The organism is Natrarchaeobius chitinivorans, from assembly GCF_003841505.1.
GTDB lineage: Archaea > Halobacteriota > Halobacteria > Halobacteriales > Natrialbaceae > Natrarchaeobius > Natrarchaeobius chitinivorans.
In genome coordinates this window covers 56,074-112,118 of record NZ_REGA01000003.1, presented here as the reverse complement: position 1 = coordinate 112,118, position 56,045 = coordinate 56,074, and the positions used below count along the sequence as shown (strand labels likewise).

The 56,045-nt window shown below is 63.7% G+C and carries 56 protein-coding genes (2 of these 56 only partly in view); 28 read left to right on the top strand and 28 right to left on the bottom strand.

Translation table 11 applies throughout. From position 1 onward, the window contains the following. Positions 1-543: the 5' portion of a tyrosine--tRNA ligase gene (locus EA473_RS04905; protein ID WP_124194551.1), read on the bottom strand. Its footprint begins 438 nt before the window's first position; 543 of the gene's 981 nt are visible here — the first part of the coding sequence; it begins with the start codon at positions 541-543; its stop codon lies beyond the left edge, outside the window. Positions 544-893: 350 nt separating this feature from the next. Then, complete coding sequence (locus EA473_RS04900; RefSeq protein ID WP_124194550.1) at positions 894-1,181, bottom strand: HalOD1 output domain-containing protein; 288 nt, start codon at positions 1,179-1,181, stop codon at positions 894-896. A 130-nt stretch (positions 1,182-1,311) separates the two neighbouring features. Between EA473_RS04900 and EA473_RS04895 the strand changes: the two genes are divergently transcribed. Then, positions 1,312-1,974 (top strand): hypothetical protein, encoded by a 663-nt coding sequence (locus EA473_RS04895; protein ID WP_124194549.1) that lies wholly within the window; start codon positions 1,312-1,314, stop codon positions 1,972-1,974. A gap of 58 nt (positions 1,975-2,032) precedes the next feature. Here the strand turns inward: EA473_RS04895 and EA473_RS04890 are convergent, their stop codons facing one another. The 5 genes from EA473_RS04890 to aspS form a co-directional block, all read right to left on the bottom strand. Beyond that, positions 2,033-4,075 carry a right-handed parallel beta-helix repeat-containing protein gene (locus tag EA473_RS04890; protein WP_124194548.1) on the bottom strand — a complete coding sequence of 681 codons (2,043 nt, stop codon included), beginning with the start codon at positions 4,073-4,075 and terminating at the stop codon, positions 2,033-2,035. Positions 4,076-4,798: 723 nt separating this feature from the next. Then, positions 4,799-5,575, bottom strand: coding sequence for a 4-phosphopantoate--beta-alanine ligase (locus tag EA473_RS04885; RefSeq protein WP_124194547.1), 777 nt, complete (start codon positions 5,573-5,575; stop codon positions 4,799-4,801). 99 nt (positions 5,576-5,674) lie between these two features. Beyond that, entirely contained in the window at positions 5,675-8,572 is a 2,898-nt protein-coding gene (locus tag EA473_RS04880; RefSeq protein WP_124194546.1) for a DUF1508 domain-containing protein, read from the bottom strand. 268 nt (positions 8,573-8,840) lie between these two features. Then, the gene (locus tag EA473_RS04875) at positions 8,841-9,677 is read right to left on the bottom strand and encodes a pantoate kinase (protein ID WP_124194545.1); all 837 of its coding nucleotides are present in this window, start codon (positions 9,675-9,677) and stop codon (positions 8,841-8,843) included. Between the two features lie 221 nt (positions 9,678-9,898). Continuing rightward, positions 9,899-11,203, bottom strand: a complete 1,305-nt coding sequence (aspS, locus tag EA473_RS04870) for an aspartate--tRNA(Asn) ligase (protein ID WP_124194544.1) — start codon at positions 11,201-11,203, stop codon at positions 9,899-9,901. A 213-nt stretch (positions 11,204-11,416) separates the two neighbouring features. Here aspS and EA473_RS04865 point away from each other — a divergent pair, with 213 nt between their 5' ends. Continuing rightward, positions 11,417-11,905 (top strand): cupin domain-containing protein, encoded by a 489-nt coding sequence (locus EA473_RS04865; RefSeq protein ID WP_124194543.1) that lies wholly within the window; start codon positions 11,417-11,419, stop codon positions 11,903-11,905. Between the two features lie 94 nt (positions 11,906-11,999). Here EA473_RS04865 and EA473_RS04860 read toward each other — a convergent pair whose 3' ends face one another. Then, entirely contained in the window at positions 12,000-13,355 is a 1,356-nt protein-coding gene (locus tag EA473_RS04860) for a cytochrome P450 (RefSeq protein WP_124194542.1), read from the bottom strand. 302 nt (positions 13,356-13,657) lie between these two features. Between EA473_RS04860 and EA473_RS22175 the strand changes: the two genes are divergently transcribed. After that, positions 13,658-13,798 (top strand): hypothetical protein, encoded by a 141-nt coding sequence (locus EA473_RS22175; protein WP_165875204.1) that lies wholly within the window; start codon positions 13,658-13,660, stop codon positions 13,796-13,798. 84 nt (positions 13,799-13,882) lie between these two features. On the opposite strand, the gene EA473_RS04855 is transcribed toward EA473_RS22175, so the two are convergent. Next, on the bottom strand, positions 13,883-14,461 hold the full coding sequence (locus EA473_RS04855; RefSeq protein ID WP_124194541.1) for a twin-arginine translocation signal domain-containing protein: 579 nt from the start codon (positions 14,459-14,461) through the stop codon (positions 13,883-13,885). Between the two features lie 762 nt (positions 14,462-15,223). Here EA473_RS04855 and EA473_RS04850 point away from each other — a divergent pair. From EA473_RS04850 to EA473_RS04835, 4 genes are all read left to right on the top strand, one after another. After that, on the top strand, positions 15,224-16,048 hold the full coding sequence (locus EA473_RS04850) for a helix-turn-helix transcriptional regulator (RefSeq protein ID WP_124194540.1): 825 nt from the start codon (positions 15,224-15,226) through the stop codon (positions 16,046-16,048). 345 nt (positions 16,049-16,393) lie between these two features. After that, a complete protein-coding gene (locus tag EA473_RS04845) occupies positions 16,394-17,725 on the top strand; it encodes an FAD-binding oxidoreductase (RefSeq protein ID WP_207890142.1) in 1,332 nt (443 codons plus the stop codon). A 333-nt stretch (positions 17,726-18,058) separates the two neighbouring features. Beyond that, entirely contained in the window at positions 18,059-18,610 is a 552-nt protein-coding gene (locus tag EA473_RS04840) for a phosphohydrolase (protein WP_124194538.1), read from the top strand. A gap of 90 nt (positions 18,611-18,700) precedes the next feature. Continuing rightward, a complete protein-coding gene (locus tag EA473_RS04835) occupies positions 18,701-19,435 on the top strand; it encodes an MBL fold metallo-hydrolase (RefSeq protein WP_124194537.1) in 735 nt (244 codons plus the stop codon). Between the two features lie 39 nt (positions 19,436-19,474). On the opposite strand, the gene EA473_RS04830 is transcribed toward EA473_RS04835, so the two are convergent. Next, positions 19,475-19,822, bottom strand: a complete 348-nt coding sequence (locus EA473_RS04830) for a hypothetical protein (RefSeq protein WP_124194536.1) — start codon at positions 19,820-19,822, stop codon at positions 19,475-19,477. A gap of 368 nt (positions 19,823-20,190) precedes the next feature. Here EA473_RS04830 and EA473_RS04825 point away from each other — a divergent pair, with 368 nt between their 5' ends. Next, positions 20,191-20,892 carry a phosphoglycerol geranylgeranyltransferase gene (locus tag EA473_RS04825; protein WP_124194535.1) on the top strand — a complete coding sequence of 234 codons (702 nt, stop codon included), beginning with the start codon at positions 20,191-20,193 and terminating at the stop codon, positions 20,890-20,892. A gap of 81 nt (positions 20,893-20,973) precedes the next feature. Next, a complete protein-coding gene (locus EA473_RS04820; RefSeq protein ID WP_124194534.1) occupies positions 20,974-21,633 on the top strand; it encodes a helix-turn-helix domain-containing protein in 660 nt (219 codons plus the stop codon). A 232-nt stretch (positions 21,634-21,865) separates the two neighbouring features. Here the strand turns inward: EA473_RS04820 and EA473_RS04815 are convergent, their stop codons facing one another. Further along, the gene (locus tag EA473_RS04815) at positions 21,866-22,642 is read right to left on the bottom strand and encodes an SIR2 family NAD-dependent protein deacylase (RefSeq protein ID WP_124194533.1); all 777 of its coding nucleotides are present in this window, start codon (positions 22,640-22,642) and stop codon (positions 21,866-21,868) included. 59 nt (positions 22,643-22,701) lie between these two features. Then, entirely contained in the window at positions 22,702-23,397 is a 696-nt protein-coding gene (locus EA473_RS04810) for a helix-turn-helix domain-containing protein (RefSeq protein WP_124194532.1), read from the bottom strand. Positions 23,398-23,877: 480 nt separating this feature from the next. Between EA473_RS04810 and EA473_RS04805 the strand changes: the two genes are divergently transcribed. Continuing rightward, positions 23,878-25,020: an MBL fold metallo-hydrolase gene (locus EA473_RS04805; protein WP_124194531.1), complete on the top strand. Its 1,143-nt coding sequence runs from the start codon at positions 23,878-23,880 to the stop codon at positions 25,018-25,020. Positions 25,021-25,167: 147 nt separating this feature from the next. Here EA473_RS04805 and EA473_RS04800 read toward each other — a convergent pair whose 3' ends face one another. Together EA473_RS04800 and EA473_RS04795 are read right to left on the bottom strand one after the other, a co-directional pair. After that, positions 25,168-26,472, bottom strand: a complete 1,305-nt coding sequence (locus EA473_RS04800) for a YihY/virulence factor BrkB family protein (protein ID WP_124194530.1) — start codon at positions 26,470-26,472, stop codon at positions 25,168-25,170. 117 nt (positions 26,473-26,589) lie between these two features. Further along, positions 26,590-27,705, bottom strand: coding sequence for a tRNA (guanine(26)-N(2))-dimethyltransferase (locus tag EA473_RS04795; protein WP_124194529.1), 1,116 nt, complete (start codon positions 27,703-27,705; stop codon positions 26,590-26,592). 134 nt (positions 27,706-27,839) lie between these two features. Here EA473_RS04795 and EA473_RS04790 point away from each other — a divergent pair, with 134 nt between their 5' ends. From EA473_RS04790 to EA473_RS04780, 3 genes are all read left to right on the top strand, one after another. Then, positions 27,840-28,196: a hypothetical protein gene (locus EA473_RS04790; protein WP_124194528.1), complete on the top strand. Its 357-nt coding sequence runs from the start codon at positions 27,840-27,842 to the stop codon at positions 28,194-28,196. A gap of 529 nt (positions 28,197-28,725) precedes the next feature. Further along, a complete protein-coding gene (locus EA473_RS04785; protein ID WP_124194527.1) occupies positions 28,726-30,249 on the top strand; it encodes a stage II sporulation protein M in 1,524 nt (507 codons plus the stop codon). Between the two features lie 171 nt (positions 30,250-30,420). Then, positions 30,421-30,816: a hypothetical protein gene (locus EA473_RS04780; RefSeq protein WP_124194526.1), complete on the top strand. Its 396-nt coding sequence runs from the start codon at positions 30,421-30,423 to the stop codon at positions 30,814-30,816. Positions 30,817-31,024: 208 nt separating this feature from the next. Here the strand turns inward: EA473_RS04780 and EA473_RS04775 are convergent, their stop codons facing one another. From EA473_RS04775 to EA473_RS04750, 6 genes are all read right to left on the bottom strand, one after another. After that, positions 31,025-32,110, bottom strand: a complete 1,086-nt coding sequence (locus EA473_RS04775; protein ID WP_124194525.1) for a geranylgeranyl reductase family protein — start codon at positions 32,108-32,110, stop codon at positions 31,025-31,027. An 86-nt stretch (positions 32,111-32,196) separates the two neighbouring features. Continuing rightward, positions 32,197-32,799, bottom strand: coding sequence for a GTP-dependent dephospho-CoA kinase family protein (locus EA473_RS04770; RefSeq protein WP_243645185.1), 603 nt, complete (start codon positions 32,797-32,799; stop codon positions 32,197-32,199). Positions 32,800-32,801: 2 nt separating this feature from the next. Further along, positions 32,802-32,999: a transcription elongation factor subunit Spt4 gene (spt4, locus tag EA473_RS04765; protein ID WP_124194524.1), complete on the bottom strand. Its 198-nt coding sequence runs from the start codon at positions 32,997-32,999 to the stop codon at positions 32,802-32,804. A gap of 2 nt (positions 33,000-33,001) precedes the next feature. Continuing rightward, a complete protein-coding gene (locus tag EA473_RS04760; RefSeq protein WP_124194523.1) occupies positions 33,002-33,571 on the bottom strand; it encodes a DNA-directed RNA polymerase in 570 nt (189 codons plus the stop codon). After that, the gene (locus EA473_RS04755; protein ID WP_124194522.1) at positions 33,572-33,958 is read right to left on the bottom strand and encodes a PIN domain-containing protein; all 387 of its coding nucleotides are present in this window, start codon (positions 33,956-33,958) and stop codon (positions 33,572-33,574) included. 22 nt (positions 33,959-33,980) lie between these two features. Further along, positions 33,981-35,213, bottom strand: coding sequence for a translation initiation factor IF-2 subunit gamma (locus tag EA473_RS04750; RefSeq protein ID WP_124194521.1), 1,233 nt, complete (start codon positions 35,211-35,213; stop codon positions 33,981-33,983). A gap of 292 nt (positions 35,214-35,505) precedes the next feature. On the opposite strand from EA473_RS04750, the gene EA473_RS04745 reads away from it, so the two are divergent. The 3 genes from EA473_RS04745 to EA473_RS04735 all read left to right on the top strand — a co-directional run bounded on the left by EA473_RS04745 (position 35,506) and on the right by EA473_RS04735 (position 38,073). After that, on the top strand, positions 35,506-36,447 hold the full coding sequence (locus EA473_RS04745; RefSeq protein WP_124194520.1) for a winged helix-turn-helix domain-containing protein: 942 nt from the start codon (positions 35,506-35,508) through the stop codon (positions 36,445-36,447). A 192-nt stretch (positions 36,448-36,639) separates the two neighbouring features. Continuing rightward, complete coding sequence (locus tag EA473_RS04740) at positions 36,640-37,029, top strand: hypothetical protein (RefSeq protein ID WP_124194519.1); 390 nt, start codon at positions 36,640-36,642, stop codon at positions 37,027-37,029. A 39-nt stretch (positions 37,030-37,068) separates the two neighbouring features. Continuing rightward, a complete protein-coding gene (locus tag EA473_RS04735; RefSeq protein WP_124194518.1) occupies positions 37,069-38,073 on the top strand; it encodes a DUF5787 family protein in 1,005 nt (334 codons plus the stop codon). A 51-nt stretch (positions 38,074-38,124) separates the two neighbouring features. On the opposite strand, the gene EA473_RS04730 is transcribed toward EA473_RS04735, so the two are convergent. Together EA473_RS04730 and EA473_RS04725 are read right to left on the bottom strand one after the other, a co-directional pair. Beyond that, on the bottom strand, positions 38,125-38,379 hold the full coding sequence (locus EA473_RS04730) for a glutathione S-transferase N-terminal domain-containing protein (protein ID WP_124194517.1): 255 nt from the start codon (positions 38,377-38,379) through the stop codon (positions 38,125-38,127). Between the two features lie 124 nt (positions 38,380-38,503). Next, positions 38,504-39,328 carry an MBL fold metallo-hydrolase gene (locus EA473_RS04725; protein WP_124194516.1) on the bottom strand — a complete coding sequence of 275 codons (825 nt, stop codon included), beginning with the start codon at positions 39,326-39,328 and terminating at the stop codon, positions 38,504-38,506. Between the two features lie 392 nt (positions 39,329-39,720). Here EA473_RS04725 and EA473_RS04720 point away from each other — a divergent pair, with 392 nt between their 5' ends. Together EA473_RS04720 and EA473_RS04715 are read left to right on the top strand one after the other, a co-directional pair. Further along, positions 39,721-40,182 carry an ArsR/SmtB family transcription factor gene (locus EA473_RS04720; protein WP_124194515.1) on the top strand — a complete coding sequence of 154 codons (462 nt, stop codon included), beginning with the start codon at positions 39,721-39,723 and terminating at the stop codon, positions 40,180-40,182. 117 nt (positions 40,183-40,299) lie between these two features. Continuing rightward, a complete protein-coding gene (locus tag EA473_RS04715) occupies positions 40,300-41,115 on the top strand; it encodes a hypothetical protein (RefSeq protein ID WP_124194514.1) in 816 nt (271 codons plus the stop codon). Between the two features lie 108 nt (positions 41,116-41,223). Here the strand turns inward: EA473_RS04715 and EA473_RS04710 are convergent, their stop codons facing one another. Next, positions 41,224-42,693: an ATP-binding protein gene (locus tag EA473_RS04710; RefSeq protein ID WP_124194513.1), complete on the bottom strand. Its 1,470-nt coding sequence runs from the start codon at positions 42,691-42,693 to the stop codon at positions 41,224-41,226. Between the two features lie 141 nt (positions 42,694-42,834). On the opposite strand from EA473_RS04710, the gene EA473_RS04705 reads away from it, so the two are divergent. Beyond that, positions 42,835-43,203 (top strand): universal stress protein, encoded by a 369-nt coding sequence (locus tag EA473_RS04705; protein ID WP_124194512.1) that lies wholly within the window; start codon positions 42,835-42,837, stop codon positions 43,201-43,203. Positions 43,204-43,205: 2 nt separating this feature from the next. Next, positions 43,206-43,778, top strand: coding sequence for a GNAT family N-acetyltransferase (locus EA473_RS04700; protein ID WP_124194511.1), 573 nt, complete (start codon positions 43,206-43,208; stop codon positions 43,776-43,778). Between the two features lie 60 nt (positions 43,779-43,838). On the opposite strand, the gene EA473_RS04695 is transcribed toward EA473_RS04700, so the two are convergent. Then, positions 43,839-44,300, bottom strand: coding sequence for a universal stress protein (locus EA473_RS04695; protein WP_124194510.1), 462 nt, complete (start codon positions 44,298-44,300; stop codon positions 43,839-43,841). 109 nt (positions 44,301-44,409) lie between these two features. Here EA473_RS04695 and EA473_RS04690 point away from each other — a divergent pair, with 109 nt between their 5' ends. Together EA473_RS04690 and EA473_RS04685 are read left to right on the top strand one after the other, a co-directional pair. After that, positions 44,410-44,874, top strand: a complete 465-nt coding sequence (locus EA473_RS04690; RefSeq protein ID WP_124194509.1) for a universal stress protein — start codon at positions 44,410-44,412, stop codon at positions 44,872-44,874. A 76-nt stretch (positions 44,875-44,950) separates the two neighbouring features. Continuing rightward, positions 44,951-46,162 carry a DHH family phosphoesterase gene (locus tag EA473_RS04685; RefSeq protein ID WP_124194508.1) on the top strand — a complete coding sequence of 404 codons (1,212 nt, stop codon included), beginning with the start codon at positions 44,951-44,953 and terminating at the stop codon, positions 46,160-46,162. A 342-nt stretch (positions 46,163-46,504) separates the two neighbouring features. Here EA473_RS04685 and EA473_RS04680 read toward each other — a convergent pair whose 3' ends face one another. Next, on the bottom strand, positions 46,505-48,118 hold the full coding sequence (locus EA473_RS04680) for an ATP-binding protein (RefSeq protein ID WP_124194507.1): 1,614 nt from the start codon (positions 48,116-48,118) through the stop codon (positions 46,505-46,507). A gap of 121 nt (positions 48,119-48,239) precedes the next feature. Between EA473_RS04680 and EA473_RS04675 the strand changes: the two genes are divergently transcribed. From EA473_RS04675 to EA473_RS04665, 3 genes are all read left to right on the top strand, one after another. After that, positions 48,240-48,473, top strand: a complete 234-nt coding sequence (locus EA473_RS04675; RefSeq protein ID WP_243645184.1) for a hypothetical protein — start codon at positions 48,240-48,242, stop codon at positions 48,471-48,473. A gap of 278 nt (positions 48,474-48,751) precedes the next feature. Then, on the top strand, positions 48,752-49,747 hold the full coding sequence (locus EA473_RS04670) for a CapA family protein (RefSeq protein ID WP_124194506.1): 996 nt from the start codon (positions 48,752-48,754) through the stop codon (positions 49,745-49,747). A gap of 60 nt (positions 49,748-49,807) precedes the next feature. Next, positions 49,808-50,044 (top strand): hypothetical protein, encoded by a 237-nt coding sequence (locus tag EA473_RS04665; protein WP_124194505.1) that lies wholly within the window; start codon positions 49,808-49,810, stop codon positions 50,042-50,044. Here EA473_RS04665 and EA473_RS04660 read toward each other — a convergent pair. After that, positions 50,028-50,477 (bottom strand): universal stress protein, encoded by a 450-nt coding sequence (locus tag EA473_RS04660; protein WP_124194504.1) that lies wholly within the window; start codon positions 50,475-50,477, stop codon positions 50,028-50,030. The two genes, EA473_RS04665 and EA473_RS04660, sit on opposite strands and share 17 nt — an antisense overlap. A gap of 148 nt (positions 50,478-50,625) precedes the next feature. Between EA473_RS04660 and EA473_RS04655 the strand changes: the two genes are divergently transcribed. Both EA473_RS04655 and EA473_RS04650 read left to right on the top strand, forming a co-directional pair. Continuing rightward, positions 50,626-51,411 (top strand): hypothetical protein, encoded by a 786-nt coding sequence (locus tag EA473_RS04655; RefSeq protein WP_124194503.1) that lies wholly within the window; start codon positions 50,626-50,628, stop codon positions 51,409-51,411. 240 nt (positions 51,412-51,651) lie between these two features. Then, positions 51,652-52,221 (top strand): DUF2391 family protein, encoded by a 570-nt coding sequence (locus EA473_RS04650; protein WP_124194502.1) that lies wholly within the window; start codon positions 51,652-51,654, stop codon positions 52,219-52,221. 60 nt (positions 52,222-52,281) lie between these two features. On the opposite strand, the gene EA473_RS04645 is transcribed toward EA473_RS04650, so the two are convergent. Continuing rightward, a complete protein-coding gene (locus EA473_RS04645) occupies positions 52,282-54,225 on the bottom strand; it encodes an AMP-dependent synthetase/ligase (RefSeq protein ID WP_124194501.1) in 1,944 nt (647 codons plus the stop codon). A gap of 119 nt (positions 54,226-54,344) precedes the next feature. Continuing rightward, positions 54,345-55,262, bottom strand: a complete 918-nt coding sequence (locus tag EA473_RS04640; RefSeq protein WP_124194500.1) for an MBL fold metallo-hydrolase — start codon at positions 55,260-55,262, stop codon at positions 54,345-54,347. 323 nt (positions 55,263-55,585) lie between these two features. Between EA473_RS04640 and EA473_RS04635 the strand changes: the two genes are divergently transcribed. Continuing rightward, positions 55,586-56,045, top strand: partial view of a sensor histidine kinase gene (locus EA473_RS04635; RefSeq protein ID WP_124194499.1) — the 5' portion only. Its footprint extends 731 nt past the window's final position; 460 of the gene's 1,191 nt are visible here — the first part of the coding sequence; it begins with the start codon at positions 55,586-55,588; its stop codon lies beyond the right edge, outside the window.

Here is a 56,045-nt window from a genome sequence, read left to right as displayed (position 1 = left end):
CATGTGGACCTTGCGCTGGTCGAGTCCGCCGACCGCGAGGTCGAGGTCGAGGTACTGGATGTCGAGTGTCTGCATCAGGGGGTAGACGAGGTGGCTCACCTTCGCCGTCTCTCCGGACTGGAGTTCGGCCATCGCCCGCTGGGCCCGGTTCATCGTCGTCGAGAGCTCGAGTTCGTGCAGATCGAGCGTGTACTCCTCCTCGAGCTGGAACTCCGAGCCGTAGACGAACTCGGTTCGCTCCTCCTCGAGGCCGTAGGCGATGAACTGGGCTTTCATCTGCGCTGCGGTCTCGCGGATCTCCTCGAACGTGCCTTTGCCGTTGAGGTAGGCGTGGACGTCCGCGAGCAAGACGACGGTCTCCATCCCCGCCTCCTGCAGGTCGATGAGTTTGTTCGCCGTCAGCAGGTGGCCGAGGTGGAGTACGCCGGAGGGCTCGTAGCCGACGTAGGCGCGTTTGTCCGCAGGATCGTCGGCGAGTTTTCGCACCTCCTCGTCGGTGACGACCTCCTCGGCGTTTCGCGTGATCAGCTCGTAGGTATCCATTGCTGTCTGATCGGAATCAGTGGACGGATTTATGACTTTGTGAACTCCGTTCGCACGACCGATGGATCGCTGTCGACACCGACTCGGCTCTGTCCTGTATCGCCCCCCGGGATATGGTAGCTATAGTGACAATTAATACGGTTTACTGTAACGATTCGCACACCGATCGCAAGCAGGGTGGCTCGAGCGAGCGGGCAGTTAGGGAGTATCGTAGCCACCCGCTGATTCCGGGCCCGGACTTCGGCGTTGTCTCTCGGTTCGTCGGAAGGCGAGTATGAACGTCTACGAGACTCCCTCAGCGATCGGATCGATTTCGTCTTCACGACGTGGGTTTGTCTCCGCGACGTGGATTACCTCCCGGACCGGAGAATCGTCGCTGTGCCGTCCTGCTGGACGTGGACTCGATACCCGTGGTAGGTAAACGCGAGGTTCGCGTCGGCTTCGTCGGACGGCGGTGGGGAGAGAAGGTCGGCGACGAGGTCGTCGATGCAGTCGTAGACGGGTGACAGTTCGATCGGATCGGCGTTCTCGAGCGCGGCGATCGTCTCGACGATCTGGGTCGCTGGGGCGTCTCGATCGGTGTCGAGTTCCTGGCGGGCCACGACGTGTCCGTCGCTCGGGTCGGTCGGCTCACTCATCTGTCACACACGACGCTGTTCGCCTCCCTAACGCTTACACCGGCTTCTGCAGGTCGCCCATACCAATCGGCAACCGGTCGGAAAGTGCCTGCCGAGTTCTCATCCGTCCGGTAGCCGTCAGGTTCGAGCGATGGGATACAGAGAGGATTTCGTCAACGCCGTCCGGCGGAGTTTCCTCCCCCAGATACACTACCTGCTCGAGGGGAGTTTCGACGGCTACGCGATCAGCCATACGACCGCCGACGAGTACGCGCTGACCACGAACTGCTCGGAAGAGACGCTCGAGGAAATTCTCGCCGAACTCGGCTTCTCGCGAAACCCGATCGCCTCGTTGAAAGTACGCATGGACGGCAACACCTCGGAGGGGTCGTGGGTGTGGCGGTCGTCGCCACTGGCCGACTACCAGCTTCACGTCGTTCTCCACGACCTCGAGGACGCCGAGGGAGTCGACGTCTACGCCCACTGGGAGTGTTCGTGGATCCGCCACCCGTACAAACACTACGTCGCACGCGGGTACGACGCCGAGAAAGGGGTCGAACTGGCCCGGCGGTTTCTTACGGCTTACGACGGCGACAGACTCGAGGGAACGGGTATCGAGTACGAGGTCGATGACTCGCTCTCGAGGCAGGCGAGCGAGTACCTCTCGCTGTCGTACTACCGAGTCGAAGAAGCGCTCGCGGGGGTCGAAGACCGACTCCCGATCGGAGGCGACGACGATCGTGACAGCAACGACGAAACCGATCAGGACGATGGACGAAACACGATATCACCGGGAATCGTAGACCGGTCCTGACCGGATCGATTTCCACCGTTTTCGGCCAGAGCAGCTATCGTCGTCGAGAGTCGGTCGCTTACGAGCCTGCCTGCTGGATTCGATCCGTCGCGTACGGTTCGAACTCGACGGTTTCCTCACTCACGCCGTTTGCGCCCTCGGCCTGGGGCCCGTCTTCGTGGCCCCACCAGTTGGACCCGGCCCCGAGCTTTCCAGCCTCGAGGTCGATCGTCCCGTCCCCGAGTTCGTCGTTGTCGACGGGTGTGTCTCCGTCTTCGGCCCACATTCCGTATCCGTCGTTGTCTTCGATGTTGTTGGACGACACCTGGAAGTGTCCTTCGTCGAGGCTGATATCGCTCTCGTCGGCCTGGACGAGAACCCCGTCCCGGCCACTTTCACGCATTTCGCTGTTTTCGACCGTGACGCGGTTGCTGTCCCGAATGTAGACTCCGTTGTCCTCATTTCTGAGGAAGCTACTGGATCTGACCGTGAGTCCGTCGCTGTCGGAGACGTTCAATCCGTCTCCGTCGCTGTCGGTGACGGTTGCGTACGTGACCGTAAACTGGCCGCCCTCCGTGACCCGGATTCCGTCTCCGTTACCGGAGAGGTGAACGTACTCGAGTTCGACCTCGTCGCTGTCCCCGACGCGGACGCCGGCGTCGTCGTTCCCGCTCGCCTCGAGGTCCTCGATCGCGACCTCGTTCGAGGCGTCTACGTCGACGCCGATCCCCGCGTCGTCGACCTCGAGATTCGCGAGGGACGAACCGCGAGCGGACGCGAGGTGAACCCCGGTTCCGGACGGGGCGACGTTCTTGACGGTCAGGCCATCGACGGAGACGTCCTCCCCCTCGATCGACAGGCCAGTCTCGGCACCGGCCGCGTCGAGAACCGTCCCATCTCGAGCACCGAGAGCACGGATGGTTACGTCGGAGTTGGTGACGGTCACGGCCGAGGAGCCGCCGTCTGACTCGTCGTAGACGGCTTCGGCGAGCTCGAGTGTCTCTCCGTCCTCGAGGGCGAAAGCCCCAGTACCGAGTGACGTGTAACTCGCCCCCGTCTCGACGTTTTCGACGTTGCCGGGAAGCGAGACGTCTTTCGTCGTCGGGCCGTCGACGATCACCGTCGTCTCGTAGTACCGGTGGCCGTCCGCGTCGATCCAGAGCGTGTACTCGCCGCCCTCGACGGAATCGAAGTCGTAGCTCCCGTCGGCCTCGATCGTCGTCGTCCGTTCCGGACTGTTCTCGATCGTCACCGTTTCGCCCTCCAGGTCATCGTCGTCGCCGTCTTCCGTCCCCGTCGTGACGGTTCCGGAGAGCGACCCCTCTTCCTGTTCACCGTCCCAGGTGGCCTGGCCGGTCTCCGAATTTCCGTGCATCTGTTCGGTGAACACGACGTCGACGTCGTCCTGGGGCGTGTCGGACGTCACCTCGAACGTGACCCGCCCGTCGGAGTCGGTCATTTCGGTCGTCACCGCACCGTCGTCGTTGATCTCGACGTCGAACCCGTCCGTCGCGTCGGCTTCCACCTCGAAGCCTTCACTGACGGGGTCGCCGTAGCCGTCCTCGACCGTCACCGTGTACGTAATCGTCTCACCCTCGTCGACAGTTTCGTTGGCTGGGTCGGCCTCGTAGGACACCGCGTCCGGCTCCCCGGGATTCGGTACTTCGAACTCGAGGGCGTCTTCGTTCGACGCGACGCCGACGAGTATCCGGTGTGTTCCCGACTCGAGTTCCCGGTCGAAGGTGATTCGTGCGGTCGAATCCGGCTGCCAGTTCGTCGTGGATTCACTGCTGGCGCTCTCGACGGTTGGATCGGGGACGTACTCCCCATTGACAACGATGTCGACGCTGCTTCCCTCGAGGGGAATCGAGCGGGTGCCGACGTTCTTGACCAGGATCGTTACGTCGTCGCTCGCGTCCCGTGAGTCGTAGATAGCCCCGGGGCTCTCCGGATCGCTGACGACGGCGATCTGGGTCTCGACCTCCTCGACGTACGTCGATCCGTACTCCTCGATCGCGTCGCTGACCACGTGGGTCTGTCCGATCACAGTTATCCCGACCGCCGAGGACACGGCCAGCACGGCCACGAAGAACACGAGGTGGGTTGCGGTGGTCCCGGACATGGACTCATCGCCACCGCTGGCGTCCCGTCTCGAGCCGACTCACAGAGGCGATTTCCCTTCGAAACACGGTTCGTCCGATCGTTGTAAAACGATCAGTCAAGGGGGGAAATAGATGTCGGCCGAACGGGGACCAAAACGCGTTTCGACGTGACTCGGACGTCGGTTGATACGGTTTACTGTCAAATCATTACCGGCGCACCCGTCGGCCGAGTCGCGGGTGCGCCGGTAAACAGTTACAGTAATCCGTATGAGACCGGGTTAGAGTCCACTTTGGATCCGCTCTTCGGCCGCCTCGAGCGCCACCTCCCGGTCGAAGTTCCGCGAATCCCAGTACAGGTCGATATCAATAGTAGGGGAAAAAGAATGGAACTCTTGACAAGTGTTTTTGACAGCCATACAAAGCAATATTATTACCAGCTGACTGGCGAAATTGTAAGTGGGAGTATAATAGGAGGATGAGAGAAATAATTCAACTAATCAGTTCACTACTGTGGGACTCACCGTGGACCATCGAGAACTCTTTACTTAGAGCGACCGTAGGAGGAATATCGGCGGTTATTGGCTTACTTATAGCCTATTCACTAACACCATCATTTTTGCTCCAATTAATTCTCTTCCTCCTTTGTACAGTATTGTTCATTAATATGTTCTCGTATATAATTATCAGGAGAAGTAAGGTTAGAAATAACTAAACGGTCGTCACGAAAGTAGCGGCGTGATGGATCATAATCCGCTTCGAATCCGCTCTTCCGCCGCCTCGAGCGCCCGTTTCCGGTCGAATTCCTTGACTATTGCCTCGAGTTCTTCCCCGCTTGCGTCCGCCAGATCCCGTGCGTGCTCGGTTATATTCGGCACCGCGCGGATGATGTTGTCGACGATCGGCACCTCGGCGACCTGGGGCGAGCGCGACAGCGGGTTCAGATCGATGACGATCTCGGTCTTGCCCATCTCCGCTAAGGCTTCGGCTCGGTCGCCGTCCTCGAGCGGGACGACCACGACGTCGGCGTCGTAGATGCCGTCGGCGTCGACCTTCGCGCGCTGGTGGTCGAGTCGGGGGATCCGGGCGTCCGCCTCGAGGCCCTTTACGTCCTCCGCACCGTGTTCGCGCAGGTGGTCGGCGATGGCCTCGAGGCGCTCGGGCGTCCGGTTGAAGAGGTTGACCTCGAGGTCGGCGTCGACGACGTCGGCGAGTTCGACCATCTCCGCCGGGACGAGCGCGGCGACGTTGCCGTTGATCGAGAGAACTGGGTGGTCGGCGAGCAGGAGGTGCGCCGCGGCCGCGCGTTCGGCTTCGACCGCGCTCGGAATCGTCTCCTCCCCGAGCAGGTAATCGAAGGCGCTTCCGCGGCCCTCGGCGTGCATCCCCTGGAGGTGGGTGATCCCCTTCTCGACGCCGCGCTCGATCCGGTGGCGGGTGAGCAGGTCCTCGTATCTGGGGTGGTCCTCCGGAATCTCCTCTTCGTGTTCGACCTCGGCGGAGACGGTGTCGTACTCGCTCACGAGAGACGACTGGACACCGGCGATAAAAAGCGGACCGATTCGTTCGACGTGTTCGCGAAGACCTCCCGTGGGTTCCTCGAGCGGGTCGAGACCGCTCTCTCAATCAGTGAACGTGATCCAGCCCTCGGGGGCGTGCGCTTTGACGCCGTTCATCGCGTCACGGGCGTCGGTCCGGGTGTCGTAGACCTGCGTGCTCTCTGCCATCGTCGTTCCGTACTCGTCGATCAGGTGCCACACCCAGCCGTCCTCGTCCTCGGCCGCGTGAAGTTCGAAGGAGACGCTGTCGATCTCGAGGATGCTCGCCGCGTCGATCAGCTCCCGGACGTCCGCGACCGCCTCGCGGACGGCCTCGTTCGACGCGTACGTCTCCGACCCGTTCGCAATCGCTCGTCCGTTCTCGTCGAGAAGCTGCCAGCGCCACCGCCCCTCCTCGTCGGCGATGAGTTCGAACGAGGCGACGTCGAAGTCGACTCTGCCGGCCCGCGGTGCGAGCTGGCGGACGGTTTCGACCGTCGAGAGCAGTTCGTCTTTGTCCGGGACCGTCTCGACCGCGCTGGCGATTTCCTCACGCTCCCGGTCGACGAGACGCCACGACCACTCCGAATCGTTCTCGAGTCGGACGACCGCGTCTTCGATCGAGAACACCGGCGCGTCGGCAGCGTTTTCCGTGATTGTCTGGACCGCCGCCCGTGCCTCCTCGTGGTCGGCGTAGGAGACGTCGGAGTCGGCGAGCGTCTCGCGGTCGCGATCGAGCAGCCGGAACTGACAGTCGTCGGTCCCGTAAAGCTGGACCGTCACGTCGCCGATCATGTATCGTTTCGCCGTGGCTGCAGCCTCCCGGATTGGCTCGAGTTGGTCGACGAGGTCGTCTCGCGTCGGGTAGCGGTCGGCGGAGACGGCGACGATTTCGCCGTTCGGTAAAACGAATCGCCAGTGCCAGTCCTCGGAGGCGTACGGCTGGAAGATGGGACGTTCCATCGTCCTGACCGACGTGTCCAGGTGCTCGAGCAGTCGGTCCATCGCCGCCCTCGCCGCCTCGCGGGTCGGGTGTGTCGCCGGATCCTCGGCGACGAGCTTGCCTCCCTCGTCGATGAGCCGCCAGCCCCACTCGTCGTCCTCGTTTTCGAACAGTTCGAACGCGGCGGTTTCGATCTCGAGTAATTCGGCGTTCGGGGCCTGCTCTTTCAGCGTCATCATCGCTTCGGCAGCCTCGCTTCGCGAGGTGTGTTCTTCGCCGCTGTCGGCGAGGACGTTACCGTCCTCGTCGATGAGTCGCCACCGCCACTCGCCCGAGTCGGCCTCGTACACCTGAAACGCCGCGTTTTCGAACTCGATGAGGTCGGCTTCGCTCGCTTGCTCGCGAACCCGATCGATGGCCGCCGTCGCCGACTCGGTGTCCGCGTGTGGTTCGGTGCTCGCGGCGACGACCTCCCGGTCGTCCGTGACGAGTCGCCAGTTCCACTCGGGCCCGGCGTCGTCATCGGCTTCCACGACGCCGCCGTCGGCCGTGAGTTCCCGACCGGCCGCCGCCGCCTCCGACGCCTCCGCCTCGTCGAACGTCAACTCCGCGTCGTCGCCGACGGGATACACCTCGTACTCCGCGTCGTCGATCTCGACGACGTCCGCCTCGCGAGCGCCCTCGCTGAACTGTTCCGCTCGATGCTTCGTGTCGACGTACCGCTCGTCTCCGTCCGGGCTGCGGGCGACGACGTGTTCGGAGTCGTCGACGAGCCGGAAGTGCCAGTCCTCGCCGGTCTGGTACAGTTCGTGGACCGGCTCTCCGGCGGTGGTGATCGACGCAGACTCCAGTTCCGCCAGAAGCGCTTCGACGGCCTCCTCGGCGTCGCGACGCCCGTCGAACTCGTCCGTGGCGGTGGCGAGGACGTCGTCGTCGCCGTCGACGAGACGCCACGTCCAGCCACCATCGCGTTCGTACAGTTCGGCCCCGACGTGTTCGACGTCGAGCACGCGGGCGTGTTCGAACCGTTCCGCGAACGTCCGGGCGGCCTCCTCGGCGCGTTCCTGACTTCGGTGACCGACGTCGCTCGAGGCAAGCGGCGTGCGCTCGTCGTCGATGAGTTGCCAGTACCACTGATCGCGCTCTTCGGTGTAGGTAAACGCCGCGTTCTCGATTTCGATCACGTCGGCTCCCGGCCCGCGGTCCTTGATGAGGCTTACCGCCCCTTCGGCGTCGTCACGCTGGTCGAACTCGCGCGAACAGGTACCGATGACGCTCCCGTCGTCGCGGGCGAGCGTCCACTGCCAGTTTTCTTCACGGTCCTCGTACAGGCGAAACGCCGACGTCGTCAGTTCCATCAGTCCCGCGGAACTGATCTGGGATTTGACTCGCTCGATTCCGTCCGTCGCCGCCGGCCGCGTCACGGCACTGTCCGTACTTTTCGCGAGCGCCTCGAGGTGGAGAACGTGCCACTGCCAGTCTCCGTCCCCGTCCCGAAAGACGGCGAACTGCGCACCCTCGAGGGCGTCGCCGGTGAGAATCGGCGGATCTTCGGTCTGGCCTTCTTCCTCGACGAACATTCCCCGCTGGCCGGTGACGACCGGGACGAGGGCCGTAACGCCGGCGATTATTCCGATGCCGACCGCGTAGATCGCGATCACTTCGACGCTCCAGTCGGCACCGTGGCCCCGCCAGTCGTGGGGGTAGACGACGGCGAAGGAGGCGACGCCGACGAGCGCGATTGCGACGCCGACGACGCTCGCCTGTATCCCGCGTTTTCTCACCGGCAACATGAGGACGAGGCCGAACAGACACAGCGACAGTCCCGTCGCGGCCGCGACGCCCGAAACCCGAATGAGGACGTACGAACCCGTATCGCCCGCGTAGCCAACGACGAAGGCGAACACCCCCGTGGCACCGATGAGGTAGCCGAGAATGAACAGCCAGTAGCCGTAGACGTCCTTTTTCGAGTCGGGTTCGCCGACGTAGTGTTCGTACAGGCGAAACAGATCCTGGTGTAGCTTCGTTGTGGAAGTCATCGGAAACGTAGCGAAGAACTAGAACAGTGACTAATAAATTTACGTCAACGTGTCAAATAACAATTTTGTCAGGCGCAAAATGAGTTATCGTCTCTCGGAACGATTTCCTCGAATTCACTCGGAACGATTTCACTGGGCGGTGAGATCCTGACCGCCGTAATGCCGGATAGACGTCAGCACACGCTGCTCACGGCTCGAGTCCGCTCAGTGCGTGCAGCGTTTCGTCCGGCAATATTAGTTCGATATGGGCCCTGTCCGGCCGCAGTCCTCACCGCAACATCGCACCGGCCGGATGGGTCGTACAGACGTCTGGATCGTAGCCGGCGTCGGAGAGTCCCGTCCCGAGCGCGAAGACCGTATTCCCGAGCATCGCCATCGACGCCTGTCCGCCGGCGTCGGTGACGTCACCGATCGCCCGCGCGACGTCCTCGGTCAACAACCCCGCTTCGCGTGCAAAAAGGCGGGACGCGTACATGAACGACAGGAGCGTCGGTTCCTCGACGACTCTCGAGAGCGCTTCCGTCCCGGCGGCGCTGAGCTCGTCGGTATCGCCCGAGAGCACGTCCGGCGTCGAGAGTTCGCCGAAGGAGACGTACTCGACGCGCGCTCGAGCGGGAATCGCGTCCAGTTCGTTCACCTGCGGGCTTCCGGGCTCTAGGCGGATCGGAACCCCACCGTGAGCCTGCGCGACCACGTCGCCCAGCCCGGTTCCGGCTCGTACTTCGGCCCCGTGTGAGATCGTCACGAGTTCGTTCGACGAGAGTTTGCAATCGAAAACGCGGTTGGCCGCAAGCGCCGTCCCGAGCGCCGTCGCACCGGAGACGCCGAAGCCTGCCCCCAATGGAAGTTCGGAGTCGACCTCGACGCGAGCGGTCGCCTCGAGCGTCTCGAGAACGGTCGTCACCGGTTCGATCTCGATCTCGTCGCCGTCGAGAACGACGGTCGAAGCCGACTCCGTCGGTTCGGGTTCGACCGTCACCTCGACGCCGCGGGTGAGCGTCACCCCCGCTCCTCGAGATCCGGCTTTCGTCGGGTCCTCGTCGGGGTGTGTGCTAAAAAAGCCCGTGATGTGACCCGGAACGAACGCCGTCGCCTCCTCGCGCATTGGCGGTCCTTGCGACTCGCTCGTTATATACTGCTCGCTGTCGAGGCGGGTGTCGTCGTGGCGGCTCTCAGAAACGCCGTCTTACGAGGTCGGTCTCCGGCGGTCACGCAGGAGACGGTCCCGCGAACCCCCACGCGACCCTTACGGCGAAAGCCGTTGTCGGTCCTGCAAGACGTGGCTCTCTACGTTCGCCACGCCCTGCTGGCTTCCAGGTTTGTCGTCTACGGCGACAAACGCTGGCGATCTCTCGGGAACAACACCGCTTCCCGGATGTTCTCGAGGCCGAGAATCGTCATGACGAGGCGCTCGCCGCCGAGGCCGAAGCCGGCGTGGGGTGGCATGCCGTATTTGAACATCTTGGTGTAGTACTCGAACTGGTCGGGATCGAGGCCCTGCTGTTCGAAGCCCTCGATAAGCCGCTCGTGGCGGTGTTCACGCTGGCCGCCCGAGACCAGTTCCATCCGCGGGTGCATCAGGTCGAAGCCGGTCGAGAGCTGCTCGTCGTCGTCGTGGTCCTGGATGTAAAACGGCTTGATCTCGCTGGGCCAGTCCGTGATGAAGTAGTGGCCGCCGACGTCGTCGCCGAGTGCCTTCTCGCCCTCGGTCGGCAGGTCGTCGCCCCAGACGAGTTGCTCGTCCAGTTCGCCGGTCGCGTTGATGCGCTCGATCGCTTCCTCGTAGCTGAGTCGCGGGAACTCGCCCTCGGGGACCTCGAACTCGTCGTCCAGGCCGAGCGCCTCGAGTTCCTCGCTGCAGTTCTCGGCGATCGCTTCGTAGGCGGCTTTGATAACCCCTTCCGCGACGTCCATCGCGTCGCTCTCGTCGCAGAACGCCCCCTCGAAGTCGATCGAGGTCGCCTCGTTCAGGTGTCGCGGCGTGTTGTGCTCTTCGGCGCGGAAGATGGGGCCGATCTCGAAGACGCGCTCGACGTTCGAGCCGGCGATCAGCTGTTTGAACAGCTGTGGCGACTGGTTCATAAACGCCTCCTCACCGAAGTAGGTGATCGGGAACAGCTCGGTACCGCCCTCGGTACCGGTGGCGACGATCTTCGGCGTGTTGATCTCCGTACAGCGGTACTCGCGGAACTTCTCTCGGACCGCACGAAGGATCTCGGCGCGGATCTCGAAAACCGCCTGCACCTCGTCTTTGCGCAGGTCGAGCGTCCGGTTGTCGAGGCGGGTCGAGAGTTCGGCGTCGACCTTCCCGGACGGATCGAGCGGCAGTTCCGGATCGGCCGCCGAGACGACCTCGAGTGACTCCGGTGTGACTTCGACGCCCGTCGGCGCGCGCGGTTCCTCTTCGACCCCACCCGAGACCGAGATGACGCTCTCTCGAGAGACGTCGAGACCGGTTTCGACGAGGTCGTCGTCCATCTCGTCTTTCTCGAATTTGATCTGGATCTTGCCGGTCGAATCCCGGAGAATCAAGAAGGCGATCCCGCCGAGGTCGCGGATCTCGTGGACCCAGCCAGCGACGGTGACGTCGTCGCCCGGCTCGGCGTCGGCCGTGTAAGTTCTGTCCTGCATACCACCCGGTTCACGTAGCCGAAACTTAAGCGCAACCGTTCGGGCTCGTCGTCTCGCGACCAACCCAGTGTTGATCTCCTCGCGTTTTTCCCAGTACCGGTCGACCATGGGCCATCTGAGGTCCGGCGAGACGAACGAGAATCCGTCTCGCTCCCTCGACGCGCTCTGTAGCATTCGATGGCTTGTTATCGAGGTCATGAGTAGCCGTGACCGATGAACTCGATCAACGAGGACGACCTCGAGTGGACCGAGTACGACCGCGGGGAGTCAACGTTCCGACGGAAACAGCTCGCAGACGCCGTCGACGCCGACGACATCGGCTGCAGCTTGTACGAACTGCCGCCGGGCGAGCGCTCCTGGCCGTATCACTACCACACGGCGAACGAGGAAGCGGTCTTCGTTCTCGATGGGGAGGGCGTTCTGCGTAGAGAGGACGGCGAAAAGCCGCTCGAGGCCGGCGACTACGTCGCGCTTCCGGCTAACGAGGACGGCAGCCACCAGATCAGAAACGAGAGCGAAAAGCCCCTCCGGTACCTGATGGTGTCGACGATGACCGAACCGGATATCACGATCTATCCGGAGATGGGCAAGTTCGGGGTGTTCGCCGGCGCACCGCCAGGAAGCCGGGGCGAACGCACGTTCTCCGGGTTCTACGACCTCGAGGACACCGTCGACTACTGGGAGGAAGACGACGAGCGATAACCAGCGGGCCGTCATCCACCGAGAGGTATCGCAGGCTCGAGGACCCACCCCACGAGAGCACCTCAACGCTCGTAGACGGTCATCGGAATCTCGTTCAGCGCTCGTAGACGGTCATCGGAATCTCGTGTTTCGGTCGCGCGGTGATCGTCGCCCGCAGGTCGAGGTCGGTCCCGGGGACGAGTTCGAGGTGGTAACGCTGGTAGACCATCGCGAGGATCAACCGCGCCTCGAGCATCGCGAACCGGTCGCCGATACACCGCCTCGGGCCGGCGGCGAACGGGAAGTATGCGAGTTTCGGGAGGCCTTCTTCCATTTCGTCGGTCCAGCGCTCCGGATGGAACGCGAGCGGATCGTCGTACCACCGCGGGTCGCGGTGGACAACCCACTGGTGCATTCGAACCGTCGATCCGGGCCGAACCTCGTAGCCACCGATCACGTCCGGCTTGACCGGTTCGCGGACGACTCCCGGAACCGGCGGGTACAGCCGCATCGACTCTTTGACGACTCGTTCGGTGTAAGAAAGATCCGACAGGTCGTCCATCGTCGGCGGCCGGCCATCGAGGACATCCTCGAGTTCGGCGACGAGTTTCTCCTCGACGGCCGGGTTTGTCGCGAGCGCCCAGAACGTCAGCGTCAACGAAAGCGCCGTCGTCTCGTGACCGGCGAGCAAGAGCGTGACGACCTCGTCGCGGATCTGTTCGACCGACATCGGTCGTGCGTCCCCCTCGCCGGCCGTCTCCCCCTCGAGAAGTTTCGAGATGACGTCGTTCTCCGTCGGGTTCTCCCGGCGTTCCTCGATGAGCCCGTAGACGACGTCGTCGAGGCGCTCGCGGGCGCGACGAATCCGCAGGCGAGCGGGGGTCGGAACGGACGGCGGGAGGACGAAGTGAGCGAGACTCTCCGTGGCCACCATGAACTCCTCGAGCGCAGAACCGACGGTGTCGACGTGGTCGTCGACGTCCGCGCCGAACAGCGCGCGGGCGACGATCTTCAGCGTCACCTCCATCATGTCCTCGTGAACGTGACGCGTCTGTCCCTCCTCCCAGCTCTCGAGGGCGTCTCCGGTGAACTCGGTCATCATCGTCGCGTACTCCCGGATTCGGTCGGGGTGAAACGCGGGCTGGATGAGGTGGCGGTTGCGCCGCCAGACCGCCCCTTCGCTGTTCAGAATCCCGTTACCTGTGATCGGTCGGAGGACGTTCTGAAATCCTTCGCCTTTGACGTACCGCTCGTTTCGCGAAACGAGTACCTGCTCGATGTGGTCGGGATGATTGATCTGGTAGACCGGGCCACCGGGGTCTTCCCAGTAGGCGACGTCGCCGTACTCGTGGGCCGTCCGAGTCATGAACCCGTACGGATCGCGGAGAAACGCCAGTTGATTGCCGAGAATCGGTAGTCCGTCGGGTCCAGGCGGAGGTCCGTTTCGAAACTCGGAGGTGTCGCTACTCACGGTTGGTCTCACCCAGGCGGGCCAGCCCCCTCCGTCTATACCCGATCATACTAGGTGTATTTATATGTGTGTCGTCCCGGTCCGAACCGTACTCGGTAGGCCGATTGCCGCGACTGTCGGTGCGAGAGGAGGTCCATTCTATGCTGTCTGCGTACAGCGACAACACGAGTGTCGGTTCCAGAGAACGAATCCGACGGCGGGACCTCCTCGAGACAGGAATTGCACGGAATCGAGGGGAGTTATAGTAGCCACTGGAAGTCACTGCACACCTGATCGCACGAGGTGTACGCGGTTCGGAGCGAGTGGAACGAGCGAGAACCGCGGAACAGCGAGCGGGGAACGACGTGACCCGCGAGGAGCGCGGTTCGGAGCGTGCGCGGTTCGGAGCGAGTGGAACGAGCGAGAACCGCGGAATGGCGAGCGGGGAACGCAGTGACCCGTGAACTGTGCGATGGGTGTGTAAATAGTTCCAGTTGTTACTATAGTCATAAAGGGTGGTCCCGGCCAGTGACTGACCGACGGCGTCCTCAGCAGTCGACGGGTTCGACCCACTCGGTCGCCGGCTCTCCCGCAGGAACACCCACCATCATCACGTAGGCCACTGCTCCGCCCTCGCTGTCGGCTGTGTGGACGTGGCCATGGTCGATCCACGCGTCGCCCGCCGTGTACGTACGGGGGACACAATCACCGTCCCACGTGTAGACGATCTCCCCCTCGATCATATTCACGAGGGCAAGTCCCGGGTGTCGGTGCCAGCCGGTGGTCGAGTTTTCGTCCCACGTCGCCTTGCCAACGATGCAGGTCGGTGCGTCATCGAACTCGACAGTGATCGGGTCGCCGGAGTGGTCGTCGGCGTACTCGAGGCGAAAACTCGCGGCTAACTCGTCGGGGAAGGGTGCGTGCGGAGCAAGCATCTCCATTTCCCAGCCGTCGGGTTCGTCGACTGCGGGGCCGTTTTCCTCTTCCTCGGTGGTGGCCGTTTCATCGTCGGTAGACTCGTCGCCGGTCACGGGCGCGGCCATACCGACGGTGGCTGCCCCGACCGCACTCGTTTTCAATACGGTCCGTCTCGATACTCGCCCAGATGGATTGATTTCGTTTTTCATATCATTATTATGATCGTTCTGCGAACTGTGTGCGAAGTGCTCGTTGCTTCTTTCTCGAACACGTGGTTCCGTTCGATCATTCCGGAGTCATTCGCTCGATTCGTCCACCGTCTCGTCGACCGAGACGGTTTGGTGCAACTGTTTTCTATAGTAGCCACTGAACGTCATTGCACACGCGATTGCCAGACGGATCGGCGATCGGGTGTACATCGTTTCAGTTGTTACTATAGTACGTTCGCAGGCGTCGACTGCAGGGACGAATCGGCCTGAAACGGCGGATTTAACCCTACAATGCAGGCTTGCGACCGCACTAGAGCGACCGAGAGCGATGTCGCGGTCACTCCGAAAGTGACCGACAGTAATCCGGACGACGATGGGCCGAACTCGTCGCGGTCGTGCTGTAATCGGGAGTCTCCTCTTCGAGATCGATGGACGTGACGGTCGGCTATTCGTGGGGTGACGGCCCTCGGCAGGCGTCGTACACTCACTCTCTGGCCGAATCGTTCGATCGCTCCGCCTGTGGGTACCACGCCGAATGCGTCGTTCTCGATTACGAGGTATCGTCGTCATGGTGTCCCACAAAAGTCGAAACGCGGGGAGGATACGTGACGATACCTAGTGCAATATTGCACCTCGTGAAACCGCTCACCGAGTGTGAACGACAGATCGATCGACGACTCACGGCAGATCGTTCGACGGCACTCGCGTACCGATACCGGCGATAGCGCGAACAACTAATACCGTTGTGTGTGTACTATTCACATGGGATCAGCACTCGAAGACATCGGATTCCTCGCGCGGTCGGAACACCGGATGGGCGTGTTAACGGCACTGTCAGACGGACAGCGTGAACGCCACGAACTCTGTCGGACGACCGGTGCCTCGTCCGCGACCATGGGGCGGATCCTCGGCGATTTCGAGGATCGACGCTGGATCGTTCGGGAGGGATCGATCTACGAACTGACGCCGCTGGGTGCGTTCGTCGCCGACTGGTTCACGGGCCTCCACGAGGCGATGGAAATCGAGCGCAGGCTCCGCGACGTCTGGCGGTGGCTCCCGCGCGAGATGGCCGGGTTCAGCATCGACCTGTTCGCCGACGCGGTGGTCTCGTACCCCGGTCCGGGCTACCCCTACGAACCGGTCGAGCGCGTCAGTCACCTGGTCGAGGAGACCAGTGCAATGTGCGGGTTCGGCACCACCGTCTTCAAATCGGTCAACAACGAAACCGTCTGCCGATGCGTCGTGGACGGAATGGAGTACGAGTACATCTACTCGCCAGAGATTCTGCAGGCGACCATCGACTGGGACCCGGAACGGGTCGCCACCGCCGCGGCGTGTGAGAACTGCACCATCCTGTTGCACGACGACCTCCCGGACGCCGACCGGTGTGGACTCGGAATCTTCGACGACCGCATCGGAATCTGCTGTCACGATGCTAGCACCGGGATGCTCGAGGCCGTCATCGATACGGACGCTCTCGAGGCCCGCGAGTGGGCCACGTCCGTCTACGACCGCCACAGGGCCGAGTCGCGGCCGATATCGGCGACCGAGAAAGCCGACCTGTTCCCGGAACACGTCGTTGCGTGAACGGCTCGATCCGGTTCATCCCTCCCGCATAAAGCGGTCCGTTTCACGGGATGAAATATTGCACTGAACATCATCAAGACCGTCTCGAGCGTATCGGACGGTGGGAGGACAGAACGACTCTCACCGCGATGGCCGCACGTCGACGAATCGAATCCGTCCATCTCGAGGACAACTTCGGAGCGCCATCTTGCGTCCCGTTGATAGAAAAAATCGCGATTGGAGGTGCGACAGGGCCAGTGGAGTACACGAATGAGCCAAACTACCATCACTACCACCGACGGAACTGCGTCCCGACTCCCTGCGGAGACGGTTGAGTCATTCAGCGAGCAACTGCGTGGCCCGCTCATGACTTCGACCGACCCGGGATTTGCGGAATCAACACGAACCTGGAACGGCATGATCGAGAAAACGCCGGCGCTGGTCGTCCAGCCGACTGGGACGGCTGACGTCGTGGCTACCGTGACCTTCGTCCGCGAGCACGATCTCCTGCTCTCGGTAAAGGGGGGCGGCCACAACATTGCTGGTACGGCGCTGGCCGACGGCGGGCTGACCATCGACATGTCCCAACTTCGAGGTGTTACGATCGATCCTGACGAGCAGACCGCCACCGCACAGGGTGGGTGCCTCGTCGGTGACCTCGACCGGGAATCCCAGCTTCACGGTCTTGGGACCCCGCTGGGATTCGTCTCCGAGACCGGGTTAGCCGGCTTGACCCTTGGCGGAGGTTTTGGCTACCTGACTCGCCGGTTCGGCTGGACGGTCGATAACCTGCTCGAGGTCGAAGTCGTCACCGCCGACGGCCAGGTTCGCAAAGCGAGTCGGGAAGAAAACGCGGATCTCTTTTGGGCGATTCGCGGTGCCGGACACAACTTCGGCGTAGTCACGTCGTTTACCTTTCAGTTACACCAGGTTGGACCGACCGTGTACGGCGGGCTCATCGCCTGGCCGTTCGAGCGAGCCAGCGAGATCCTCGAAGCGTATCGGGAGATCACCGCCAACGCACCCAGGGAAGTGACGATATTTCTCATCATGCGGCGGGCTCCGCCGGCCCCGTTCGTACCCGAGAAATGGCACGGAAGGCGGATTTGTGCTATGGCCGTCTGCTACGCTGGCGACCGTGACGATGTCGATGAGAAATTGGCTCCGATCCGCGCACTCGGTGATCCCATTGTAGACGAACTCCAGGAACAGCCGTACACTCGGCTTCAGTCGTACCTCGACGCGACGCAGCCGAAGGGGAATCACTACTACTGGAAGACCGAGTTCGTCTCCGAGATACGGGACGGTCTTCTCTCGACGACCCAGGAACTAGCCAAAGAGAACCCGATTCCCGGTGGGCAGGTCGCTTTCGCGCACATCGGTGGTGCCCTGAACGAGTACGCGGATGACGATGGAGCGGTCGGCAACCGCGATGCACGGTACGTCTACATAGTGGCAGGGATGTGGGATCCGGACGACTCCAACTGCGACCAGTATCGAACGTGGGTCAAGGATGCGTGGAAGCGATTCAGCCCCTTCACGACAGGAGGCAGCTACATCAACTTCCAGACCGCCGACGAAGGTGACGACCGCATCCAATCGACCTACGGCGACAACTACGACCGGATCGTCCACGTCAAGGAGAAATACGATCCAGAGAACGTCTTCAGCGTGAATCGAAATATCCGGTCGGCGTGACTGGATCTGTGTGTCAGGGCGGAATCGCATCGGCACAATCGGAGGCCGTTGCACCGTGCTGACCGGCCAATAGTGACGATCCACGCCTGAACCGATGAGTGAAATACTGTGGTGTAATCCGATTTCGCTCGTCAGTCGACGGTCGAAACGGTACTTTCCTAGCAACTGAAACGGTTTACACACCGATCGCCGATAGATCCCACAACCCGGATGCGACGTCGTCCACTGACCTGCCACGACGGCGCTCCAGAACTGACGGCGGTCCCCAACGCGGATCCACACGGAACTCCACGGACCAGAATCGATTTAGCGCTCGCGTTTCCAGGAGAGGGTATGACGACCGAGTCGCCCTCGAGTACGATCAACACCTACTCGGGGATTCGAATCGATCCCCTGGCGCCGGCCCCGGATCGGATCCGCCTCGAGGACGTCGCACACGGGCTCTCCCAGACCTGTCGGTTCTCGGGGCAAAGCGAGTTCTTCTATTCGGTTGCCAGTCACTCGCTGTTCGTCAGTTACGAACTCGCCCGCGAACACGACTCAGTCGTGCAACTGTACGGCCTGCTCCACGACGCCGCCGAGGCGTACATCACCGACCTCCCCCGCCCGGTCAAACGCCGGATCGACGAGTTCGACGCGATCGAAGAGCGCATCCTCGAGGCGACGTGGCAACGCCTCGACGTCCCCGAACCGACCGAAGACGAGTGGGCCGCGGTGATGGACGCCGACGACCGCCTCTTTCGGTACGAGGCGACGGAGCTACTGAACGGCTATCGACCGACCGAGCAGCCGTCACTCGAGTACGAGCTAACGCCGTGTGCGCCGACCGAGGTCCGCCAGCAGTTTCTCGAGCGCGCGGATCGACTGCGCTCGGAAGTCGAGTAGTGCGCGCCGAACTCGAGCAGCGGGTTCGCTCTCCGCTCGACCGGAAGGGTCGGCACAATCCTTTTGGTCGAACCGGGCACACCCTGACGCATGCGCGTCACCTTTCTCGGAACCGGCAGCGCAATGCCGACCGGCGAGCGTTTCCAGACGGGAATTCTCGTCCAGGAAGACGGCCGAACGCTTTTGATCGATTGCGGTTCCGGAGTTCTCCACCGTCTCCAACAATCGGGCGTCGGCTACGAGAACGTCTCTACCGTCTTGCTTACCCACCACCACTTAGACCACGTCGCCGACCTGCTTCCGCTGATGAAAGCCCGTTGGCTCGCAGGCGAGGAACACCTCGAGGTCGTCGGCCCGCAAGGGACCAAGGGGCTGGTCGACGGACTCCTGTCGGTCCACGAGTACATGCAGGAGAAACTCGAGTTGCGGGTGCGCGAGGTCCACCCCGGCGAGTTTGCCGTCGCCGGCTTCGACGTCTCGGCCTACGAGACGCGCCACTCACTGCCCTGTCTCGCCTACCGCTTCGACGACCGGTTTACGTTCAGCGGCGACAGCGAGGCCTTTACTGGCCTGGCGAACTTCGCCGACGAGTCGGCGATCCTCGCCCACGACTGTTCGTTTCCCGACGACGTCGACGTCTCGAACCACCCGACGCCCGAACGACTGGGAAAGGCACTCGAGGGGACGGACATCGGCCGGGTCTATCTGACCCACCTCTATCCGCATACGGAGGGACGTCACGGGGAAATGCTCGAGTCCATCGCCAGCCACTACGACGGTGACGTCCGCTTCGCCGAGGATCTCACGACCATAACGGTCGAATAGCGACGGTAACGGCCGAGTAGTGTCGAAAATCGGAGACGGCTACCAGCGCTTCGCGAGGACGTTGTCAGCCAGCCACCGGGCCGTCGGGCTCCACCCGTTCTCGATACCGATCTTGCGGTCTCTGACTATATCGAGAACGATACAGATCGGCACAGCGAGATGTCCCGCGAAGGCGGCGGTCAGCGGAGTCGCCCCTACTGCGACGTAACCGACGAGCATTGCGACACCCCCAAATCCGATAGCTATCCAGCAGCCGAATAGCACCCTCGAGAGGATGGGAGCCCGGTCGATCTCGTCGCTCGTGAGGAGAACATAGTCGGGCCCTTTCAGTATCGACGCGAATAGCATCACTGCGCTGAACAACAGGACGATGTAGCCATCACTCATTATCTGTCCTCCCAATTTTCATCTCGACCAGTCAGCTAGATAATTTTTCTAGAGAGATATATACTTGCACGATATCGATCATCGTGCTTTGGGATGAAGGGATGCTGACAAGCCGCCTCATACGGTTTACTGTAAGCCATTACCGGCACACCCGCGACCCGGGCGGCGGGCGTGCCGGTACATCGGTACAGCAATCCGTATCAGGAGGCTACGGCGTTCGACGCGACGACCTGTACGCTTGCGTTCAGTTCGTCGAAAATCCCACCGAACACGACACCCCGTCTCGACAGCGCAGTACACCGATCGCATCGAACCGGTGCTGTCGGCCGTTTCGTAGCGCTTTTGACGGTCGTCGGGAAACGGAGGGTATGACCGCCCCCTGGGACGACTGGAATCACATTCTCAAGATCGATCCGGACAAGGATCTCCCCGAGGGAACCACCTACGGCGATCTCTGTGCGACCGGCACCGACGCGATCGAGGTCGGCGGCACGATGGGCATCACCGAACAGAACATGGAAGCCGTCGTCGAGGCCTGTGCCGAACACGACGTCCCGCTCTACCAGGAGCCCTCGAGTCCCGACGTCGTCATCGACAACGAGGCGCTCGAGGGGTATCTCGTCCCAACCGTCTTCAACGCCGGCTCTCCGTTCTGGATTACCGGCGCACACAAGGAGTGGGTACGAATCGACGACGGATTCGACTGGGATCGGACGGCGACGGAGGCCTACATCGTGATGAACCCCGACGCCGACGTCGCGACGTACACAGAAGCCGACTGCGACCTGGATGCCGACGATGTCGCCGCGTACGCGACCGTCGCCGAGCGCATGTTCGGCCAGGAAATCGTCTACGTCGAGTACTCCGGAACGTTCGGAGACGAGGAGGTCGTCGCCGCAGCGGCCGAAGCGACCGACGAATCGACGCTGTTCTACGGCGGCGGCATTCACGACTACGACTCGGCGTATTCGATGGCCCAGTACGCCGACGTGATCGTCGTCGGTAACCTCGCCCACGACGACGGCGTCGAGGCAGTTCGCGAAACGGTTCGGGCAGCTTCTGACGCGTAGGGTTTTTCCTTACAGTCCTCGAGGGATGAAGAATCCGTTCTGGCCTAAACGGTTTTGCGTCTTCACAACTCATCAGGTGACATGACTGTACTCGCAGAGTTCGAGGCGGCCTCCCCGTCGCTCGTTCTCGGGCCGACGCTCGAGGCGCTGCCGTCGCTCACCCTCGAACTCGAGCGACAGTACGCGCTCGATCCGGACCACCCCATCGTCTTCTGCTGGGCAACCTATGGGGACCAGGATCATCTCGAGCGAACCATCGCCGACGACGAGACCGTCGATACGTTTGAACGGGTCGTTCACAGCCCGGATCGAGTTCTGTACCGAATCCGTCGAAGCGATTCGGGCGTGATCTCAGCCTATCGCCGGTGGGTGTCGGCCGGCGGGGAGTTGCTCCACTGTCTCGGAACGAAGGGGCGCTGGAAAGCCGAGATGCGGTTTCCCGACCGGGACGCGTTCACCGAATATCACACGTTTCTCGAGGCCGAAAACGTCGAGTTCGAACTCCACCGCCTCTCGACGGGCGAAGCGGCCCGACGTGCGTCCGATATAAAGACGCTGACGAAGTCACAGCGGGAAGCGCTGGTTCTCGCTCACGAACACGGCTTTTTCGATGTCCCACGGGAGGCGAACCTCGCCACTATCGCCGACTCGCTCGGCATCTCGAGTCAGGCCGTCAGTGAACGGCTCCGGCGTGGACAATCCCGACTGATCGACAGGTACGTCCGCTACAGCAACTACTAATACGGATTGCTGTACCGATGACCGGCGCACCCGCCCCCGGGCCGTGGGTGTGCCGGAACTGATGGACAGGAAACCGTACGAGACGGTGTGCGATGACTGATTACGGTCGATCGCGCACCCCTCTGCGATCGGCCGGTACGGACTCACCACAGACCGTTCGAACTCGAGGAAATCGAGCCCAACCCGCCCATGTCGCTGGCACTCTCGAGAACGTGTTTGATCCACCGGTGACTTACGCCACGATCAGATCGCGGAGTCGCGGCAGGACCTCGGCGACGTCGTCGCGACGGACGACGTCCGCGATGCCGTCCCGGGGGGTCGACTCGAGGTTGACGATCCCGACGATCCCACCGTTCTCCGCGGCCAGTTTCGGGAGCGAGGCGGCGGGTTCGACGACGAGCGAGGAGCCGATCGCGAGAAAGACGTCGGCCTCGCGAGCGAACGACCGCGCGCGCTGGATGACGGCCCCCGGAAGCTGTTCGCCGAAGAGAACGACGTCGGGTTTGTAGTGGCCGCCACACTCACAAAGCGGTGGTAACTCCCCCTCCGCTGCCCGCTCGAAAATCGGCCCCGAAGCCCGGCGGTTCCCGCAGTCGACACACCGTACCCGTCTCGCGTTTCCGTGGAGCTCGAGGATCGTCGCCGACTCCGCTTCGGACCCGTCGGTGATCGCGTCCGCGGCGTCTGCATGAAGGCCGTCCGTGTTCTGGGTGAGTACCGCCTCGAGCGTCCCGTCTTTCCCCAGTGCGGCCAGCGCTTCGTGAGCGGTGTTTGGCTCCGGATTCCCGCCGAACAGCTCGCGCTGCAGTTCGAGCCGGTCGGCCCAGAATCCCGAGGGATCGCGCTGAAAGCGTCCGTACGTGAACTGCCCCTCGTCGAACCGATCCCACACGCCGTCGTCGCCGCGGAAGGTCGGAACGTCCGACGGTGCGGAGATGCCGGCACCGGTCAGCGCGACTGCCGTCTCCGCATCCCGGAGTTCGGCTGCGAGTTCCTCGAGATCGTCCATATCCGCCGTTCGGGCTCGGCCGGGAAAAGTTCGAAGGGACGGCAATCCGTGTGAAGCTCTCACCGGTTGACCTCGGCCGGTTGGCGCTCGGGGGAAGTGTGACGATACCTACGAGCCAGTTTCACCTCGATCCGCTGGAGGTGTTCGCCCACGGTCCCCGGCGAGATTCCGAGACGGTCGGCGAGTTCGCGGTGGGTCGTTTCACGCGGCACGGCGTAGTACCCCTCGTCGTGGGCGAGTTCGAAGATCTGTCGCTGCCGATCGGTCAGCACAGGTGCGCGATCGGTTCCGAACTCGAACCCGCTGAGACGTCGCAGATCGAACTCGATCCCAGCAGGGAGGCTCGCGGCGGCCCGCTGAATCGCTCGATCGCTCCCGAGTACGCGAATCTCGAGGCCGCGGTTGCCGGCGTCGCGGTCGACGTACGTTATCGGCCAGTCGACGACGATCTCGTAGTCCCGCAAGATCGCGAGGAGGTCGGTCGCGGAGCCGTCGATCAGACACTGGACGTACGCGAGTCCGCGCCCGTTCTCCCCGGCCACGTCGTACTCGAGGGCGTCGGGCGAGTCTGCGAGCAGTCGGCGCGCAGTGTCGAGGTCCCCCCGAAACTCGAGCAATTCGGCACAGCGCCGGTCGCCGGCCGGGTTCAGGTGACGGATCGCCTCGATCGACACCTCGTCGCTGCGTGCGAACGAGTCGTCGACCGAGTTAATCCGGCCGTCTGCCCACGTCAACGTGACCGTCGCGTCTCTCATACCGTCCCTCCGACGGCTCCGAGCCGCCTGATCGGTAGTCGCCCGATACTGCGATCCGTCACCTCGCAGTCAACCGAAGTCATGCGTCTCGTTTCCACGTGGAAATACAAGTACGGGAGTGTCGAAGAGCGATTCGCATACGGCCTCCCCGATTATCCGGCGAGCGCAGACGTCGTCGATGGGGACGGCCGTCAGTATATAGTAGCCACTGGAAGTCACTGCACACCTGATCGCACGAGGTGTACGCGGTTCGGAGCGTACGCGGTTCGGAGCGAACGGAGTGAGCGAGAACCGCGACGATGCGAACGGGGAACGCAGTGACCCGTGAGCTGTGCGATCAGTGTGTGAATAGTTCCAGTTGTTACTATACCTTATACTACCGGCTGTAAGTCATTCAAGATTCTCGCCGCTCCGGTGTGGCGAGAGTCTTGACACAGTTACAGCCGGCAGTATTAGTCGCTCGCAACCGTACCGGGGGATATGGTAACCACGCTCTCTGCGGACCGACTGGCACAACTCCAGGACGAGGACGCCGAATTCGCCCTCGTCGACACTCGTCCGGCGGACAGTTTCGAATCGTGGCACGTCTCCGGTGCGATTCACTTCCCGTTCGGACCCGAGGAGGAACTCGACGGCCGCCTCGAGGAGTTCGAAGAGACCGTCGGGGACGTCGACCGCGTGATCACGATCTGTGCGAAGGGGATCTCGTCTGGCAACCTCGCGACGCAACTCGAGTCGGCGACCGACGCCTACGACGTTCAGGCCGTCGGCGACGGCATGAAAGGCTGGAGTGGCGTCTACGATCACGTCGAACTCGACGTCGAAAGCGATCTGGTCGCGATCCAGATCCAGCGACGCGCGAAAGGCTGTCTGAGCTACGTCGTCGGCTGCGGGGAGACCGGCGAGGCGGTCGTCGTCGACCCAACCGCCGACGTCGAGGAGTTCGAGATCGCCGCCGCCGAGGCAGATCTCTCGATCGTCGGGGTAATCGACACGCACGTCCACGCAGACCACGTCTCCGGCGGCCGCGAACTGGCGGACAGTCTCGGGGTGCCGTACTATCTCGGCGAGCGTGCGACGGAACGCGGCGTCGAGTTCGAGTACACGCCCCTCGAGCGAAACGAGGTCCTCGAGGTCGGAGACCGGGAACTGAAGGCCCTCTACACGCCCGGGCACACGAGCGAGATGATCTCCCTGCTCGTCGACGGCTCGGCGCTGTTGACGGCCGATACGTTACACGTCGACTCGACGGGACGGACGGAACTCGAGTTTAGCCAAGACGAGGGCGAGCGCGGCGCGAAACTGCTCTACGAGACGCTCCACCGAACGCTCCTCGCGGAACCCGAGGGGATCGTCGTGCTTCCAGGTCACGTCACCGTCACCGCCGACGGCGAGTTCGCCCACGGCGCGCCCGGCGAGGAAATCGCGACCACGGTCAGAGACGCCCGGACCCGGATCGACCTGCTCGACCTCGAGCGAGAGGCGTTCGTCGATCGGATGGCCGACGCCGGCGAGAAGCCGGCGAACTACGAGGAGATCATCGAGCGTAATCGCGGCGCGCTCGAGATCGCGCCCGAGGACAGGGTCGAACTCGAGTTGGGACCGAACAACTGTTCGGCCTGATACGGACTATCGTACGTCATTCTGTAGGAACGCAGATCGGTCGTGGTCCCAGCGATATATCGGTACGAGACAGCGATATATCGGTACGAGAGACCGTACGAACACACCCGAGGGGGTCACCGGCGCCGGTGTTCGGTGTCGGGAACGTCAGGACCGACGCTCACCGATGGCGTCCCGAATTCGGCCGGGAACGTCGAGCAACGCGAACCCGGCACCGAACAGGACCATCAGGACGTAGACGCCGAGCGTCGACGTCCAGACGACGAACATCGCAAGGATCGCCCAGATCCCCTCGAGGTAGTAAAAGGCCGCGATGGCGAGGGCGGTTCCGTACAGCAAGACGATGTACGGTCCCCAGTCGCGGGCGTGGCCCCGCCGGATCCGGCGGCGAACGTAGCGTTTGAGGTCTCCCTCGAGGGAGTCCCGCTCGACGGTCCGGGATTCGACGTTCTCCTCGAACGAGTCGACGCGATCCCGGAGCCGCTCGATTTCCTCTCGAAGCGCCTCGGGGTCGTCCGATCGGTCCCGCGTTCGACCGCTCGAGCGCGGGCCCGGCGGCTGCTCGTCCGGATCCGAACGGTCCTGCGTGCCCCCCTCGTCGGCACCCGTGTCGTCGTCGGTCATCGCTTCTGAGTCGACCTGTCGGGGTCCGGGACTTTGTAGCTGCCGATCCAGTTCACGGTCGGCGAGGACTGCGTTGAGCACCGCGCCGAAGACGAGGATGATCGCGCCGACGTACAGCCAGATGAGTACGAGGAAGACAGCCCCAAGCGCCCCGTAGAGGGCGTACCCGGTGGCGAACTCCGCGTACAGCGAGAACGCTCGACTCAAGACAAGCCAGCCGATCGCAGCGACGACCGTCCCCGGAATCGCTTCCCTGACGGTGACGTCCGCGTCGGGAAAGACGACGTACAGCGGCAGAAACGTCACGACCAGTCCGAGCAAGATGAGAACCGGCCCGAGCAGACCGAGTTCGATGATCGGAAGAAACCGGATGATCACCTCGAGTGCGGCGACCAGCGCGAGACCCAGCGAGATGACCAAGAAGACGATGGTCGCGTCCCAGAACGTATCGAGAAGCGACTTCGATGCTTCGGTCCCGTATACCTGCGAAAACGCCCGGTCGAGACCGCGAAGAACCCGACTCGAGCCCCAGAGAAGCCCGAGAGCGCCGACGATGGTCGCGCCCTGTCGGCTGGTATCGTCGAGGACGGTCTCGGCGAGCAATTCCTGTGCCGAGGGCGTGAGAACGTCACTCGCCGCCGCAGTGAGTTGATTCGCGAGCGCCTCGCCGCCGATCGAGGCGGCGATGCCGAGTGCGAGCAACATCAGGGGAACCAGCGAGATGAAGCCATAGAAGGCGACACCGGCCGCGAGTAGCGTCAGCTGTCGGGTCTGGACGACTCCAAGGAGTCGCCGGGCGAACTCGAGTCCGTCGCTGTACTCGACCACGGGAAACCATACGTGAGCTGCGATCAAATAGGGAGGGACCGTTTATCAGCAGTTTCGAGGCGGAGCCTCCGTCCTCGAGCGGGATTTCTTGTCCGACGGGCGTTCCTGTCTCCCGTCTCACACGAGACCGTCTTCGGTCGCCTCGCGAATCTCGTCGACGCTCGCGTTCGTCTTAAACGTCGTGCCGCCGTAGTGAGCACGAGAGGCAGAAAAGCCCGCGGCTCGCAGATCCTCGAGAAAGTCCTCCATCGCGTTCGCGGGCAGCCCCCAGTTTCGACAGAGCTTGTGCTGGTCGTAGTGAGTCGGCTCGTCGAGTTCCGCCTCGAGGGTCCGACAGAGTTCGCGGGCCGTCTCCGCGGTTTCGAACGAATCGGGTACTTCCTCGCGAACCGCGGCGACGAACGCCCGGTCTCGAACGGGGCCGAGCCAGATCGGACCCGCCGCAAGCACGCGCTCGCCCTCGCAGTGCGGACACGTCTCGAGCGGATCCGCGATCAGTCCCTGACTCGTCTCCCGGTAGAGACAGTCCTCGCAGTGAGAGAGATAGCCCAGTTCGCCGATCGCCGCGTCGGCCGACGTCGCTTTGTGCTCGAGTTCGAGGTACGTCCGGACGTAGTGGCTGGTCGCGTGAGTCAAAAGCGGTTCGACGCCGACGTCGAAGCGACCGCCACTGCGGGCGAGCGCGGAGAGAAGGATTCGAACGCCCATCTCGGCGTGGTAGTCGGTGTTTCGCGGAACCGCCGAGTACGAGCGAACGCCGCTGTTGAAGTGTGCGCCACACAGCGGTGCGGTGTCGGTCGCGGTCACGCAAACCAGATCCCTGCAGTTCGCGAACGCGGCGTCGGCAAAGGGCATCGGCGTCCCGTACGGATCGAGATCGATCACGTCGAACGTCGAGTCGTGCATGAGCGCGTTGACGTTTCGGTGTTCGACCGTCGCCTCGAGGCCGTTTCGCTCGAGATTCTTCCGGGCGAGATCGATCGCATCCGCCTCGACGTCACAGCAGGTCACGTCCCAGCCGTCGGCCGCGGCGCGGACGCCCCGGATGCCGCTTGCGGTCATCGCGTCGAGGTACGTCTCGGCGCGCTCCTCGCGCTCGCGGTAGGCTCGCAGCGTCGCGATCGTCAGATCCCGGTTCAGTTCCTGTCGCGGATTGTAAAACACCGACTCCTCGATCCCCTCCGTCTGTTCGCCGGGGACCTCGAGTTCGATCCCGCCCTCGGTGACGCGCATATCCCTTCTCGGCGACAGCGGGCGAAAAACGGTGTGGTCTCGAGCGCTCGCCGGAGATCGACCCCGGTTTCGAGTGCCGACGGACCGAACCCGACAACCAAACGGATTTTACAGTTCGGTACGGATGATCCGACGTGTCGGAGACGAATCCCGTCGAACGCTGGCAGGCCGACCTCGAGGAGGCCGGCGAGTTGACGCCCGAGATCGTCGAGCGCATCTCGCTGCTCCACGGCGACCGCGGGGTTCGTGCCATCGAAGCCGTCGGCGAAAACCGCGTGAAAGCCTACCGGGATTTCACCATCGTCGTCGGCTACGACGACGAGTACATCGTCGAGGACGGCGGTTGTACGTGCAAGGACAGCGAGTACAACCTCGACCCCGAAGATCCGACGGATCTGTGCTGGCACGCGCTCGCGGTGGCGATCGCCCGCCGCGTCGGCCACGTCGATTACCACGACATGTGGTACTCGGACGTCCGCGAACTGTTGTGAGACGAATGTATCGCCTCGAGAACCGGCGGTCCGCTCACACGGTCTCGTGTACTGATTACCGGTAGGACCGCGACCGATCTGCGGGCCTACCAGAAATGACGGACAGCAATCCGTAGCAGTCTGTGTCACGCTCGCGCTGTCTCTTTGTCACGTCACTCGAACCGTACTCGTGTTTGATAGGATTTCTCCCCGATACGCATACCTACGTGCCGTGTTGTTCACCGAAGGCGGGAGAAACGACCCTCGGCGGATCGGTCTCTGTCACTCTCTCGAGGGACGAACCGTCACCCCACCGCCTCGAGCGGCCCGGATAAAATCACGACGCGGTGGCCCTCGCACTCGAAGCAGTTGGTGACGGCCGGGGGAGACTCGAGCGACGGGACCTCCGCGTCGGCGGTGCGACGTCGGACGGAGGCGAGTGCCGTTCGGCGGCGGCCCTACGGGCCGCGAAGCGAGCAAATGCCGTGTCGAGCGCCGTGTTCGAACGACGGACAGGTTCGTTTAACTGACAGTGTTCCGTACGGCCGATATGGCGCTTTCAGATTCCGTCTCCGCCGTCACCGCGATCTTTCGCAATCGGCCCGGGGACTTCCTCCCGTTTTACCTCCTCGGGGCTGCCGTCCCGGCTATCGTCCGAGTCATCCCGTTCGCGGCCATCCTCGTCGGCTACCTCTACCTCGAGGCGACGGGCCGACTCGAGGGGCTTCCCGAACAGCTGGCCGGGATCGAGACCACGCCGCCGGACCCCGACGCGAGCGACGCGGAGGTCGAGGCGTGGGCCGAACAGTTCGTTCCGATCGTCGAACAGTTCGTCACGTTACCGACGATCGCCCTCTTTCTCGCGGCGGTCGTAATCAGCCTGCTCGTTCTGTTCGTCCTGTACGCCGTCGTCGCCGCCGGACAGCTCGCCACCTGTGCGGCCAGAGTGCGTGACGAGCGAGGAGTGGTCGCGGGAATCGCGGGCGTTCGACGGTACGGCCTTCGGTTTCTCGCCCTCTTCTTGCTCGAGTTCCTGCTGTGGACGATCGCGATAGCCACGGTGGGAATCCTCGCGGTGATCGGTTCGATCGTCGTCGCGGCCGCCTCGCCGCTGTTCGCGATTCTCGTCGCGTTTCTCGCGGGACTGGTCCTGCTCGCCGTGTTAGCGGTCATCCGGGCGCTGTTCGCGTTCGCGCCGGTCGCGGTCGTCGTCGACGACGCCGGCGTCTTCGCCTCGCTGTCGAAGACGGCTGGGTTCGTCCGCGCACGTCCGATCGGTGCCGCGTTCTACTACGTCATGTCCGTCGGGACGCTGCTCGCGATATCGACCGTCTCGGGCGTTCTGGTACTCGTCGAGATCTTTACGCTCGTTTCGCTCGTCACGATAATCGTGGTGCTCCCCGTACTCGACGCGCTGAAGACCGCACTCTACACGCAGTACCGGGGTCGACTCACCCCGCCAGCGTCGCCCGAGCGGTCAGTCCGGGCGCAGATCCGGGCCGGTATCGGCCGCGGCTGGCGCGAGATGGTCGCGTTCGTGCGTGAGACGCCGGGAACGCACGCCGCCGTCGTCGCCCTCGCGCTCGGATCGTTCTGGGTCGGCTGGGAACTCGCCGGCCCGTACGCCGAATACATCGACGCCTCGATCGACGCCCGTCTCGAGGGGATCATTCCGCCGGCGTTCGCCCTCGAGCTGTTCGGCAACAACACGATGGTCGCGATCACGACGGCGTTCAGCGGCGTCGCCCTCGCGATTCCGGCGCTCGCCTCCCTGCTTTTCAACGGCGTCTACATGGGAGCGGTCTCGCGATTCGAGGTCGACCCGACACAGCTTCTCGCGTTCGTGATCCCCCACGGCGTCTTCGAGATCCCCGCGATCTTCGTCGCGAGCGCGCTCGGGATCTGGCTGGGCGTCGTCAGCTGGCGCGCGTTTAGGGGGAGCATCGATCGACCGACGTTCGCCGACGCCCTCGAGCGCGCGTTCTGGGTGCTCGTCGGCGTCGCCCTCCTGCTCGCGGTCGCCGGCTTCGTCGAGGGCTTCGTGAGTCCGTTCTACTTCCGGCTGTTCCTGTGATACGGGTTACTGTACGTCGTTTCCGGCGCATCCGCGACCCGGATGGCGGGTGCGCTGGGGGGACGTCGGGACAGGACTCCGAACGAGTCCGGGGAGTTGGTCGTCGATCCAGTTTCCGCGACCGGAACTGGCCGGCCACAGCCTGAAGACTGCGGCCGACCGAGCACCCGTATGGACTCGAGCATCGATTACGAAGAGCTCACGGCACGCGTTCGAACGCAGTCGAAAGACGCTGCCGGCTCCGACACCGACCGCGTCGTCATCCGCTCGCTCGATACTGTCGACCCCGACGCGCTCTCGACGCTCCTCGAGACTGCAGAGAGCGAGGAGGTCGCACGCGGCGACCTCGAGTTCGTCCTCTCGCGGGCGAACGTCGACCGCCTCCTCGAGCGCGAGTCCGAGATCGACGACCGCGCGGAACTCGAGGATCGAATCGGTCGTCCGATACGGGCCGAAGCGGGAATGCCCGACGACACGATCCTCTTGCTCTCCCCGGAGGCCGTCGAGGACGAAGAAATCGTCCGGCCGGAGGCGATCGCCTGCGGGATTCTGGGCGCAGACGCCTGAGGCGGATCGTCGTCACTGGTTGTGGGTTCCCACCCTGTGTGCGGTCGTCCCGGAACTGATCGACAGCCGTCCGTGCGCCGACAGTCGTCCGTGTGAGGGACCTGCTACGCTGATACGGGTTACTGTCCGTCAGTTCCGACACACCCGCGACCCGGGCGGCGGGTGCGCCGGGACATGGTACAGCAATCCGTGTGAGACGCTCGAGGAGCTAGATCCGCGAGAGCAACGCCTTGAGGTGATCGGCGGAGAACAGCGACGTCGGCCGGTCCATGTGGACGCCGATCTCGCCCGACAGCGCGCCGAGCCCGACGTGCTGGACGGGTTCCGGGGCCGAGTACATCCGCCGGATCAGGTGTCCGAGTTTCATCTCTCGCTCTAAGTCATCGCGCCAGGCGTGTTCGTAGGCGGCGAGCGTCGACGGCCTGTCGGGATCGATCTCGCGGGCGGCGTGGTCGGCACAGCTCATCCCGTAGAGGATGCCACCGCCGGTGAAGGGTTTGGTCTGGGCGGCCGCGTCGCCGATCAGGAACGCTCGGCGCGTCGTCACCCGATCGGGCGAGCCGATCGGAATCGCCCCAGAACACCGATGGGAGACGTCGATCTCGTAGCCGTCGATCAACTCCTCGAAGTGTTTCGTCACCTGGACGCCCGGTGGCGCGGCGAGGCCGTACTCGACGCCCGCCTCGCCGCGGGGGATTCGCCACGCGAAAAACGTCGGCGCGGTGAGGTGGACGTCGACGAAGTCTGCGTGATCCTCCTCGTTGGAGAACGCGAGTACGCCGTGGAGCAACTCGCCGGGTTGGGGCAACTCGAGGGCGTCGCGAACCCTCGAGCGCGGTCCGTCGCAGCCGGCGAGCATCTTCGCCTCGAACCGTTCGGTGCCGTCGGGACCGCTCACGTCGACTTCGACGCGGTCACGGCGTTCGCGAACCTCGGTGACGGTGTGCCCTTCGCGGACGTCCGCCCCCGCACGGCGCGCGAGGTCGGCGAGGTGGCGATCGAGTTCGACGCGGTCGATGACGTTCGAGGCGGCTTCGCGCTTGTAGAACGGGTAGGCGTCGCTGTGGGGCCCGCCGACGTGAAAGCGCGCGCCGAACACCTCGTTTTGAAACAGTTCCTCACGCACACCGTAATCGGTAAACTCCCAGATGTCGGTGCTGACGTGACCCGAGCAGGCAAGCGGCGTTCCGATCTCTCCCTTCTCGAGAGCGAGCACGTCGAAGCCCTTCTCGGCTGCTCGTCGGGAGAACCGCGCCCCGGCCGGCCCCACCCCGACGACGACGAAGTCGTACATGTCCATCACGTTCACGGCGGGCGGTAAATATTCTTGCTACGAGTGTCGCGCATCGATCTTGCTACGAGTGTCGCGCATCGATCTTGTTACGAGTCCCGCGCGTCGAACGCCTCGAGGATCCGCAGACACCGTTCCGTCTCGCCGTCGAAGCGCTCGAGTAACGCCCGCATCTCCGCTTTCGTCGCCTCGGTGGCGCGGACGTGGACCATTCCCTCGTCGGGCTGGCCGTAGACGACGCTCGCGCCGGTCGGCGCGGCGACGATCGCCGGGAGTGCGAGGAGGTCCTCCTCGCCGTCGACGAGGACGGTCGTCGGCTCCTCGAGTGCGAGCGCCTCGAGCAGCGTCCGGACGGCGTCAGCCGAGATTTCGGCCGGCGGGTTCACCGCCTCGAGATCCGGTTCGGCGGCGACCCGGGCCTTGATTTCCTCGTCGACCTCGCGGCGCTTGGTTCGTTCGTCGACGAGTGCGACGTCCGGTTTGCGACCGGCCCGAAGGAGGTGGTCGGTGACGACGTCTCCGACGGCGATCAGCGGGCCGTCGACCGACTCGAGGAGGACGTCGGCCGCCGTCTCGACCGGCCCCATCGGCTCTTTGAACTCGCTTCGGAGCGAATCCGGGAGAAACAGCAACGGCTCGTAGCCGGTGTCGTCACTGGCGGTCCCCGCGGGGGGTCGGTCGTCGTCGGTCACGGCTACCGGACCTTCAGCGCGTACGCGCCGGGTTCGGTGACCTGCATCTCCGTTGCGATCTGGCTCTCCTCGGGGTGGGCGATGACGACGTAGCCGGCCCAGTCTTCGGTCAGCGACGAGGAGTTACAGGCGTCGCAGGTCTCGTTGTCCGGATCGTTGACCCGGTGACACTCGCGGCAGACGAGACGGTCGGATGCCATGGTTACTCACCCGCTGTGGCTTCTTGCTTTTCGTGTTCGTCTTTGAGCCATCCGTGTTTGCCCAGTCCCGGCTGTTTCGCCGTCAGCCCGATCTTCGAGTCACGCGGGTTGCGCTCGTCGATGCTTTTGGTGACGATCCGGGCTCTGACGGCGTCTTCGACGCCGAGCGTTCGGTTCGATTCGTTCGAAGCGAGTTGCTGGTTCTCGCGATCGTAGGCGAGGTACTCGTCGCTGATCTGCGAGACGTGGAGCAATCCGTCGACGGGGCCGATGCCGACGAACGCGCCGAACTCGACGACTTCGACGACCGTGCCGTCGACGACCTCCTGCATCTGCGGATCGAACGTGACGGCGTCGAAATCGGCCTCGTAGTAGACGCCGGGTCGGTTCGGCAACACCGTCCCCTGACCGATGTCGTGAACGTCGGTGATGGAGACGACGCTGCCTACCTCCTCGTCCATGCGTCCCTCGAGTTTGTCCTGCAGCAGTCGCTTTACGAGGTTCGGCGAGACGTCGCCGAGTTCCTCGGGCGGTACTTCCACCGTGTCTTTCAATCTGACCCGTTTGTACATCTATGGTCGAGTGATCGCTAACTTGTTTCTCCCGCGTAATGCAATTACCGGTACACCCGTCTCGAGTACCCGGTCGCGCAGCGGGCGATCGTTCGTGACGACGTAGTCGATGGTTCCCTCGCGGGCGAGTTCGACCAGCGCGTCGTCGGCGTACGATGCCTCCGTATCGACGACGAGACAGCGTTCGGTGGCCAGATCGTGGCCGACGTTCGCCGCCGTCCCCTCGGTTCCCCCTTTCTCGGCCAGCCGCCGGAGTTCCTCGACGACCGACTGGGGTGTCGTGAGTTCGCACGAATCGAGAAGGCGCTCGAGTTCGTCGAACAGCCGCACGTCGAGTTCGACCGGCATCATCAGCGCGCTCGTATCGAGGGCGACCCGCGTACTCATTCTCTGTACTCGGTCATCGAACCTAGCCTTGCAACGTTCCGAGCCCGATCAGCCGCCAGCGCGCACCGATCCGACGGTTGATCGCGATCTTCGCGCCGGGTTCGGCGGAGACGGGCCGTTTGAGGTTGACCTCGCACTCGCCTTGCCGGGCGCTGGTGACCGCCCCGACTGTCGTCGCCGTGCCGACCGTCATCATCAGGGGCTCGCCGGTGGTGATCTCGTCGACGGTCTCGCCGCCGTCGACGCCGACGACTCGATCGAGCAGGTCGACGGTCATGGTGAACTCGTCCCACGTCGGTGGGACCGTTCCCGGCGGTCCGGCGATCCGACCGGCCAGGGCGTCGCCTTTGGTCAGCGACGGATCGAGACCCGTTCCGACGCCGAGCAGGCCGCCCGGCGTGACGCTGTCGGCGGTTTCGCCGCCGGCCTGCAGCGATCGGATCGTCGTCTCGATCGGTACGTACTCCGACTGGCCGCCCTCTTCGATCTCGCGGCCGGGACGGATTTCGATCTCGTCGTCGACCTCGAGTTCGCCCTGGACGAGACTGCCGCCGAGGACCCCGCCGGCGAGTTCCGCCGCCGTCGTTCCGGGTTTGTTGATGTCGAAACTCCGGGCGACGTGCATCCGGGGGTCCGCGTCGGGATCGCGATCCGGCGTGGGAATCTCCTCCTCGATCGCCTGAATCAGCAGGTCGATGTTGACCTCCTGTCCGGCGGAGATAGGTACGACGGGAGCGTCTTCGGCGACGGTCCCCTCGACGAACTCTTGGATCTCCTCGTAGTTGCTCCGGGCGGTGTCGGCGTCGACGAGGTCGATCTTGTTCTGGGCGATGACGATGTTGTCGATCCCGATGATGTCGAGTGCCATCAGGTGTTCTTCGGTCTGTGGCTGTGGGACGGGTTCGTTGGCACTGACCACCAGTACCGCGCCGTCCATCAGCGACGCACCAGACAGCATCGTCGCCATCAGGGTTTCGTGGCCTGGGGCGTCGACGAACGACACGGTCCGAAGCGGCTCGCTCGACGAGCCGTCCGGACACTCCTCTGAAACGGTGTAACACTCGGGTTCGTTCACGTCGGGACAGTGGCGAAACGTCGCGTCCGCGTAGCCCAGCCTGATGGAGATACCGCGTTTCATCTCCTCGGAGTGCTGGTCGGTCCACGAACCGCTCAACGCTTGCACCAGCGTCGTTTTCCCGTGGTCGACGTGACCAACGAGCCCGATGTTCACCTCCGGTTGTCGATTTCCTTCCATAAGACGGTGAGTAATCTTGGATAGAGGTTCCGCCGTGCGCTTGATAAACCTACTGTTCTGGAACCGCTCGAGTCCGAGACGACCGCCGACCCGACGCGTGACGAATCACGGACGGCGGAGGTCCGACGACCGGACGACGGAGGCGCTGACGGTCGACGGACCTCCGCTCGAGCGACGACTACCCGATCGGCCCGCGGTCTGGCGACACGGCAGTCGCTCCGATGCACTATCAACTAGGTTACAAAATTGGAGTTGAGCGAACGCTTTAGACCCGTGACAGCCTGTATCGAATATGAGCCGATCCGACGTCTCGAGCAGTCACGCCGACGATCGAACGCTGCTCGAGTGTACAGACTGTCTCGAACCGGCGGACGCCTTCGCGCTCGTCGGTGACGAAACGCGACTCGCCATCCTCGAAGCACTGTGGGCGGCCGACGAACGACCGGTATCGTTCTCGGAGCTTCGACGGGCCGTCGGGATGCGCGACTCGGCCCAGTTCAACTACCACCTCCAGCAACTCACCGGCCACTTCGTCAGGAAAGTCGAGGAGACCGGAACCGGCGGCGCCGGAGCGAGCGGCTACGAGTTCAAACACGCCGGTGAGAAGATCGTTCGGTCGATCCTCGCCGGGTCGTTCACCGAGTCCCCGACCCTCGATCCCTTTTCGGTACGTGGGGCGTGCGTTTCCTGTGGCGGGTCGCTCCGAGCACGGTACGCGGACGAACAGTTCACCATCGAGTGTCGCGACTGCGAGCAGCGTCACGGACAGTACCCGTTCCCGCCGGGCGGGTTGAACGATCGCACCCGCGAGGAAGTCGCCGAGGCGTTCGACCACCGGGTTCGCCACCTCCACTGTCTCGCGGCCGACGGCGTCTGTCCCGAATGTAACGGCCGGACGAACGCCGAAATCGTCGAGGGAGGCGAGTGCTGTCTCGGCATTGGCCTCCGGGTCGACAACGAGTGTGAACAGTGTGGCCACACGCTGTGTTCGGCCGTGGGGCTTCGTTTGCTCGATCACTCCGAGGTGGTCAGCTTTCACCGCGAACGCGGAGTTCACCTCGACGAGCGACCGTACTGGACGCTCCCCTGGTGCGTCTCGGACCGGTACACCCGCGTCTTAGAGCGCGACCCGTACCGCCTCGAGGTTCGGATCCCCCTCGCGGGCGACGAACTCCACGTCGAGTTAGACGACGATCTGGACGTCCTCGAGACGCGCGTTCGGACCGTCGAATAACGAGGCGGATCGAATCACGAGTTTCGCTTCGACGACGTGCGGTTCCCATCCTCCACGCAAACGTTTCCACCCCCGACGCAGACGCCCCCGATCGTCACCGCCTTACTGAAACGAATTTCAGTACGGCAGCCAACATAAATGTATTTCAGGTTACACTTATTCTCCGTGGGGACCTCCGTTCGGACGAAGGCCATGAGATCGACGTCATCCCGGCGCGTTCCACACCGGAACGACTCCACGAAGCCGCCAGACGGACCGGCCGCCGAACTGCTGATTACCGTCGGAAGTCTCGGACTGCTGATCGTCGCCGCCCGAGCCGCGTACTGGGTGTTCGAGTTCACCCGCGGAACGGGCCCGTTCGCGGTCGCGTTTGCGATCGTCACGGGGGTCGCGGTCGTCGTCGCCGTTCCGATCGCCGGACGCGCCGTTACGAACTGGTTTCGACGCGGCCCCAACGGCCGTCGTTCGACGGCCTCGAGCGCCGACTCCGCCGTCGATTCGCCGACCGACGTGGATTCCCCGGCGTCAGAACCCGACCTCCCGCCGGCGAGAACGGGATCGAACACCGCGTCCGATCGGTAACCGGTCACCTTTTCTCGTCGCCAGCCCTCGTCTCCGCTCGTGTCCGAGTTCGCGTTCGAACTCGAGCTCTGTGCCCACCTCGAGTCCCGCCGCGAGGAAGTTCTCGCCCGCCAACTCGGCGCGAGCGTCGCGGATCCCGGCGGGCGGATCCTCGACGTCGTCGCCGTCGAACCCGGGCCGGGGTTCGACGACCGCGCGGCGATCACGAGCGAGACGATCCCGGACGCGGCGATCGAGTCCGCGGTCGGGACCGGTCGGGCGCGCTACTGGAAGGAGGCGTTCGCGGACGACTGCCACCCCGATCACGCGCGGCGGGCGACCGAGCGGGCCTGCGAAATCGGCTTCTTCGAACGCGAACTCCGAAACGGCCGCGAGTACGTTCGACAGGTCGCCCGCTATCCGGAGTGGGCCGACCGCATCGTCGGGATCGAGAACAAACCCGACCTCGGGCGACCGGGCGACCTCGAGTCCCAGTTGCGAACCGACGTCAGCCTCGCGCTGGTCGACGAGGTCGTCCTCGCGACGGAGAGTTACGTCACGCGTGCGCACCTGAACCGGATCCCCGAGGAGGTCGGCGTCTGGCGCGTCCACCGCGACGATCGGAGAGACGAGGAGACGAGAACACTCGAGATCGACGTCGTTCGCGAGCCGACGGAACTGCCGGTCGACGAGCCGGGGGTCGAACCGCTCGAATTTCGTCCCGGTCGGACCGAGATCGCCGTCGTCTCGGCCGACGCGAAGGCTCGATCCCGCCGTCGCCTCGCCGAGCGGGCCTACGGGAAGGGATGGCGGACGTACGAGATGCCCGGCTGTGGGGCCTGTTCGCCCACCGACGCCGACGATTTCGGTGCGACGCTTCCGTTCTGTACCTGGAACGGACGGCTCGTCGACGCGGCCTCGGAGTGTGGACCCTCGTGCCCGGGGTACGAGCCCGCCGACGCCTCGACAGCCGATCTCGAGGGCGAACGCGACCGTCGGACGCCGTGGAAGGCGGATCCCGACGGGAGACGTCGACGGCAGTCGGGACTGGACCGGTTCAGTTGACGATCACGACGTGGTTTCCCGCGCCGGAAGACGGGTCGACCGGGGTCGAATTCAGCCGTAGTGAGTCTCGAGGTAGTCGACGATTTCGTCGCTCTCGTAGAGCGCCTCTTTCCGAGCGTCGTCGACGAGGTAGGGAGTCTGTGCCTCGCCGCCCAGTTCCACGAGTTCCCGGTGTGTTCGCTCGTTTACCACCTCGTCGTCGGGGGTTCGGGGATTGTGAACGACGTACGAGACGCCGAGTTCGGTGAGCTTCTCGCGGACGTCCGCGGAGTGAGGACAGCCCTCCGCCTGATACAGTTCGAGCATCGGTGGCTACTGCCACGGTCACGGTCGTAACCGTTGGCCATGCACCTGAACGGAAGTTGGCCATGCACCTGAACCGGAGGACGCCCACGACCGTGCGATCAGAAGGTGTACGTTTACCGAGCGATCAGAGGGTGTACGTTTCTCCGTCGAGGGCGAGCGGATCCTCGAACGCTTCGTCGGCCGGGTAGAAGTGTGCAGCGTGGACGAGTCGCGTCCGGTCGGCGTTCAGTTCCTCGGCAAGCGACAGCGCCCCCTCCCGGGTCATGTGTTTGGTTCCGAACGTTCGCGGGACGCCGTCGTCGTCCAGGTGGCGGCCGCCGATCGGGTGGTACTCACAGAGGTGAGCCGGAACGATGGCGTCCGCCAGCAACAGATCGGGATCGGCGAGGACCGCTCGAGAGCGATCCGGAATGCCGTAGCTCGTATCCCCCGTTATCGACAGTTTCCCACCGGTTTCGGGGTCTTCGATCGAGACTCCATAACAGACCAGCGGCGGGTGCTCGACGGGAACCAGCGTCAGGTCGAACCCACAGACGCGGACCGACTCGAGCGGGGTCGTCGGATGGACCGAGAGCAGGTCGAGGTAGTCGTAGTTCGAGGCGACCGTCTGGGCGACGCTCTCGCCGGTCTTCGGATCCGTTTCGTCTGCCGCGTACACGTCGAGCGAGTCGAACACCCGGAACGCGTTCCCGAGGCCGTCGAGGTGATCGAAGTGAATGTGCGTGACGACCGCGGCGTCGGGAAGCGGAACCTCCTCCCGGAGAAACTGCGTTCGAAAGTCGGGACTGAAATCGATCAGCAGGGACTCTCCGAGGCGTTCGTTCTCGACGTGAACCGAAAACCGCGTCCGCTCGAGCCCGCGGTCGCGAGCGGTTTCACAGGTTTCACAGTCACAGCCGACGGTTGGCGTCCCCGTCGTGTCGCCGGTCCCGAGCAGCGTTACACGCATCGATTATCGACCCTCCCACCGGCCGGCCGTCTTCGATCCGGGTTCGGGCATACACGCGACCCGTTCCGGCGTCCACGGCGATTTCCCGTGCGGTTCATCGTCCATTACCCCCTCATTCGAAGGCGGTGCATAAGGGTGTTCGGCGCTGTGAGGACCGAACGTGGTTGGCAATACACCGTTTCTCGGTAACGACGGTTCCGGAAACGACGGTTCGCGATACGGGGATCATTCTTCTGTTGGCTACGATACTCCCGACCTGCCGACGCGGTGAGGAGACGACGCTCGAGGATCGGACGTTCCGACGCGAAGCGAAGGGTCAAAAACGATTTTGAGCGACGGAAGTAGTTAGATACTAGCGAGACGAACGATTCGGTACGACCCCCCGCCAACCCATGTCACGACTCCTTCCCACGACGACGAACGCCTCGACCGATCGAGCGGACGATCCATCGCTTCTGTGTCTCGACGACGAGCGAACGAGCGACGTTCTCGCCGCGCTCTCTTCGGAGACCGCGCGGACGATCTTCCGGGAACTGAACGAACGACCGCTAACCGCCGCCGCTCTCGCCGATCGACTCGACATGTCGATTCAAAGCGTGAGCTATCACCTCGAGAACCTCTCAGAGACCGGCCTCATCGACGTCGCCGACACCTGTTACTCCGAGAAGGGCCGAGAGATGGACGTCTACACCGTCTCGGAGGAGCCGCTGATCCTCTTTCTCGGGACGGAAGACGACCAGCCGGGGCTCCGGGTGGCGTTTAAGAACCTCGCTGTCGCCGTCGGACCGGCGTCGATCCTCATCGCCGTCTGGGAAACGATCGCCCGCTTCGTCGGTTCGGATGGGAGCGCGTGATACGATCTACTGTCCCGGTTTACCGAGACACCACACTGCGAAGCCGTACACAAACGACCCTCGCCGTCGTTTAACTATGGCTACACTTATATGGGTCGGCGGGTGCGTCTCGAGTTGATGGTCGAGCGATTCAGACGACGGGAGGACGTCGACGGCTGTGCCTGCCTCGAGTGCCGAGCGGTCACCAGCGGTGCGATACGGCGAGGCGTCGGCGACGTCCTCCTGTGGTCGGTCGGCTTCCTTCGGAAACGCCCGTCGGTCCCGCTCGTGTTTCTCGCGCTCGGACTCGTCCAGGTTCTCGGCTACGTCGGTCCGTTCGGGCTCGAACTGGCCGCGTCGGGGCTCGTGTTCTTCGGTGCCATCTTCGCCCGGGGGTACGCCATCACGATCGTCTCGGGGGAGCTAGCCGATCGACGATACACGCCGAAGACGGCGGCCGGACACACGCTCCGGCGGCTGCCGGCGGTGATCGCCACGATGATAGGGACGTTCGTCGCGACGATGGGAGTGATGTTCGTCGGCGTCTTCGTGGGAATTGGCGTCCTCGTGAGCGACAACCTCGTGTTGAGTGCTCTCGGAACGCTCGGCTTGCTCGTCCTGTTCGTCCTCTTTATCGTCGTCGTCGTCAAGTTCGTCCTCGCACCGGAGGCGGTCGTCGCCGGTGGCTACGGCCCGATCGCCGCGCTCCGCGTGAGCTGGGAACTCGTCTCGTTTCGGCGACGGACCACGATCGCACTGATCGGGCTCGTGATCGCCGTCGTGACGACGTTTGCTCTCGGCGAGATCGGTGCCGCCGCCGAGCCGTATCCGGTCGTCGGCAGCGACACGGCGTCGGCCGTCGTCTTCGGCGGGAGCTCCGTCCTGACCTACCTCTCCTCGGCGGTCACCAGCTTCGTCCTTTGTCACGTATACGTCCAGGGCGTCCTCGAGTGAGCGACGTGCACCGCTCAGAGAAGTGATCGATGACTGGCGGGAAGGTTCGGTTTCGCCGTCTGGGACACACAGCGATCGCGTCGGCAGGAGAGGCTCCTCGGAACCCGTTCAGTGGTCGTGGCTGTGATCGTGGTCGTCGTGGCTGTGATCGTGGTCGTCGTGGCTGTGATCGTGGTCGTCGTGGCTGTGATCGTGGCCGCCGTCGCTCGCCTTGCCGATGTCGCCACCAGCGACGAGCGCGTCGTGGTCGCCCTCGATCATGTCCATGTTCTTCAGGCTGTCGCGTTCCTCGAACTCCTCGACGGCGTCGAGGAGGTCCTCCTGGGTCAGGGTCGTCCGATCCTCGGTCAGCGCCTCGAGGACGGCCTCCCGAAGCACCATTCGAAGGTCGCTTCCGGTCAGCCCTTCGGTGATTTCGGCGATAAGCTGGGGGTCGAACTCCTCGATGTCCATCGTTCGAGTGATCACCCGGAGGATGTCCGCCCGCATGCCGTAGTCGGGTTTGGGGAAGTTGATGATCTCGTCGAAGCGCCGCCAGGCGGCGTTGTCGAGTTGATCGGGGTGGTTCGTCGCGCCGATGAGGAGAACGTCGTCCTCGATCAGCGAAATGTTGTCGATGCTCTTGAGCAGGGTGTTGACCGCCCGCTTCAGGGCAGCGTGTTCGTCGCTCCGGCGAGTCTTGGCGACGAAGTCGAACTCGTCGATAAAGAGGATACACGGCGAGAGTCGCTTTGCCACCTCGAAGGTCTTGTCGACGTTTTTGGCCGTCTCGCCGAGATACTGGGAGGTGATCATCGAGAGTTTGACCTCGACGAACGGCAGATCCATGTCCCTCGCAAGCGCCTGGGCCGTCGAGGTCTTCCCGGTCCCGGGCGGCCCGACGAACAGCAGCTTCCCGATCTCGCGTAGCCCGATGTTCGCGAGGTAGTCTCGGTGTTCGATCGCCTTCGCGATCTTGTCGATTTCGGCCTCCTGACCCTCGGTCAAGACGAGGTCGTCGAGGGTGATGTCGACCTCCTCGGGCGCACGGACGTCCACGAGGTCGAGCATCTCCTCGTCCTCCTCGTCGTCGAAGTACTCCTCGAGTAAGCCGTCGATCCAGACGCGATCCGCCTGAATCGGACGGTTTCGATCCCGTGCCTCCTCGTGGGTGACGTCGAACTCGAACTCGTCGTCGTCGGCAAAGCGCTTCGCGAGCGTCGGGTTCTCGCGCAATCGGTCCTCGCCGACTCGTTCGGCGAACCACCGTTCGGCCATCTCCCGCTGTGCGAGGGTGATGGTTCCGGAGAACTCGTCGCGCTCGGTGAACATCAGCTCCGAGACGGCGTCCCAGGGTCGCTCGACGCCGGTCGCCCGTCGCGTGAGTGCGTTCGTTGCCGAGAGCGGGCGACTGATACCGGCTCGTCCGTCGCCACTCCGGGCACGGTCGTCGTCGCTCCCTTCGTCTCCCGTTCCGCCGCTACTCCAGAATACCCGACGATACGACGGTGGGAGGTCGTTCTCATCTAGCGTCCTGTCGTCGGAATACACGCTCGTCGTGAGCAAAAACTCGACGACATCGAGCGCCGCATCACTCATTCCGTAACCGTACCGTCCACACGCTCTTAACGGCGTCGTCCTGTCTACCGTGTGTGATTGCGTACCGATGGACAGCTGCCGGTCGTCGAACACCCACGTCGCGGCACAACGACTTTCGTCCACCGGCACACACTCAGAGATATGAACGTCCTAGTCGGTCTCGGTGGAAGCGACGAATCCATCAAGACACTCGAGCAAACGATCGAACGCACCCAGGAGATCGGCGACGAGTTGACCGTCGCCGTTCTCGAGAAGCCGGAATCCGAACGCTCCCAGGCGGAGATGTACGACACGGCAGCCGCGTTGCTCGACGACGCCGACCTCGAGGCCGAAATCGTCAGGCTCGAGGGAGATCCGGGGAGTTCGCTCGTCGATTACGCAGAACAGGGCGAGTACGATCAGCTGGTAATCGGCGGTGGAACGTTGAGTCCGATGGGCAAGATCCAGCTCGGCCCGATCACCGAGTTCGTCCTGTTGAACGCGCCGACGACCGTCAAACTGGTTCGATAACGATGCCGGGAACGCGAACGTATCCGACCGAACCGTCCGGCCCGTTCCCGTCGCCGCCGGCGACGTTCGAGGACCGGGAGGGACGGCTGATCGAGGTCGAAGGCGTCGGCGCACTCTCGGAAAAACGGCTGGGAGACGTCGTCGAGATGTACGTCGAGTTCGACCCGAGCGACCGGGCACAGGGAATCCCGCCGACCGGAGAAGATCGCATCCGAAGCTGGCTCGAGAGTATCGGCGAGCACAGCGTCAACGTGCTCGCTTCCCACGGGGACGACGTGATCGGCCACGCGATGCTCGTCCCCGACGTTGAGGACCCCGACGCGATCGGGGCGAACGACGACGTCGAGTGGGAACTCGCGATCTTCGTCGTCCAGGCCTACCAGCGGGCCGGTATCGGGACGGAGCTTCTCGAGCACCTGCTCGGCTACGCGAACGGGATCGACATCGAACGGGTGTGGCTTACCGTCGAGCGGTGGAACCACCCGGCGATCGCACTCTACGAACGGGTCGGATTCGAGACGACCGGATCGGAGAGTTTCGAACAGGAGATGGCGATCCGGCTCGGCGAGTCGTAGCTTCTGGGCCGGGACAGGGTGACTCCACGCCGATCGGTTTCGTCGCCGCCCGGAATCGGACTACACGGAGAGAACCGGTTGGCTCGCATACGAGAGGACGTACTCGGCGACTTTCTCGAGGACTTCCGCCGAGGTCGCATCGGTCACCGGCTCCCGGGGCAAAACGACGAAGTCGGCGTCGATGGCGTCCGCGGTGTCGAGTACGACGTTTCCGGGATGGCGTGTTTTGCGGCTCTGAGAGAAGCCGTCGTCGACCGACGTCGACAGCGAAACGCCGGCGTCGTCGGCGATTTCGGCGACGTCGTCGAAAAACCCCTGCGTGTTCTCCGCGACGATCCCCTCGTCGACGGTACCGACGTCCATGCCGCGGACGACGCCGTGTCCGAGTACGTACAGCGCGTGGACGGACGCGTCGTACCGGTCGGCGATTGCCACGGCGTACTCGACGGCTGTCGCGGACTCCTCACTTCCGTCGACCGGTGCAAGCACCGTGTCGACCGAAAACGGCTCGCTGTCGTCCATACCCGCCACTGTGTCGTCCGGTACAAAAAACCCTCCCCCGACAGACTCGAACCGGCCGGTGGCGACGGGACCGGCGGTGTTTAAGCCGCTCCGTGCGAAACGTTCGGTCATGTTCGATACGGTCGTCGTCGCCACGGACGGCTCCGAGAGCGTCAAACGCGCCGTCGACGTCGCGATCGATCTGGCGAACCGGTTCGAGGCCGACGTCCACGCGCTCTCGGTCGTCGACGCCGGCGAGGTCGACGCCTCGCCCGAACAGCTTCGGTCGGAGCTCCGAACCGCACTCGAGACCCACGCCGACGCCGCGCTCGCGACCGTCGAGAGTCGAACCGACGACGGAGTGACGACGGCCGTCCGCGAGGGCAGACCGGCCGCGGAGATCTGTGAGTACGCACGCGAGGTCGACGCCGACCTAGTCGCGACGGGGACTCGCGGTCGCCACGGCGAGAACCGACTTCTACTCGGAAGCGTCGCCGAGCGGGTCGTTCGAACGTCTCCCGTCCCGGTGTTGACCGTTCGACAGCTCGAGACCGCGGCCGACGGGTCGGCGGGCGAGTCCGACGTCAACGCCTGACCGAGACCGGCGAGTCCGACGCCAACGCCCGACCGAGACCGGCGAGTACTTCCGCCGTCGCCTCACAACCGAGTGTATGTACGACGATCTCATCGACAGCAGCGACTTGCCGATCGCTCGCAAGTCGGTCTTGCCGGGGACCGGATTCTTTCTGCCCGACTCGCTCGAGGACGATCTCGAAGCGGAGCAGACCCAGGCGGCACTCGAGGGTGCCGAGGTCGCCGTGGTCGCCGACCCGGACGCCGACGGACTCGCGTGCGTCGCGTTGCTCAGGGAAGCCTACGACGACGTTCGAAACGTCCCCGAACCGGACGACGATGACGTTACCGACTCGGAGGACTCGGAGGACTCGGAGAGCCCGCTCGAGGAGCCCGAGCCGACGCCCCACTCGGTCGCGCTGATTCCCGCGAGTCCCCACGACGTCGAGGACGCGATCGCTCGCGTCGCGGAGTACGGCGACGAGGGAATCGACCTCTACGTCTGTGACCTCTGTCCGGACAGGTACGAGTACGTCGCCGACGAACTCGAGGCGGCGCTCGAAACCGCCGACCGGGTTTCATGGTACGACCACCACCAGTGGGGCGACGACGTCGCCGAGAGCGTCCGCGACGCCGGCGTCGACCTCGTGGTCGGTGACTCCGACACGGAGTGCAGCGCCGACGTCGTCTACCGGTCGCTCGAGTACGACTTCTCCCCGATGTACGACGAACTCGCGGCCGTCACGCGTGATCACGACCTCTGGCTGCGTGAAGACCCACGAAGCGACGACCTGGCCGATTACGCCTACTGGACCGATCCCGCGGAGTACGTCGAGGTCGTCCGCGAGTACGGTGTCGACCTGCCAGAGTGGGTCGGAGAGTACATCGAGAAACGTCGCGTCGAAAAAGAGGCGCTGATCGAACAGGCGGTCGCCCGCGCGGAGTTCCGCGAAATCGGCGAGTACACCGTCGGCGTCACGTACGGCCGGTGTTCGCAAAACGAGGTCGCCGAAGCGATGCGCGAGGACGGTGCCGACGCCTCGGTGATCGTCAAGCCGGCCGGATCGGCCTCGATCCGCGGCACCGACGCGTTCGATCGCTGCCACGAGGTCGCGGGCAAGGTAAACGGCGGCGGCCACCCGAAGGCCGCCGGCTGCAAGCCCGACATCTACGACGACATGCTCGACTACGCGACCCACTGGACCTCCCGCGGGGCCGTCACGAAGCGCGTCATCATCGACGCGTTCCAGGCCGTCGTCGACGCGGCGGACGAGGAGGGCGGAGACGAAGCGGACTCGAACGACCGGTAGACGAGCCAGTTGGTACGGACGTTCGAGCCGTCCCCATCGATCCACGACGATCGATCGGTCCCGGATTACGGCTACGACGCGGCCGACACCCAACAATATTTGGCCACAGTCTCTTTCGATTTGCCACTGTACTCGAAAGTACACTCGCGGGAAACACCAGGTGCGTGAGCTCCCGAACGCGCTGTCCCCCCATCCCTACCCATCCCCCGGTCTCCACCTCGTGTGTCACAGGCACGTTCCCGCGGGTGTATTTCCACCCCCACTTTTCGACTGTCCCACAGTAGCCACGACACGTCGATACACACCGCGACGCACGAGGCTGTGCGACAGGTGTGTGACTAGTTACGGTTGGTGGGGAGCACCGTTCCAGCCGTCGACTGATGCGGATCGCTGTCCCGACCGGTTTTCCCCACCGACCGAATCGGTTTCGATTTCGAATCTGGCACCACCGCAGTCGCTTTCGGCCACCGACACCGACCATCCGTGGGCGTCGACGATGCGCCGGACCGTCACCAGACCGAGTCCGGTTCCGTCCTCGTCGGTCGTATATCCGTGCTCGAAAATCCGTTCCTGATCCTCCGGTGGAACGCCTCGTCCGTCGTCCGCGACGTAAAAGCCGCGTCGCCCATCGAGACCCCCCACACGCACCGTTGTCGTCGATCCGCCGTGGTCGATCGCGTTTCGAAACAGGTTCTCGAACAGCTGTCGGAGCCGGTCCTCGTCGGCCTCGAGCGCCACGTCTTCATCCGGTATCTCGAGGCGAACGGCAGTCGAATCGACCATCTCCCAGGCCATCGACGCAACCGCCGTTAGATCGACCTGCCTCGTCTGCTTGATCGTCTGGCCGGCGCGTGCCAGTTCCAGGAGGTCGTCGATGAGATTCGCCATCCGCTGGTGGGCCAGTTCGATCTCGTCCAGCGACGAACTCTCACACTCCTCTCGGTGGAGTTCGAGATGGCCCTGTGCGACGGTCAGCGGGTTTCGCAGATCGTGTGAGACGACGGCCGCGAACTCGTTCAGGTGTTCGTTTCGGGTCTCGAGTTCTCGTCGCTTCGCTCTGAGCTGTTCCTCTCGCTGTGTCCGATCCAACACCGCACTGGAGGCCGAAGCGAGCAGCTTCGCCGTCGAAACGTCGACGTCGTCGAACGCGTTCCGCTCTCGAGAGCCGATGGTGAGAACGCCGTGAGAGCCAAGCGGGAGGATGATCTCGCTCCGGATGATCGTCTCCGGATTGTACACGCCCCGCTGGGAGCGGAGATCGTCGTGAATCTGCGGTTCGCCGTCGGCAAACGCTTGCCACGACAGTCCCTCTCCGGGTTCGTACGTCGGATACTCGTCGAACAGTTTCTCGCTTCGGTCGGTCATTTCGACGGGGACCAGAGCGTTCCGGTCCTCCCGGTAGAGCCAGACGCCGGCGAGTGACATGTCCAGTTCGCTCGAGACCAGCTGAACGATTCGTCGACAGACTCCGGTCTTCGTCTGTGCCTCGCCGAAGTCCGCGGTTGCCCGCTGGAGTGCGACGATTCGGTCCGTCCGCCGCTGGATCCGGAGGTCGTACAGTCCGACGACGAAGCCGCCGAGGGAACCGCCAGTGACGGCAGTCGCGAGTTGAAACACGGCGTCTTCCGGCACGGAGCCCGCTAAATACTGGTGAACGGTGATCGTCGCGAGCAGGAGACCGAACACGATACCGCCGAGTACGGTCCACACCGTAAGACGTCCGACGTACGGGAGGGGTTTCGGCCGACGGGCAGTCCAGTATCCCGCGTAGACGAGCGCCAGCGACAGGGCCAGCGGCAGACCAGCACCGATCACCGTCGCGAGTACGGGTTTCTCGTGTGCAACGGCGTGAAACGCGTGGACGAGCGAAAGGACGGTCCCGATCGTAGCGATGGCACCACCTGCAAGGAGGGGCGACAGCGTCTCCTCACGTGCGTCGACTGCAGGGTCTGTCATCCGTAGATCATCATGCGATCGGATCGGCAAGCAGTTTCCACCACGTTCCCGCCTCGAAGTGATATAGCGTTCGATTTGCCGACTCGATGCCGGTTTAGATCGAGCGCAACAGGTGCAGTCGGTGGAAGACGGGCGATTGCACCTCACTCGCCGGTTTCGCGGACTCACGCTCGAGCAAGCGACGGGATATCTCGAGGGGCTCGGCGGGGAACGAACGGAGGACGATCCGATCGAGGGAGACGACTGGCAAGCACACCTCTCGACGCGAATAGTTCCAGTTGGACCCTCCGTCCGGCTCACCGAACTGACGGTGACGTGGACGGGATCGGCGGACTCCTCGAGCGGATCGTCCTGAGGTTTCGACTCAAAGCCTTCCGTGCGCCGGGATGAGGCGGCGGTCACGGTCTGTTTCTCCCGATCCGAAACCGGAGGTTACCGAAACTCGTCGGCGATCATCGACGATATACCGCGCCCGAGATCGCCGGATGCGTACAAACCGAATTCGGCCGAGCGAACGGTCTCGTCCGACCCCACATCGGATCGGTAACGACCTTGTCAACGGCTGCTTTCGCCGGGAGTGACTCGCTGAACGAAGACCGGTGGTTTTGTCGCTTCGAGTCGACCGACCGGCCGATGAGCCACCGGATCGGATTCACGGGCGACGTGATGCTCGGTCGGCTCGTCGACGAGCGTCACCGTCGCCGATCCCCCGAGGCGGTGTGGGGGACCATGCTGGATCGCCTCCGCGCCTGTGACGGCCTGTTCGTCAACCTCGAGTGTTGTCTCTCGTCTCGCGGGGAACCCTGGCGTCGAACGTATCGGCCGTTTCACTTCCGAGCGAACCCGAAGTGGGCGATACCCGCACTCGAGTCCGCCGGCGTCGACGCCTGTGCGCTGGCGAACAATCACGTGTTCGACTTCGAAACGGTCGGGCTGACAGATACGCTCGACGAACTCGACGCGGCGGAGATCGCACGTTCCGGCGCGGGGCGCACCCTCGAGGAGGCACTGGAACCGGCACACGTGACCGTCGGTGACCGGACCATCGGATTCGTCTCGCTTACGGACAACGTTCCCGAGTACGCGGCCGACGAGAGTTCACCCGGAACGGCCTACGTCGACATCGACGTCGAGGACGCGCGGACGCGGACGACCGTTCGAGAAACACTCGACCGGGCTCGATCGAAATCACCCGATCTCCTGATCGTATCGCTCCACTGGGGCCCGAACATGGTCGAGCGGCCGCCCGAGTCGTTCGGGCGATTCGGGCGGTGGCTCGTCGACCAGGGTGTCGACGTAGTTTACGGCCACAGCGCCCACGTATTTCACGGAATCGAGGTGTACGAGGGACGGCCGATCCTGTACGATACGGGCGACTTCGTCGACGATTACGCCGTCGACGACGACCTCCGGAACGATCGAAGTTTCCTGTTCGAACTCTCGGTCGGGGACGGTGGACGCCCCTCGGAACTTCGCCTGCAACCGGTCGAAATCTTCGACGTGGCGGTCCACGAGGCGTCGACCGATGCAGCCGCGTGGTGTCGGGCTCGAATGCGGGCACGCTCCGAGGAGTTCGGGACGTCGTTCGAACGGGACGGCGAGGCACTCGTCCTCCCGCTTACCGAGTGATACGGATTGTTGTAGCGATTTACCGGCGCACCCGCCGCCCGGGTCGCGGGTGCGCCGGTAATGATTTACAGTAAACCGTATGAGAGCCACGCTCGAGCCATACGGAGTGACGGACACACTCGAGCGACGAAACCCGAAGCGGTGACAGCCACGCTCGAGCGACGGAAGCAGTGGAGCGACGGAAGCGATGAGGAGCAGCCGGCTGAAGGCGACCCTCCGTGCCTCGGGGCGATAACTCGGCGACGTGGTGACGACGAGGTCGTCCTCGACGAGTCGCCGGTCACCGAACGACCGTGACCGGGACGTTCGACCGCTCGACGAGCGTTTTCGCGACGCTTCCCAGTATCGACTCGAGTCGCTCGGAGCGCCCGCGGTGGCCGACGTAAATCGCGTCGAACCCCTCCGCGTCGGCGTAGTCGGGAATCTCCGTGACAGGATCACCGTAGAGGAGTTCGCTATCGACGTCGTAGCCGAGTTCGTCACCATGGGCGATGGCCGCCTCGAGGATTTCGATTCCCCGCTGTTCGGTGTCCTCGAGGGCCTCGAGGATCAGCCGCTGGTCGGCATCGGAGAGCGTCGAGATCGGCTCGCTGCCGCCTTCCTCGTAGACCACAGGGTCGATCGCGTGGACGACGGTTATCGATCCGTCGACCGCGGTTGCGATGTTCACCGCGTACTCGAGAGCGTTTTCGGCTTCGTCGGAGCCGTCGACCGCGACGAGTAACTTCATGTGTCTGGGTTCACCCTGAAACGGGTTAAATCGATGCCTCGGCAAGTGTCGAGCGCGACCGAAGGGCGCGAACGGGGGTAATAGTTTCCGATCGCCCGTCCGTTCCAAAAAGAGTTTATCCGCCCGGAAAGTGTGGTGATTTGATAGTATGAACCGACGCACGGTTCTCGCTTTCGCCGGGTTCGGCCTCACCTCCACTGTCGCAGGCTGTGTCGACGACGCGTTCGATCAGACCGCGGGTACCGACCCCGGCGATAGCGTCGAAGACGAGGATCGCGAAACGGACGACGGAGGCAATGAGGACCGCGAAACGGACGACGGAGGCGACGAGTGGACCGATATCGATCCCGACTTCGAGCAGTGTAACGCTTCGATCATCCCGTACAGTCGTCTTCCCGACGAAGCGAAGCGGGAAGTCGACCGGGCCCTCGAGACCGGGGTCTACGAATCCGGGGGAGACCTGTGGTTTACCCACGCGGTCGGCCCGAACTCGGTCGTCGAAAAAGACGGAACGTACTACGACTGGGACGTCGAAGTGGTCGAAACGGGATCTCGACTTCGACTCGAGGAGACGACGCCGACGTGGCCGGGGACACACGACCTCGAGGTCGTAAACGACACCGACGAAACCGTCGTGGTATCGGTGACCGTCTCCGACGACGAGGGAGACGTCGTCTTCGAACGGGAGGACATCGAGGCCCGACCCGACGACGAGATCGATTCCACCGACCGCCCGTCACTTCCCATCACGAACGAGTACGGCCCGTTCGAGATCCATACGACGGTCGACGGCGACCGACGGGAACCGGGAACGTGGGACATCCGTCGGGATACGGGCGGTACGGCGGACCTCGTCGTAACGATTGAGGGGACGGAGATCCGAACGCACCACGTGGCTTTACACACCTGTGTCGAGGAGTATCACACCGAGTGATACGGATTGCTGTCCCGATTTACCGGCGCACCCGCCGCCCGGGTCGCGGGTGCACCGGAAATGACTGACAGTAAACCGTATGAGATCTACCTGAAAAACCATCCGGTGAATGTCGATATCACGGTGCTCGAGGTATCGGCGACCGACTCGCGAACGGCCTCGCTCGCTGTCAAAGGGTAGTCCACGGAGGACGTCGGAACCAGTCGAATACGTTATCCGGCTGCCGTCAGTGGTCCCGGTATGGCGCAGTCGGACGAGGTACCGAAGGAGGGAACGATCGAAGCGTTCTACGAGCAACTCGAGACCTTAGAGGAGGTGGTCGACGATCCCGAGGAGCGAACGGAGGTGCGTCGGACCCGGAAGCTGGCAGACCGGATCACGCGAAACGGATCCGTCAATCGGGTGATCACCGAGTTTACCGGGAGGGACAAAGCCGAGGCGTTTCTCGGCAGCGTCGTCATCGGGATGCCGTTGCTCGTCGAAGACGGCGTCATCGAGATCGGCGAATTTCTCGCCGAGACGCCCGCGTTTTTCGCAGTAAACGTCGCACTCGCCGTCGCACTGGTGGTCGGCATCCTCTACGTCGCGGAGTTTCGGGACGTCCGGATTACCGACCCGTACCTCGGCGTGGTCCCGCGCCGACCGGTGTGGGTCCTCGCTATCGCGTTCGCCACGGCGACAGCGATGATGACGTTGTGGGGACGGGTCACCTGGGACGATCCGTGGGTCAACCTCTGTCAGGTGTCGGTGATATTCACGGCGATGGCGATCGGCGGGTCGATCAGCGATATCCTCACTGGCGATCGGTAACCGGCTTCTTCGCCAGAGCGACACGCTGACCCGACCGAGACGTTCTCTCACCGACGTCGATCACGCGTCGGCGTATATTCGTTCGACGCGGTCTTCGAACCGTTCTAAGATAACGCGGCGTTTTTTCTTCATCGTCGGGGTGAGCATGTCGTTTTCCTCGGTGAACTCCCGCGGAACGAGTTCGAACTGCTTGATCGTCTCGTGGCGCTCGAAGTTCTCGTTGACGCGGTCGACTTCCCGGCCGACGTACTCGCGAACGCGCTCGTCGTCGCACAGTTCGGCCGGATCGTCCGGCAGGTCGATCCCCTCCCCGTCGGCCCACTCGCGTACGTGGTCCGTGTTGGGGACGAGCAACGCCCCGACGAACTTCTCGCCGTCGCCGACGACCATGCACTGCTCGACGACCTCGCTCGCGGCGAACCGGTCTTCGATCGGCGCGGGCGCGACGTTTTTACCCGTCGAGAGGACGATGATCTGCTTCGCGCGGTCGCGAAACTCGAGGTAGTCGTCGGGACGGCGGTGGACGATATCACCCGTCCGGAACCACCCGTCCTCGGTGAACGCGCGATCGGTCGCGGCGGGTCTGTTCCAGTAGCCGTCGGTGACGTTGGGACCCGTGACGAGGAGTTCGCCGACCTCGCCCGGATCGTCGAACGTCTCCTGATCCGCGACGCTCTCGTCGATCTCGAGGTCGACGTCGGGAAGCGCCGGACCGATCGTTCCGATTTTGGGCTCCTCGGGCGGGTTGACCGTGACGACGGGTGCGGTCTCGGTCAGGCCATAGCCCTCGTAGATCGGCAGGCCCATGGCGTGATAGAGCCGACAGAGTTCGGGTGAGAGGCTCCCGCCGCCGCTGATCAGGAGTTCGATGTTTCCACCGAGGGCGTCCCGAACCGTCGAGAAGACCAGTTTGTCTGCGATCGACTGTTTGGCCGAGAGAACCGGGCCGGGCGAGTCGGTTCGCTGGTACTCGACCCCGACGTCGGTCGCCCACTCGAAGATCCGCTGTTTGACCGGCGACTCGCTGGCTTGCTCGCGGATCGCGTCGTAGATCTTCTCGTAGACGCGTGGCACGCTGGTCGCCGTGTTCGGCTGAACCGCGCCGAAGTCCTCCTGGAGCGTCTCGGGGTCCTCGGCGTAGGCGACGCACGCGCCGCTCGCAAAGAGGACGAAGTGGCCCGCCGTCCGCTCGAAGACGTGCGCGAGCGGGAGGTAAGAGACCGACTCGACGTTCTCGTCGATCGCAGGCAGTCCCTCGGCCTTGTCCGGACGCGGGGCGTACCGTTTGCGAATCTGGTTGACGTTCGACCGGAAATTGCCGTGCGTGAGTTCGACGCCTTTCGGTTTGCCGGTCGTCCCACTGGTGTAGATCAGACTCGCCAGGTCGTCCATGCCGGGTTCGTCGACCCACTGCTGATAGCGCTCGAGATCGAGCGTCTCCTCGCCGCGTTCGACCACTTCGTCGAGGGTGAAAACGTCCTCGCGATCGTCGTACCCATCGAGGTCGTCCATCGAGACGACGAACTCGAGGTCGAGATCGTCTTCGACGGAGAGCACCGTCTCGAGAACGTCCTCGTTTTCGACGACGACGCCGGACGCACCTGGATCGTCGAGCAGGTATCTGGTCTGCTCGGGTGAGGAACCCGAGTAGACGGTCGTTACGACGCCACCGGCACAGAGCAAGGCGAAATCACACTGTGCCCACTCCATTCTGGTGTTCGCGTAGATGCCGACGCGGTCCCCACGCTCGATGCCGAGGTCGCGAAAGCCGGCTGCCAGCGCGCGGACGACCCCGCGCATCTCGGCGTAGGAGATCGTTCGGAACTCGCCGGGCGTCGCGGCGGGCAGGACCTCGTCGGTCAGCGACCGGTCGTAGACGCCGCCCTTGTACCGCTGGGCCGGACGGTTCGCGTTTCTCTCGGCCGACTCCTCGAACATCCGTCCGAGCGTCGTTTCGCCGATCACCTCGTCTTCGTACTCTCGTTCGGCCTCCCGCCAGTCCATACGCGTATGTGAGGACGTCCCGTGCGATAAAACGTGATGAAACTTGTCGTCCGCTTTCGGTCGTTTATTGCCTACCGGAGCGTGAACGTTCCAGTGGTCGACATTTTAGGGGTCGGAGATCACTCTCGATGGTCGAGATATCCGAGTACCCCCTTGACGTTCATCGCTGCCTCGGCGCGTGCCTTCCGTTCGTTCCAGACGTCTCCGAGATCGGTCGACGACGCGAAGTGCTCTACCACCGCCTCGTCGTCGAGTTCCGCCCGTGTTTCCTCGACGTCCTCGACCCACTCGGAGAGGGTGGTGGCGTACTCGTCCAACGCCGCCTCGAGGTCGTCGCCGACATCCCGCGGGCCGAAGTGGGTGTAACAGAGGACGTCGGGATCGATCGACTCGAGCGTCTCGAGGTCGGCGAGACACTCCTCCAGGTCGAAGTCCGAGGGGGGAGAGGTCTCGACGATCCGTTCGCGTTCGGGAATCCATATCCCGGCGGCGTCGCCGGTGAAGACCGCGTCGTTTTCGGGGTCTTCGAAGACGACCTGGTGGAAGGCGTGACCGGGTGCCGCGTGGACGCGGAGTTCGTGGTCGCCGAGATCGATCACGTCGCCGTCTTCGATTTCGACGATCCGGTCCGCTGGGATCGGTTCCGGTTCGGCGTAGAACTCCCACTGGTCCCCGACGGCGGCTTTCGTTCCGGCGACCAGTTTCGACGGATCGGCGAGGTGACTCGCACCGGCCCCGGAGACGTAGACGTCCGCGTTCGGGCAGGCCTCGGCGAGGAACCCCGCTCCGCCGGCGTGATCGAGGTGGATGTGCGTCACGGCGATCACCCCGAGATCGTCCCGGTCGATACCCAGTTCGTCGAGCGCCTCGAGGATTCGATCGGCGTTGGTTCCGATCCCGGTTTCGACGACTGCGGGCCGGTCGTCGTCGATGACGTACGCCGCGCCGTACTCCTCGGTGTCGTACATCCCGGTGTCGAGATAGTAGAGGTCCGTACACTCACCAGCGTCCACCGGTTTCGGCGTTCCAGGCTCCATACCGGTATCCCGTCGGCAACCGGGTTAAAATCTGGTGACACGGCGTGGTCGGTCACGAATTCGCGGTCGTCGCCATCGGAGACGATCCCAGGGGAGCGACCGATCTTCACATCGCTTTGGCAGACAGTATCAGTCTCAAGTCACCGTGGTCCCCGGCCGAACGGGCACAGGCGGGAACGAACTCCAGAAACTTTTGGACATCTTCATGACATCTCCGTACCCGGTCGGATCCCAGTGGGCCGTTACAGACTTCACGGGGTAGTCTGTGAGGGACAGTAGATGAGTTCGGTCATCTCACACTCCGGACCATCGGCCGTGAAACGATGACCAGGGTACCGTCGATCAGTCGTTCCGGACGCGACCGCCTCCCCTATCTCGTGAGTGCCTTCGGCGGTGTTTCGTTTCTGTTTCTGTTCTGCTGGTGGATCGTGTTCTGGGACGCGCTGGACGCGATCGGTGCCGTTTTGAGCGTCGGTACGATCGGTCTGCCCGCACTCTGGTTAGTCTGGGGCGGACACCGACTCGCGCGAAACGACACCGAACCCGAGCGGTACGAACGGATACTCCGGTGGTGTTTCGGCGGCGCACTCGGATTTCTGGCCGTCAACCTCCTCGTCGTCCTGTTCTTTCCCTGGAGCGACGCCGTCTGGAACGTCGTGTGGAGCCACTTCGCCGTGACCACCGGCGCTGTCGGCGGGTTCGCGGTCGGCATCGTCGAAGCGAAGGCCATCCAGCGCGAGGCCGAGGCAACGGCTGCGGCCGTCCGGTCCGACCAGCTCGAGC

Excerpts from the sequence above, each read along its gene's own strand:
- EA473_RS04900 (WP_124194550.1), bottom strand. The coding sequence starts at position 1,181 with ATGAGTGAGCCGACCGACCCGAGCGACGGACACGTCGTGGCCCGCCAG.
- EA473_RS04895 (WP_124194549.1), top strand. The coding sequence starts at position 1,312 with ATGGGATACAGAGAGGATTTCGTCAACGCCGTCCGGCGGAGTTTCCTC.
- EA473_RS04890 (WP_124194548.1), bottom strand. The coding sequence starts at position 4,075 with ATGTCCGGGACCACCGCAACCCACCTCGTGTTCTTCGTGGCCGTGCTG.
- EA473_RS04880 (WP_124194546.1), bottom strand. The coding sequence starts at position 8,572 with ATGACTTCCACAACGAAGCTACACCAGGATCTGTTTCGCCTGTACGAA.
- EA473_RS04875 (WP_124194545.1), bottom strand. The coding sequence starts at position 9,677 with ATGCGCGAGGAGGCGACGGCGTTCGTTCCGGGTCACATCACGGGCTTT.
- aspS (WP_124194544.1), bottom strand. The coding sequence starts at position 11,203 with ATGCAGGACAGAACTTACACGGCCGACGCCGAGCCGGGCGACGACGTC.
- EA473_RS04865 (WP_124194543.1), top strand. The coding sequence starts at position 11,417 with ATGAACTCGATCAACGAGGACGACCTCGAGTGGACCGAGTACGACCGC.
- EA473_RS04855 (WP_124194541.1), bottom strand. The coding sequence starts at position 14,461 with ATGAAAAACGAAATCAATCCATCTGGGCGAGTATCGAGACGGACCGTA.
- EA473_RS04850 (WP_124194540.1), top strand. The coding sequence starts at position 15,224 with ATGGGATCAGCACTCGAAGACATCGGATTCCTCGCGCGGTCGGAACAC.
- EA473_RS04845 (WP_207890142.1), top strand. The coding sequence starts at position 16,394 with ATGACTTCGACCGACCCGGGATTTGCGGAATCAACACGAACCTGGAAC.
- EA473_RS04840 (WP_124194538.1), top strand. The coding sequence starts at position 18,059 with ATGACGACCGAGTCGCCCTCGAGTACGATCAACACCTACTCGGGGATT.
- EA473_RS04835 (WP_124194537.1), top strand. The coding sequence starts at position 18,701 with ATGCGCGTCACCTTTCTCGGAACCGGCAGCGCAATGCCGACCGGCGAG.
- EA473_RS04830 (WP_124194536.1), bottom strand. The coding sequence starts at position 19,822 with ATGAGTGATGGCTACATCGTCCTGTTGTTCAGCGCAGTGATGCTATTC.
- EA473_RS04825 (WP_124194535.1), top strand. The coding sequence starts at position 20,191 with ATGACCGCCCCCTGGGACGACTGGAATCACATTCTCAAGATCGATCCG.
- EA473_RS04820 (WP_124194534.1), top strand. The coding sequence starts at position 20,974 with ATGACTGTACTCGCAGAGTTCGAGGCGGCCTCCCCGTCGCTCGTTCTC.
- EA473_RS04815 (WP_124194533.1), bottom strand. The coding sequence starts at position 22,642 with ATGGACGATCTCGAGGAACTCGCAGCCGAACTCCGGGATGCGGAGACG.
- EA473_RS04810 (WP_124194532.1), bottom strand. The coding sequence starts at position 23,397 with ATGAGAGACGCGACGGTCACGTTGACGTGGGCAGACGGCCGGATTAAC.
- EA473_RS04805 (WP_124194531.1), top strand. The coding sequence starts at position 23,878 with ATGGTAACCACGCTCTCTGCGGACCGACTGGCACAACTCCAGGACGAG.
- EA473_RS04795 (WP_124194529.1), bottom strand. The coding sequence starts at position 27,705 with ATGCGCGTCACCGAGGGCGGGATCGAACTCGAGGTCCCCGGCGAACAG.
- EA473_RS04785 (WP_124194527.1), top strand. The coding sequence starts at position 28,726 with ATGGCGCTTTCAGATTCCGTCTCCGCCGTCACCGCGATCTTTCGCAAT.
- EA473_RS04780 (WP_124194526.1), top strand. The coding sequence starts at position 30,421 with ATGGACTCGAGCATCGATTACGAAGAGCTCACGGCACGCGTTCGAACG.
- EA473_RS04775 (WP_124194525.1), bottom strand. The coding sequence starts at position 32,110 with ATGTACGACTTCGTCGTCGTCGGGGTGGGGCCGGCCGGGGCGCGGTTC.
- spt4 (WP_124194524.1), bottom strand. The coding sequence starts at position 32,999 with ATGGCATCCGACCGTCTCGTCTGCCGCGAGTGTCACCGGGTCAACGAT.
- EA473_RS04760 (WP_124194523.1), bottom strand. The coding sequence starts at position 33,571 with ATGTACAAACGGGTCAGATTGAAAGACACGGTGGAAGTACCGCCCGAG.
- EA473_RS04755 (WP_124194522.1), bottom strand. The coding sequence starts at position 33,958 with ATGAGTACGCGGGTCGCCCTCGATACGAGCGCGCTGATGATGCCGGTC.
- EA473_RS04750 (WP_124194521.1), bottom strand. The coding sequence starts at position 35,213 with ATGGAAGGAAATCGACAACCGGAGGTGAACATCGGGCTCGTTGGTCAC.
- EA473_RS04745 (WP_124194520.1), top strand. The coding sequence starts at position 35,506 with ATGAGCCGATCCGACGTCTCGAGCAGTCACGCCGACGATCGAACGCTG.
- EA473_RS04740 (WP_124194519.1), top strand. The coding sequence starts at position 36,640 with ATGAGATCGACGTCATCCCGGCGCGTTCCACACCGGAACGACTCCACG.
- EA473_RS04730 (WP_124194517.1), bottom strand. The coding sequence starts at position 38,379 with ATGCTCGAACTGTATCAGGCGGAGGGCTGTCCTCACTCCGCGGACGTC.
- EA473_RS04725 (WP_124194516.1), bottom strand. The coding sequence starts at position 39,328 with ATGCGTGTAACGCTGCTCGGGACCGGCGACACGACGGGGACGCCAACC.
- EA473_RS04720 (WP_124194515.1), top strand. The coding sequence starts at position 39,721 with ATGTCACGACTCCTTCCCACGACGACGAACGCCTCGACCGATCGAGCG.
- EA473_RS04715 (WP_124194514.1), top strand. The coding sequence starts at position 40,300 with ATGGTCGAGCGATTCAGACGACGGGAGGACGTCGACGGCTGTGCCTGC.
- EA473_RS04710 (WP_124194513.1), bottom strand. The coding sequence starts at position 42,693 with ATGAGTGATGCGGCGCTCGATGTCGTCGAGTTTTTGCTCACGACGAGC.
- EA473_RS04705 (WP_124194512.1), top strand. The coding sequence starts at position 42,835 with ATGAACGTCCTAGTCGGTCTCGGTGGAAGCGACGAATCCATCAAGACA.
- EA473_RS04700 (WP_124194511.1), top strand. The coding sequence starts at position 43,206 with ATGCCGGGAACGCGAACGTATCCGACCGAACCGTCCGGCCCGTTCCCG.
- EA473_RS04695 (WP_124194510.1), bottom strand. The coding sequence starts at position 44,300 with ATGGACGACAGCGAGCCGTTTTCGGTCGACACGGTGCTTGCACCGGTC.
- EA473_RS04690 (WP_124194509.1), top strand. The coding sequence starts at position 44,410 with ATGTTCGATACGGTCGTCGTCGCCACGGACGGCTCCGAGAGCGTCAAA.
- EA473_RS04685 (WP_124194508.1), top strand. The coding sequence starts at position 44,951 with ATGTACGACGATCTCATCGACAGCAGCGACTTGCCGATCGCTCGCAAG.
- EA473_RS04680 (WP_124194507.1), bottom strand. The coding sequence starts at position 48,118 with ATGACAGACCCTGCAGTCGACGCACGTGAGGAGACGCTGTCGCCCCTC.
- EA473_RS04670 (WP_124194506.1), top strand. The coding sequence starts at position 48,752 with ATGAGCCACCGGATCGGATTCACGGGCGACGTGATGCTCGGTCGGCTC.
- EA473_RS04665 (WP_124194505.1), top strand. The coding sequence starts at position 49,808 with ATGATTTACAGTAAACCGTATGAGAGCCACGCTCGAGCCATACGGAGT.
- EA473_RS04660 (WP_124194504.1), bottom strand. The coding sequence starts at position 50,477 with ATGAAGTTACTCGTCGCGGTCGACGGCTCCGACGAAGCCGAAAACGCT.
- EA473_RS04655 (WP_124194503.1), top strand. The coding sequence starts at position 50,626 with ATGAACCGACGCACGGTTCTCGCTTTCGCCGGGTTCGGCCTCACCTCC.
- EA473_RS04650 (WP_124194502.1), top strand. The coding sequence starts at position 51,652 with ATGGCGCAGTCGGACGAGGTACCGAAGGAGGGAACGATCGAAGCGTTC.
- EA473_RS04645 (WP_124194501.1), bottom strand. The coding sequence starts at position 54,225 with ATGGACTGGCGGGAGGCCGAACGAGAGTACGAAGACGAGGTGATCGGC.
- EA473_RS04640 (WP_124194500.1), bottom strand. The coding sequence starts at position 55,262 with ATGGAGCCTGGAACGCCGAAACCGGTGGACGCTGGTGAGTGTACGGAC.